Source organism: Ruminococcus sp. AF37-20 (assembly GCF_003460465.1).
Lineage (GTDB): Bacteria > Bacillota > Clostridia > Oscillospirales > Ruminococcaceae > Hominimerdicola > Hominimerdicola aceti.
In genome coordinates this window covers 57,672-115,342 of record NZ_QTVE01000008.1, presented here as the reverse complement: position 1 = coordinate 115,342, position 57,671 = coordinate 57,672, and the positions used below count along the sequence as shown (strand labels likewise).

The 57,671-nt window shown below is 43.3% G+C and carries 53 protein-coding genes (1 of these 53 only partly in view); 17 read left to right on the top strand and 36 right to left on the bottom strand.

The features are described from left to right. The 19 genes from DW015_RS07175 to DW015_RS07085 all read right to left on the bottom strand — a co-directional run. Nucleotides 1-651: the 5' portion of a hypothetical protein gene (locus tag DW015_RS07175; RefSeq protein ID WP_117905148.1), read on the bottom strand. Its footprint begins 918 nt before the window's first position; only the first 651 of its 1,569 coding nucleotides appear in the window; it begins with the start codon at nucleotides 649-651; its stop codon lies off the left edge, out of view. 21 nt (nucleotides 652-672) lie between these two features. Continuing rightward, a complete protein-coding gene (locus tag DW015_RS07170) occupies nucleotides 673-1,332 on the bottom strand; it encodes a signal peptidase I (protein ID WP_117905147.1) in 660 nt (219 codons plus the stop codon). A gap of 44 nt (nucleotides 1,333-1,376) precedes the next feature. Beyond that, on the bottom strand, nucleotides 1,377-2,111 hold the full coding sequence (locus tag DW015_RS07165) for a hypothetical protein (RefSeq protein ID WP_117905146.1): 735 nt from the start codon (nucleotides 2,109-2,111) through the stop codon (nucleotides 1,377-1,379). Nucleotides 2,112-2,129: 18 nt separating this feature from the next. Next, a complete protein-coding gene (locus tag DW015_RS07160) occupies nucleotides 2,130-2,876 on the bottom strand; it encodes an EAL domain-containing protein (protein WP_117905145.1) in 747 nt (248 codons plus the stop codon). Between the two features lie 166 nt (nucleotides 2,877-3,042). Then, on the bottom strand, nucleotides 3,043-4,116 hold the full coding sequence (locus DW015_RS07155) for a hypothetical protein (protein ID WP_046440377.1): 1,074 nt from the start codon (nucleotides 4,114-4,116) through the stop codon (nucleotides 3,043-3,045). A gap of 396 nt (nucleotides 4,117-4,512) precedes the next feature. Continuing rightward, nucleotides 4,513-5,886 carry a thioether cross-link-forming SCIFF peptide maturase gene (gene scfB, locus DW015_RS07150; RefSeq protein ID WP_117905144.1) on the bottom strand — a complete coding sequence of 458 codons (1,374 nt, stop codon included), beginning with the start codon at nucleotides 5,884-5,886 and terminating at the stop codon, nucleotides 4,513-4,515. A gap of 118 nt (nucleotides 5,887-6,004) precedes the next feature. Continuing rightward, nucleotides 6,005-6,148 carry a six-cysteine ranthipeptide SCIFF gene (gene scfA / locus DW015_RS07145; protein WP_013498654.1) on the bottom strand — a complete coding sequence of 48 codons (144 nt, stop codon included), beginning with the start codon at nucleotides 6,146-6,148 and terminating at the stop codon, nucleotides 6,005-6,007. Between the two features lie 98 nt (nucleotides 6,149-6,246). Beyond that, nucleotides 6,247-6,651 carry a TIGR04086 family membrane protein gene (locus tag DW015_RS07140; RefSeq protein ID WP_117905143.1) on the bottom strand — a complete coding sequence of 135 codons (405 nt, stop codon included), beginning with the start codon at nucleotides 6,649-6,651 and terminating at the stop codon, nucleotides 6,247-6,249. Between the two features lie 106 nt (nucleotides 6,652-6,757). Further along, the gene (gene yajC, locus DW015_RS07135; protein WP_022287272.1) at nucleotides 6,758-7,090 is read right to left on the bottom strand and encodes a preprotein translocase subunit YajC; all 333 of its coding nucleotides are present in this window, start codon (nucleotides 7,088-7,090) and stop codon (nucleotides 6,758-6,760) included. 94 nt (nucleotides 7,091-7,184) lie between these two features. After that, a complete protein-coding gene (gene gltA, locus DW015_RS07130; protein ID WP_117892367.1) occupies nucleotides 7,185-8,570 on the bottom strand; it encodes an NADPH-dependent glutamate synthase in 1,386 nt (461 codons plus the stop codon). Beyond that, nucleotides 8,570-9,403: a sulfide/dihydroorotate dehydrogenase-like FAD/NAD-binding protein gene (locus tag DW015_RS07125; protein ID WP_046440370.1), complete on the bottom strand. Its 834-nt coding sequence runs from the start codon at nucleotides 9,401-9,403 to the stop codon at nucleotides 8,570-8,572. The genes gltA and DW015_RS07125 overlap by 1 nt, the downstream gene beginning before the upstream one ends. A 204-nt stretch (nucleotides 9,404-9,607) precedes the next feature. After that, nucleotides 9,608-10,765 carry a family 10 glycosylhydrolase gene (locus DW015_RS07120; RefSeq protein WP_207659364.1) on the bottom strand — a complete coding sequence of 386 codons (1,158 nt, stop codon included), beginning with the start codon at nucleotides 10,763-10,765 and terminating at the stop codon, nucleotides 9,608-9,610. Nucleotides 10,766-11,082: 317 nt separating this feature from the next. Then, the gene (gatB, locus tag DW015_RS13905; RefSeq protein WP_181979869.1) at nucleotides 11,083-13,956 is read right to left on the bottom strand and encodes an Asp-tRNA(Asn)/Glu-tRNA(Gln) amidotransferase subunit GatB; all 2,874 of its coding nucleotides are present in this window, start codon (nucleotides 13,954-13,956) and stop codon (nucleotides 11,083-11,085) included. Nucleotides 13,957-13,970: 14 nt separating this feature from the next. Then, nucleotides 13,971-15,404, bottom strand: a complete 1,434-nt coding sequence (gene gatA / locus DW015_RS07110) for an Asp-tRNA(Asn)/Glu-tRNA(Gln) amidotransferase subunit GatA (protein WP_117905141.1) — start codon at nucleotides 15,402-15,404, stop codon at nucleotides 13,971-13,973. 40 nt (nucleotides 15,405-15,444) lie between these two features. Beyond that, a complete protein-coding gene (gene gatC, locus DW015_RS07105; protein ID WP_038671608.1) occupies nucleotides 15,445-15,723 on the bottom strand; it encodes an Asp-tRNA(Asn)/Glu-tRNA(Gln) amidotransferase subunit GatC in 279 nt (92 codons plus the stop codon). A 197-nt stretch (nucleotides 15,724-15,920) separates the two neighbouring features. Beyond that, complete coding sequence (locus DW015_RS07100) at nucleotides 15,921-17,195, bottom strand: diaminopimelate decarboxylase (RefSeq protein ID WP_022287279.1); 1,275 nt, start codon at nucleotides 17,193-17,195, stop codon at nucleotides 15,921-15,923. Nucleotides 17,196-17,424: 229 nt separating this feature from the next. Next, a complete protein-coding gene (locus DW015_RS07095; protein ID WP_117905140.1) occupies nucleotides 17,425-19,203 on the bottom strand; it encodes an ABC transporter ATP-binding protein in 1,779 nt (592 codons plus the stop codon). A gap of 16 nt (nucleotides 19,204-19,219) precedes the next feature. Beyond that, the gene (locus DW015_RS07090) at nucleotides 19,220-20,977 is read right to left on the bottom strand and encodes an ABC transporter ATP-binding protein (RefSeq protein WP_117905139.1); all 1,758 of its coding nucleotides are present in this window, start codon (nucleotides 20,975-20,977) and stop codon (nucleotides 19,220-19,222) included. Between the two features lie 15 nt (nucleotides 20,978-20,992). After that, the gene (locus tag DW015_RS07085) at nucleotides 20,993-21,448 is read right to left on the bottom strand and encodes a MarR family transcriptional regulator (protein ID WP_181979868.1); all 456 of its coding nucleotides are present in this window, start codon (nucleotides 21,446-21,448) and stop codon (nucleotides 20,993-20,995) included. 273 nt (nucleotides 21,449-21,721) lie between these two features. Here DW015_RS07085 and DW015_RS07080 point away from each other — a divergent pair, with 273 nt between their 5' ends. From DW015_RS07080 to sigE, 8 genes are all read left to right on the top strand, one after another. Beyond that, complete coding sequence (locus DW015_RS07080; RefSeq protein ID WP_022287283.1) at nucleotides 21,722-21,910, top strand: DUF951 domain-containing protein; 189 nt, start codon at nucleotides 21,722-21,724, stop codon at nucleotides 21,908-21,910. A 68-nt stretch (nucleotides 21,911-21,978) separates the two neighbouring features. After that, nucleotides 21,979-23,058, top strand: coding sequence for a peptide chain release factor 1 (gene prfA, locus DW015_RS07075; RefSeq protein ID WP_117905137.1), 1,080 nt, complete (start codon nucleotides 21,979-21,981; stop codon nucleotides 23,056-23,058). A gap of 3 nt (nucleotides 23,059-23,061) precedes the next feature. Beyond that, complete coding sequence (locus DW015_RS07070; protein WP_117905136.1) at nucleotides 23,062-24,081, top strand: L-threonylcarbamoyladenylate synthase; 1,020 nt, start codon at nucleotides 23,062-23,064, stop codon at nucleotides 24,079-24,081. Continuing rightward, nucleotides 24,078-24,680: a dephospho-CoA kinase gene (gene coaE, locus DW015_RS07065; RefSeq protein ID WP_117905135.1), complete on the top strand. Its 603-nt coding sequence runs from the start codon at nucleotides 24,078-24,080 to the stop codon at nucleotides 24,678-24,680. The genes DW015_RS07070 and coaE overlap by 4 nt, the downstream gene beginning before the upstream one ends. Next, entirely contained in the window at nucleotides 24,670-25,332 is a 663-nt protein-coding gene (locus tag DW015_RS07060) for a lytic transglycosylase domain-containing protein (protein ID WP_022287287.1), read from the top strand. The genes coaE and DW015_RS07060 overlap by 11 nt, the downstream gene beginning before the upstream one ends. Nucleotides 25,333-25,414: 82 nt before the next feature. After that, nucleotides 25,415-26,827 carry an aminopeptidase gene (locus tag DW015_RS07055; protein WP_117856302.1) on the top strand — a complete coding sequence of 471 codons (1,413 nt, stop codon included), beginning with the start codon at nucleotides 25,415-25,417 and terminating at the stop codon, nucleotides 26,825-26,827. A 119-nt stretch (nucleotides 26,828-26,946) separates the two neighbouring features. After that, on the top strand, nucleotides 26,947-27,777 hold the full coding sequence (locus tag DW015_RS07050) for a sigma-E processing peptidase SpoIIGA (RefSeq protein ID WP_117905134.1): 831 nt from the start codon (nucleotides 26,947-26,949) through the stop codon (nucleotides 27,775-27,777). A gap of 16 nt (nucleotides 27,778-27,793) precedes the next feature. Then, nucleotides 27,794-28,513, top strand: coding sequence for an RNA polymerase sporulation sigma factor SigE (gene sigE / locus DW015_RS07045; RefSeq protein ID WP_051706493.1), 720 nt, complete (start codon nucleotides 27,794-27,796; stop codon nucleotides 28,511-28,513). A gap of 38 nt (nucleotides 28,514-28,551) precedes the next feature. Here the strand turns inward: sigE and DW015_RS07040 are convergent, their stop codons facing one another. After that, nucleotides 28,552-29,328 (bottom strand): LytTR family DNA-binding domain-containing protein, encoded by a 777-nt coding sequence (locus tag DW015_RS07040; RefSeq protein ID WP_117905133.1) that lies wholly within the window; start codon nucleotides 29,326-29,328, stop codon nucleotides 28,552-28,554. Nucleotides 29,329-29,527: 199 nt separating this feature from the next. Between DW015_RS07040 and DW015_RS07035 the strand changes: the two genes are divergently transcribed. The 8 genes from DW015_RS07035 (at nucleotide 29,528) to tsf (ending at nucleotide 36,056) form a co-directional block, all read left to right on the top strand. Then, nucleotides 29,528-30,592, top strand: coding sequence for a bifunctional glycosyltransferase family 2/GtrA family protein (locus tag DW015_RS07035; RefSeq protein WP_242993238.1), 1,065 nt, complete (start codon nucleotides 29,528-29,530; stop codon nucleotides 30,590-30,592). Continuing rightward, nucleotides 30,582-31,697 (top strand): phosphodiester glycosidase family protein, encoded by a 1,116-nt coding sequence (locus tag DW015_RS07030; RefSeq protein ID WP_242993237.1) that lies wholly within the window; start codon nucleotides 30,582-30,584, stop codon nucleotides 31,695-31,697. Before DW015_RS07035 ends, DW015_RS07030 begins: the two co-directional genes overlap by 11 nt. 2 nt (nucleotides 31,698-31,699) lie before the next feature. Further along, nucleotides 31,700-31,909, top strand: a complete 210-nt coding sequence (locus DW015_RS07025) for a hypothetical protein (RefSeq protein ID WP_117905132.1) — start codon at nucleotides 31,700-31,702, stop codon at nucleotides 31,907-31,909. 138 nt (nucleotides 31,910-32,047) lie between these two features. Then, the gene (sigG, locus tag DW015_RS07020; protein ID WP_038671585.1) at nucleotides 32,048-32,818 is read left to right on the top strand and encodes an RNA polymerase sporulation sigma factor SigG; all 771 of its coding nucleotides are present in this window, start codon (nucleotides 32,048-32,050) and stop codon (nucleotides 32,816-32,818) included. A gap of 182 nt (nucleotides 32,819-33,000) precedes the next feature. After that, complete coding sequence (locus DW015_RS07015) at nucleotides 33,001-33,786, top strand: sporulation initiation factor Spo0A C-terminal domain-containing protein (RefSeq protein ID WP_117905131.1); 786 nt, start codon at nucleotides 33,001-33,003, stop codon at nucleotides 33,784-33,786. A gap of 64 nt (nucleotides 33,787-33,850) precedes the next feature. Then, the gene (locus DW015_RS07010; RefSeq protein ID WP_117905130.1) at nucleotides 33,851-34,141 is read left to right on the top strand and encodes a YlmC/YmxH family sporulation protein; all 291 of its coding nucleotides are present in this window, start codon (nucleotides 33,851-33,853) and stop codon (nucleotides 34,139-34,141) included. 175 nt (nucleotides 34,142-34,316) lie between these two features. Next, nucleotides 34,317-35,060, top strand: a complete 744-nt coding sequence (gene rpsB / locus DW015_RS07005; RefSeq protein ID WP_038671579.1) for a 30S ribosomal protein S2 — start codon at nucleotides 34,317-34,319, stop codon at nucleotides 35,058-35,060. A gap of 75 nt (nucleotides 35,061-35,135) precedes the next feature. After that, nucleotides 35,136-36,056, top strand: a complete 921-nt coding sequence (tsf, locus tag DW015_RS07000; RefSeq protein WP_022287299.1) for a translation elongation factor Ts — start codon at nucleotides 35,136-35,138, stop codon at nucleotides 36,054-36,056. Nucleotides 36,057-36,177: 121 nt separating this feature from the next. Here tsf and DW015_RS06995 read toward each other — a convergent pair whose 3' ends face one another. From DW015_RS06995 to DW015_RS06930, 15 genes are all read right to left on the bottom strand, one after another. Further along, nucleotides 36,178-37,923, bottom strand: coding sequence for a DUF262 domain-containing protein (locus DW015_RS06995; protein ID WP_117905129.1), 1,746 nt, complete (start codon nucleotides 37,921-37,923; stop codon nucleotides 36,178-36,180). 440 nt (nucleotides 37,924-38,363) lie between these two features. Beyond that, nucleotides 38,364-39,023: an HAD family phosphatase gene (locus DW015_RS06990; RefSeq protein ID WP_242993235.1), complete on the bottom strand. Its 660-nt coding sequence runs from the start codon at nucleotides 39,021-39,023 to the stop codon at nucleotides 38,364-38,366. A 14-nt stretch (nucleotides 39,024-39,037) separates the two neighbouring features. Next, nucleotides 39,038-40,156, bottom strand: a complete 1,119-nt coding sequence (locus tag DW015_RS06985; RefSeq protein ID WP_117905128.1) for a class I SAM-dependent RNA methyltransferase — start codon at nucleotides 40,154-40,156, stop codon at nucleotides 39,038-39,040. A gap of 49 nt (nucleotides 40,157-40,205) precedes the next feature. Beyond that, nucleotides 40,206-42,428 carry a transglycosylase domain-containing protein gene (locus DW015_RS06980; protein WP_117905127.1) on the bottom strand — a complete coding sequence of 741 codons (2,223 nt, stop codon included), beginning with the start codon at nucleotides 42,426-42,428 and terminating at the stop codon, nucleotides 40,206-40,208. A gap of 179 nt (nucleotides 42,429-42,607) precedes the next feature. Beyond that, nucleotides 42,608-44,566 carry a bifunctional 4-hydroxy-3-methylbut-2-enyl diphosphate reductase/30S ribosomal protein S1 gene (locus DW015_RS06975; RefSeq protein ID WP_117865706.1) on the bottom strand — a complete coding sequence of 653 codons (1,959 nt, stop codon included), beginning with the start codon at nucleotides 44,564-44,566 and terminating at the stop codon, nucleotides 42,608-42,610. Beyond that, nucleotides 44,567-45,898: a (d)CMP kinase gene (gene cmk, locus DW015_RS13900; RefSeq protein ID WP_117905126.1), complete on the bottom strand. Its 1,332-nt coding sequence runs from the start codon at nucleotides 45,896-45,898 to the stop codon at nucleotides 44,567-44,569. 12 nt (nucleotides 45,899-45,910) lie between these two features. Then, nucleotides 45,911-47,146 carry an NAD(P)/FAD-dependent oxidoreductase gene (locus DW015_RS06965; protein WP_117905125.1) on the bottom strand — a complete coding sequence of 412 codons (1,236 nt, stop codon included), beginning with the start codon at nucleotides 47,144-47,146 and terminating at the stop codon, nucleotides 45,911-45,913. Further along, nucleotides 47,143-48,015, bottom strand: a complete 873-nt coding sequence (locus DW015_RS06960) for a MurR/RpiR family transcriptional regulator (RefSeq protein WP_022287306.1) — start codon at nucleotides 48,013-48,015, stop codon at nucleotides 47,143-47,145. Before DW015_RS06960 ends, DW015_RS06965 begins: the two co-directional genes overlap by 4 nt. Before the next feature lie 26 nt (nucleotides 48,016-48,041). After that, on the bottom strand, nucleotides 48,042-48,257 hold the full coding sequence (locus DW015_RS06955; RefSeq protein ID WP_117905124.1) for a DUF3006 domain-containing protein: 216 nt from the start codon (nucleotides 48,255-48,257) through the stop codon (nucleotides 48,042-48,044). A 1-nt stretch (nucleotide 48,258) separates the two neighbouring features. Then, nucleotides 48,259-49,200 (bottom strand): ComEC/Rec2 family competence protein, encoded by a 942-nt coding sequence (locus tag DW015_RS06950; protein WP_117905123.1) that lies wholly within the window; start codon nucleotides 49,198-49,200, stop codon nucleotides 48,259-48,261. A gap of 20 nt (nucleotides 49,201-49,220) precedes the next feature. Beyond that, the gene (locus DW015_RS06945; RefSeq protein WP_117905122.1) at nucleotides 49,221-51,812 is read right to left on the bottom strand and encodes a DNA translocase FtsK; all 2,592 of its coding nucleotides are present in this window, start codon (nucleotides 51,810-51,812) and stop codon (nucleotides 49,221-49,223) included. A 135-nt stretch (nucleotides 51,813-51,947) separates the two neighbouring features. Next, a complete protein-coding gene (locus tag DW015_RS06940; protein WP_117897482.1) occupies nucleotides 51,948-52,814 on the bottom strand; it encodes an undecaprenyl-diphosphate phosphatase in 867 nt (288 codons plus the stop codon). 27 nt (nucleotides 52,815-52,841) lie between these two features. Further along, entirely contained in the window at nucleotides 52,842-52,976 is a 135-nt protein-coding gene (locus tag DW015_RS13855) for a hypothetical protein (protein WP_256321493.1), read from the bottom strand. Next, nucleotides 52,948-53,616, bottom strand: coding sequence for an ATP-dependent Clp protease proteolytic subunit (locus DW015_RS06935; RefSeq protein ID WP_081856029.1), 669 nt, complete (start codon nucleotides 53,614-53,616; stop codon nucleotides 52,948-52,950). The genes DW015_RS13855 and DW015_RS06935 overlap by 29 nt, the downstream gene beginning before the upstream one ends. 268 nt (nucleotides 53,617-53,884) lie before the next feature. Further along, on the bottom strand, nucleotides 53,885-55,003 hold the full coding sequence (locus tag DW015_RS06930; RefSeq protein WP_117905121.1) for a hypothetical protein: 1,119 nt from the start codon (nucleotides 55,001-55,003) through the stop codon (nucleotides 53,885-53,887). A 272-nt stretch (nucleotides 55,004-55,275) separates the two neighbouring features. Between DW015_RS06930 and DW015_RS06925 the strand changes: the two genes are divergently transcribed. Next, nucleotides 55,276-56,568 carry an adenylosuccinate synthase gene (locus DW015_RS06925; RefSeq protein WP_038671558.1) on the top strand — a complete coding sequence of 431 codons (1,293 nt, stop codon included), beginning with the start codon at nucleotides 55,276-55,278 and terminating at the stop codon, nucleotides 56,566-56,568. 45 nt (nucleotides 56,569-56,613) lie between these two features. Here the strand turns inward: DW015_RS06925 and dprA are convergent, their stop codons facing one another. Then, nucleotides 56,614-57,501 (bottom strand): DNA-processing protein DprA, encoded by an 888-nt coding sequence (gene dprA, locus DW015_RS06920; RefSeq protein WP_117905120.1) that lies wholly within the window; start codon nucleotides 57,499-57,501, stop codon nucleotides 56,614-56,616. Nucleotides 57,502-57,671 lie beyond the last annotated feature (170 nt).

The following is a 57,671-nucleotide window of genomic DNA, read 5'->3' as shown; positions in this document are numbered from 1 at the left end:
AAGTCGGATAGTTTTTATGTCATAATAAAGGTGCATTCTTGAGCAGGCAAAGTTTCTGTATGCTTCGCAGATACCGCTAAGGGTGATGTCATTATTGTAAGCAGGCGGCTCGTATGTCTTGTAGAAATTGTCCACCTCGATAAGCTTTGAAAAACGGCAGTCTGCTGTCTGAACAACGCCGTCCACAATGGTTTGAGCTTCGCCCTGTGCAGGCATCTGCTCGCCCTCTGCAAGCTTTGTTTCACCCTCTGCAAGAGCGGTGTTATCATATACGCCAAGCTGAGCCACCTTCATTGCCATGATCTCATCTTTTTCCTTAGTCATTTTGACCACCTGACGCTGCAGGTCAGATATCTCTTCGATAAGATCCTCGTTGCTGACGATAGAGTGTCTGAATCTTATGTACTTTCTCACAGCAAGCACTATCATAAAAATAATAAGCACAAAAATAGCCACAACAACGATAATTGCAAGCACAGAAAGTATCCAGCCCAGCGCACCAAAGTCTGCCGAGTAGGTCTTGAATATCCTTATGTAGTTTTTTATATTGAAGATCTGTTTTATGCCGTTCCACAGACCCTTGAAGATCTGCCCAAAGCCTGCAAGCATTGACGACATGAAAACAAAAAACCATTTCAGAAATCCATTCATAATGTATCACCCAAGCAGCAGTTATTTATCATTTTTCTCCTGCTGTGCATTTTCCTCTTCCTGTTCCTTCTGCTGTGCAAGGTATTCCTCAACTGCACGTCTTTTTATTTCTTCCTCATCGCTCTCTGTGATAGCAGGACGCTTTATCTCGATTATGGTTGCGATAAGCTTATAAAGCTCAAAGAGGAAAAACAGTGCTATCGGCAGAAGTATGCAAATGAAAAATCCCGTTTTTGTTCTGAGAAAATCCATTACCTTGCCGAAACCGCCTATTTTTGCACCTTTCCACTGACCGATTATATCACCTGCATAAACAGTGTATGTATCATCTATGTTATTAGCGTCGCCTCGTGTGATAAAGCCTACAGAGCCGTTATCATTGAGTACCTCTGCGATACGGTGGGTATTCTTCACCTTTTTGCCCTCTATAAGAGTCCAGAAAGTGATAACGTCGCCCTTTTTCAGAGAATTGATATCGTCTATTTCCTTTGAGATAATAAGGTCGCCTTTTTTGAAAGTTGGCTTCATTGAGTCAGATTCAACTGTGAGCGGGATATATCCCAGCAGACTTGCCGTACCATTATTCTTATCGGACGAGAACACGAGAATTGTTATAAGCAGTGCAAAGATAAGCACCACCCATGCGATAACATTAAAAACGATCTTCAAAGCTTTTTTCATAATTCAAAACCTCGGAAACCCGAGGCTTCCTCCCTTCTAATTTTTTAAGTTGTTTCAACGATCTTGAAATTCATACCAAGCTTCATTGTGCCACCGATTATTTTGTCAACACAATCAGGGTCATTTCCCTCAAGCCATATAACCACTGTATACTTGTCTTTCTCACCAGGACCAAGCTTTTCACGTCGGTCCTTCATGACCTCAGTAGAGGAGGCGAACTCCTTGTCGCAATCGCTTTCCTTACCGCTGCCGTCAGACTTTGTTTTACCATAAACAGTTTTCTCTCCATTCACGAAAAGCTCCACTCTGACAGCTTCATCAACACCGTTCGTGACGTTCTCGATAGTCATTTCGCTGTCATAGCTAAGTGTGTCTTTACCGGAATTTATGAGATAGAAAGTATAAGCTATATACCCCTCGCCATTATGGCTGCCGTTTATCTTGTCGATATTATCAGGGAGATCTTCGCCGCTGATATTTGTCATATCGTAGAGGATATCCGCATTGAGCCTTGAATTGCTCGTGGTATAGTCAGGAGTTTCCGAAAGAGTAAGCCCCTGATCTATCATATCATACTTACTTATCTTAACTGTAAAGCTACCGTACTTGTCGTAAAAATAAGACACCGCATAGGCCGCCGCCACGATAGCGATAAGTATAATGGCAAGTATTTTAAGCAATCTCATCAATACCACATAGCGTTTAGCTTCCTTGGCGGTCCTGCGAAGTGCAAGGGTATCGACTACTCTTGTATTTTTATCTGTATTTTTACCGTCCAAAACCGTATCACCCGTTTATTACTCATTTCTATTGCGAACGTATCTTTCCGCAATATATTTTCCTGCATTTTCTCCCGAATAGTAAAGGCACTGCATACCGCTGAGCTGTTTCACCTGCTTATCATCAGTAATTCCGTCAGCTATGACCTCAGCATTAAGGTCAAAAACGAAATTCAGCAGAGAGTTCACGCAGGTATCATACCTGTCGCTCTTACCGAGAACCTGAGCCACTGAGCCGTCAAGCATGATATTATCCACCTTGAACTCGGCTGTTTTCAGCATTTTAAAGCCCTCAGTGCCGAAGCCTGTAAGCAGAAAATGAAAGCCCTGTCTTCTCATAAGAGCCACGTTATCTGCCGCTGTGCTGTCAGCTTCATCAAGCACATCAGGCGACAACTCAAAGCAGACACGCTCATACTTCACGCCAAACTTATCGCAATAATCTGCCGCAACTCTCGGAGCTTCCGTCTGCCTTAAAAATCTTGCAGGCATGAACACGCTTGCCCAATCAACGTCCACTTCCCTTTCGTGAAACTTGCCCAAAGCCTGCAAGAGCTGAACGAAAGCAAGCTTGAAAATGCTAACACATCGGTCGGAAAGCTGAGCCACAGGGAGATAATCCGCAGGCATAAGCGTTCCCATAGCAGGTGAATTTAGCCTTGTTTGCGACTGCAAAAAAGTGACCCTGCCGCTGTCGGTATTTTTTATAGGTCTATAGAAAAGCTCCACGGCACGAACACCGTCAACTGTTGAATTACCGTTCAAAGCAAGTCACTTCCTTTCCTGTTCCAATGTTTTATTATAGCATATTTTCGACAAAAAGTAAAGAAAAATCGGGATATTTCCCCAAATATGGAAAATTATTTTTTATGCCCATTTACCAAAAAACGCCGAATTTCTTCGGCGTCTTTTTTGTTTTATTGTTTGTTGATTAGTTGCCTGCGTTATCCTTTGCCTGGAAATCGAGCTGAATTGTCCAATCCTGATTTGCAGTTGCATCATTACAGAATTTGCTTTCGCCCTCAATCCATACTCTTACAACAAAGCCCTCAACTGAATACTCGTTGTTTCCTGCACCAGCAAGTTCAAATACAGTAGTAAGATTGTCCAAGCTATCTCTGCTAGTTGGAACGGCTTTTTGTGCTGTACCCTTGGTAAAAGTAATGGTATCAAGTTTAGCACCATAATTAGCACCCTCTGTTGTCTTTATACCCTTATTATCCGTGTAGTTGTCCCAATTAAGACCAAATACACTCGCTTTATCGCCAAGAAGAGTGTACTTTGTATCTGCATAGCCAGCAACTGCACTAGCTTTTGTAACAGATAAAGTATTTGTAACTGTTGTACTATCATTTGCCTCAGTTGCAGTTTTCAACGGCAAAACAGCAACTCTAACTGCTTTTTGCAAATCATTTTCAGTATTATTCTCACTATCCTTATTCTTAATTGTAACACGACACTGAACGTCCTGTTTAGTCTGTTTTGTTGACCTTATCCACATTGGAACGTCAACATAATATCCGTCAGCACCAGAAGCTTCATCTGTTGCAAGAGCTGTATTTGCGGTTGTAGTTCTCGCTGTCAAAGTTGCTTCATCAGTTGCGGCTTTAACCTTAGTATCAGCCATAACAGCTCTACCACCAGCGTATATACCACTATCCTCAGCGTAGAACAAGCTATTACCATCAACTGTTGAAGCCGGCTTCAATTTTCCAACTTTTTCATAATACTGACCAATATCAACTGTGCTTACCCAAGAAATGTTGTCAGCTGTAGGAGTCAAATCAGATGAACTCAAAACACCATTGTCAACCTGTCCGAGTGAAATTTCAAGTGAGCCACCCGCTGTAGCGGCAAGGTTAAGCCCTGTAACTTCAGCAGTCTTGCTGAGCGTAAACCAAGCATAAGTAGCAGTAGAAAGCATTACAGCGGAAGTTGTGAGCATTGCAACTGCAGGTATAAGTTTTTTCTTAGCAGAAGTATTCTTCTTTTCGTTAGTTTTCATATCTCTTCGTCCTTTTCATAATAATTTGTCGTTTTATACTGTCCGATACAGAGGGCGCTCGTTATAGCCGATTTGCGGTAACATGACCGCCAAGCACCTTTTGTTTATGTCAATATTATACTAAATTCGACCCGCTTTGTCAATAAGCTACCAGCTTAGTATACATTATATTTATCTTAATACTTATTAACACGTCAGACACATTCTGCTATTTTCCGACATTATCATACTATGTAATAACAGCAGAAAGCACGGAATAACGTCATTTGTTATTCCGTGCTTTTTAAAACGATTATTCAATAAATTTTTTTGTTAAACTTCAAACGTTTTAGTACATATTAAGTTTATATATGTACACAAAAGTTACCATGCGTAAAATTTACAAAACATTTATATTCATTCTGCGCCGTCGAGCATTTTAACAGCCTTCATCATGATAGCACATTCAAGACGCTTCTTCTGTATCTGACATGACAGCTTGTGCGCATTGTGGATATCACCTGCGTAAATGTAGTTGTTTGCATTGCAACCGCCACTGCAATAGAACTTTGCCCAGCACTTCTTGCACTCAGGCTTGTTGTAAACGTGTGCGTGAGCAAACATATCTTTCATTTCCTCGTTAAATGTGCCGTCATAGAGATTGCCCATTTTGAACTCAGTGATACCAACGAACTGATGACATGGGTAAATATCGCCGTCAGGTGTAACAGAAACATACTCGTTTCCGCTTCCACAGCCCCTAAGTCTTTTGATTGCGCAAGGGCCTTGGTCGAGGTCTATCATAAAATGGAAGAAGTTTATGAACTTGCCCTCGTCCCTTATCTTCTGTATCTTCTCGGAAAGTATCTCATACTCCTTGAAGATCCTCGGCAGGTCAGCCTCAGTGATAGCATAAGGCTCGCTAGGGTCAGCCATAACAGGCTCAACGGATATCTGGTCGAATCCAAGGTCATAAAGGTGCATTACATCATTTGAGAAGTCAAGATTATACTTTGTGTAAGTGCCTCTTACATACCAGTCCTTGTTCTTAGGACGCTTGTCCACAAGTCGCTTGAAGTTAGGGATTATCCTGTCATAGCTTCCCGTGCCGTCAACACGCACTCTCATTCTGTCATTGACTTCTTTTCTTCCGTCGATAGACAGAACAACGTTGTACATTTCCTTGTTGATAAAGTCTATCATCTCGTCAGTGAGGTGTACACCGTTTGTGGTAACAGTAAATCTGAACTTTTTATTGTGTGGCTCCTCCTGTGAACGTGCATACTCAACAAGCTTTTCTACCGTACCGAAATTTAGTGACGGCTCACCGCCGAAGAAGTCCACCTCAAGAAATTTTCTGTCTCCTGAACGCTCTATAAGAAAATCTATAGCACGCTTGCCTGTTTCATAGTCCATGAGCATTCTGCCCTGACCAAAATCGCCTGTTGACGCAAAGCAGTATTTACATCTCAGGTTACAGTCGTGAGCAATATGCAAACACATAGCCTTGATAGGCGAAGCCACAGCAGACAGGGCATACTTTTCGTAATCATCCTCGCTGAACAATATCTTGTCATTATAAAGAGAAACTATCTCCTCATAGCAATCCTCGATATCCTTGCTGTCATACATCTTTGACAGCTTTCTTACAACGTCCTCAGGACATTTCTCCTCAAAAGGCGGCTCAACATTGTCTAACAGATCATATGTCAGATCGTCTATAATATGTACTCCGCCACTGTTCACGTCAAGCAGTGCATTAAAGCCGCCAAGCTTAAACTTGTGTATCATTTAAAAATCACCTTTCACATTTATATTCATATACAAATTTATACAAAAATAAAGGGACATAAAAATGTCCCTTTAGCAAGGCGTGTGTACGCTCGCACGCCTCAGAAAGATCGGAATATTAAGCCTCTCTCTCGCACTTCTGGTTAGCAACTGTGCAGGAGGTCTTGCAAGCTGACTGACATGATGCCTGACACTTGCCGCAGCCACCCTTAGCAGCAGTCTTCTTGAGATTAGCCTTATTGATCGTCTTGATATGTTTCATAGGATTTTACCTCCAATAATTGATTTACATTAATTATACCACATATCCCACTATGTTTTATGAACGAATAGTTAATGCAGTATAAATATTTATCCTTATCAAAAACGGCTGCTTTTAGAATTTACCCCTACAACTCCGCCTACGCCTGCACACACAAGTGTAAGCACAAGCTTTGCAGGCACGGAAAAGCTTTCGGCAGCTTTTGAAAACAGTGCACTGAGAATGACAATGATAAGAAAAATGAACACTCCGCACAGCACACCTGACAGCAGACCGTTTCTACGCTGCCTTTTTCCGCAGACATATCCCCCTGCATACGCCCCGATACCAAGTGCCGCTGTTGACATCACCGACAGCATAAGATCGGTGGCATCTATCTTAGTGATAACATACGCAAAAGCAAGCACAGCAACAAATATCGCACCGCACCCCACGCAGGCAGACAACGCCGTTGACGACAGCAAAGAAAGCTTTCTGCCCCCAAAAAGCCTGTTATTTTTCATATCCGCACCCCCACACTGAATATCCTAAAGAAATTATATTCAAAGCCACGGACAATAAGAACACAAAAAGGGACGGATAAAACTACCCGTCCCTTAAAAGCAATATTTACTTTGCGTCACCGTCATGAATTGTTTCGTTCTTAGCGATAGCCCACTTTTTAACACGGATCTTACTTCTGTCGCCGCCTGTTTCGATAACAACAGTGTCGTCCTTGATGGAGAACACGATACCAACGATTCCGCCGTTTGTAACGACCTCGTCACCTATCTCAAGGTTATCTCTCATCTCAGCGTCTTTCTTATCCTGCTTTTTCTGCGGACGGATAATAAAGAAATAGAAGAACACGATTATGAGTACCAGTGGGATAAAAGTCATGGCAAGTGATGCAGGTGAACTCTGCTCAGCAGCCAAAACTGAAATAATTGCTGACAAATTCATCAAAAGACCTCCAAATCTAATAATACTATATTAGTATATCAGATATTTGCACAAACTTCAAGCCTTTTAACAAATAATTTTCATTTACAAGAAATTATTTCTTGTTCTTGATATACTCGTCGATAGCGGCGGCAGCCTTTTTGCCTGCGCCCATAGCGAGGATAACAGTAGCAGCGCCTGTAACAGCGTCACCGCCTGCGTAAACGCCTTCCTTAGTTGTTGACTCGTTCTCGTCAACGATAAGGCAGCCGTGATCGTTTGTTTCAAGACCGGGAGTTGTACTTCTGATAAGTGGGTTAGGTGATGTACCGATAGACATGATAGCTGTATCAACGTCAAGAATGAAGTTTGAACCCTCGATAGGGATAGGACGTCTTCTGCCGCTTGCGTCAGGCTCGCCCAGCTCCATTTTGATGCACTCCATGCCGTTTACGTGACCATTCTCGTCGCCAACTATCTTAACAGGGTTATTAAGAACGAGGAACTCGATGCCCTCTTCCTGAGCGTGATGAACCTCTTCCTTTCTTGCAGGAAGCTCGTCCATTGAACGTCTGTATACGATATAAACGTGCTCAGCGCCAAGTCTCATTGCAGAACGAGCAGCGTCCATAGCAACGTTACCGCCGCCGACAACAGCTACGTTCTTTGACTTCATGATAGGGGTATCATAATCGTCCTTGTATGCCTTCATAAGGTTGATTCTTGTAAGGTACTCGTTAGCAGAGTAAACACCTACAAGGCCTTCGCCCTCGATACCCATGAATCTTGGAAGACCTGCGCCTGAGCCTACAAATACAGCTTCATAGCCCATGCCCATAAGCTCGTCGATAGAAAGAACTCTGCCGATAACCATGTTTGTCATGATATGTACGCCCATGTTTGTCAGATTGTCTATCTCGTGCTGAACGATAGCCTTTGGAAGTCTGAACTCAGGGATACCATACATAAGAACGCCGCCTGCTGTATGGAATGCCTCATAGATAGTTACGTCGTAACCAAGCTTAGCAAGGTCGCCTGCAACTGTAAGGCTTGAAGGACCACCGCCGACAACAGCTACCTTGTGACCGTTTGGTTCAGCCTTTTCTACGGCAACTGCCTTGTCCATCATATAGTCTGCACAGAATCTCTCAAGTCTGCCTATACCGACAGGCTCGCCCTTGATACCTCTTACACACTTGCCCTCACACTGATGCTCCTGTGGACATACACGTCCGCAAACAGCCGGCAGAGCATTTGTTGTCTTGATGATAGCATAAGCTTCTTCAAACTTGCCCTCTGCTACCTTTGCGATAAACTCAGGGATCCTAACGCTTACAGGACATCCTGTCATACAAGGCTTGTGCTTACAGTTAAGACATCTCTGAGCTTCTTCTATAGCCTGCTCAGGGGTGTAACCCAAAGTAACTTCCTTGAAGTTTCTAGCTCTTACCTTTGGCTCCTGCTCTGCGATAGGAGTCTTTGTCAAACTCATATTAGCCATTATCTTACACCTCCAGTAAGTCTGCACAAGTGAGCCTTTTCCTGCTCCTTATAAGTTGAGTTTCTTCTCATAAGCTCGTCGAAATCTACCTTCTGACCGTCAAAGTCAGGGCCGTCTACGCAAGCATACTTGATCTTGCCGTCAACAGTTACACGACATCCGCCGCACATTCCTGTGCCGTCGATCATGATAGGGTTGAGTGAAACGAGAGTCTTGATATCATAAGGCTTTGTTACCTTGCAAACGAACTTCATCATTGGAACTGGTCCGATAGCGATAACTTCGTCAAACTTAGCACCACCGTCAATAAGCTCCTGAAGCTTGTTTGTAACAAATCCGTGATAGCCGTATGAACCATCGTCTGTACAGATATGAAGATGTGAAGAAGCCTTGCCCATTTCGTCCTCGAGGATAACGATATCCTTGCTTCTGAAGCCTGCGATAAGGTCAACCTCAACGCCCATGCTGTGGAGTTTCTTAGCCTGTGGGTAAGCGATAGCACAGCCAACGCCTCCGCCTACTACTGCAACTCTCTTGATACCCTCGTCATACTCTGTGGCAACGCCGAGAGGACCAACAACGTCATGGATATAGTCGCCCTCATTAAGTCTTGCAAGCTCAGTTGTAGATGCACCTACTACCTGAAAAATAATTGTGATCGTGCCCTTTTCTCTGTCATAGTCAGCGATAGTGAGCGGAACACGCTCGCCCTTCTCATCAACTCTGTAGATGATGAACTGACCAGCTTCAGCCTTAGCGGCAATGTAAGGTGCGTCGATCTCCATAAGAACAACAGCGTCGTTGAGCTGTCTTCTTGTTACGATTTTGTACACTAAAATCCCTCCCTGAATAATTAGCAAAATAAAATTGTTTTAGGCAAATAATACAAAAACATTTTCTATTATCGCCTTACAGCATATAACATTATACTATATTTAAAAAGAAATTTCAATAGTTTTTTGTTTACTTCCATAAATTTTATAATAATATATCACAATTTGTTTACATTTAACATACCATAATTTATATATCACATATCATTTCGCAGATGTAGCAAGTTTATCAAAGGCAATTTCGATATACTCCTGCTCCTGAGCACCTCTTTCACTGCCACCAAACAAGCTTGCATAGCCGTATACCGCCGCTCCTGCGTAGTTATAACTAACTACGGCGTCATTTATCTGCCTGCCGATAATGCCAATATTTTCAGAAAATTCACTCTCACTGTCTATCTTATATACTCCCAGACCTGCCACCAGCGTAACATCAGTTGTGCAGATATCAGCCCACTGCTGTAGGGTATCCTCATAAGGCTTGACAGAATTTTCATAACCGAAGTATATCTGCGGACAAATGTAGTCTATATACCCCTCCTCGCTACACCACTTTTTCACATCAGCGTACATATATTCATAATTATTTTCCATATTTCCCTGAGGCGAAACTCCCACCAGAATATCCTTATCCACTTCTTTTACCGCACTGTATATCTCCCCCACCATAAGGGAGATATTGTTCAGCCGCCATTTTGCCAGATCGTCAAACTCCGTCTGGGCAGAAAAGCACTGAGCGTCAAAGTCCTCAGCCGTTGTGGGATAAAAATAATCGTCAAAATGTATACCGTCAATATCATAATTTTCTGCAAGCTCCGCCGCACCCTCTGCTATAAGCTGCCTTACCTCATCATAAGCAGGGTCGAGCCACAAATGGCTGTCGCCCTCAACGCTTTCAAGATAGCCATTGTCCTCATCATACCATTTTTTCAGAAGAAAGCTATCGTCATAATTCTGAAAACATTCCTCATTCTCACACCTGAGAGGATTTATCCATGCGTGAAAAGAAAGCCCCTTATCATGTGCGGTCTGTATCATTATATCAAGCGGGTCAAAGTCACCCTGCTCACCTGCCATGCCTGTTATATATCTTGATGCAGGATAAAGTTCCGAATCATATATAGCGTCCCCGAAAGGTCTGACGTGGACATACAGCGTATTACAACCTATGCTCAAAGCATTTTCACACGCCTGAGAAAAGTTCTCACGAAATTCCTCGGCACTTTTCCCGATGAGCATATCAGCAAGGTCAATATAGGATATCCATATAGCTTTCTGCACAGTATAATTAAGCTTGTGTGACGTTTCCACATCAGTGTAGTTTTTCTCTCCGCACACAGGTATCACCGATGCTTTTTCCATAGTCACAAGCCTGTCCCTCTGGGAATTTACATCACCTCCGCAGGAGCAAAGGGTCAAAAAACAAATAAGTAAAGTAAGAATTTTTTTCAAGAATATCAGTCCTCCGAATCAGTATCAATGAATTATACTATTCTTATTGGACAAATATTCAGCTTATATTCAAATACTGTAGGGGACGGCGCCCCCGACGTCCCGTTTTCGTCTTATCGCCAAGCAAAAAACATAAAAATGGCATGGTGATATGCGGACGACCTCAGGTCGCCCATACAAAAAAGAACGGACAGACCTGCCCGTTCTTTGATAAACATATTTGCAGACTATGGAAGAAGTCTGTTGATATCTCTTGGGAACAGTGATGTTTCCCTGATGTTGTTCTTGTTAAGAAGCTTCATGAGAAGTCTTTCAAGACCGATACCAAGTCCGCCGTGAGGTGGCAGACCATACTTGTGAGCCTCAAGATAGTTCTTGAAATCGTCAGGGTCAAGTCCCTGAGCCTTCATCTTCTCTACCTGCTCGTTATAATCGTGTATTCTCTGACCGCCCGAAGTAATTTCAAGTCCTCTGAACAAAAGGTCGAACTTGTATGCTTCTCTTGGGTCTTCTCTTGAATTCATTGCATAGAACGGAGGCTTTGATGATGGGAAGTGTGTAACAAAGATAAAGTCTGAATCGTACTTTTCCTTGGCATACTTGCCGAGGTTTACCTCGTCCTCAGGGTCAAGGTCGAACTTCTTGCCGCTTCCCTCGCCGCCTCTCAGCAGTTCGATAGCGTCAGCGAACTTGATAGACGGAACTTCCTTTATCTCAGGAACGTCAGCGTCAAGTATTCTCAGCTCATTCTGATAGTTCTCCTTGATATACTCGAAAATGGATCTGAGCATTGCGATCTCCATTTTCATAACGTCATACATACTGTCGATATAGCCCATTTCAAAATCAAGACCGATATACTCGTTGATATGACGTGAAGTAGCGTGCTTTTCAGCTCTGTATACAGGTGCTATCTCATAAACTCTGTCAAAGAATGCCACAGCCATTTGCTTATAGAACTGCGGTGACTGGTTAAGGAACGCAGACTTGCCGAAGTAGTCAAGGCGGAAGATGTTAGCGCCGCCCTCTGCACCCTGTGCAACAATCTTTGGCGAGTGTATCTCAGTGAAGTTGTTTGCCTGCATGAACTTGTGCATACCCTGAACAAGACCCTCCTGCAGCTTGAATATAGCTCTCTCATAAGGGTTTCTCAGTGAAGCCGCACGGTTGTCAAGGTTTACTTCTATTGTGCAGTTAAGTCTGCCCTGTGATATTTTTAAAGGAAGCTCAGCGGCGTTCGTTGAGATAAGCTTGATAGAATTAAGCTCTATTTCAAGACCATTGAAATCCTTAGGGTTTTCCTTAACGATACCCTTTACGTTTACAAAGAAGCCCTCTCTCAGACCCTCGATAGAATCCTTGCAGTTGTCGGCAGAGTAAACTGTCTGTATAACATCTCTTGAGGTTCTTACAACGATAAAGGCAATGCTGCCCATGTTCTTTATTCTATGAACACAGCCTGAGAACTCAACTTCCTTGCCCATGTTAGCCTTAGCGTCAGCAAGCATAAACTCTTTCTTGACGTCAGCCGTATCTATCATAAGCATTTTGCCGTCATTTTCAGGTACATATTTATCGGCGTTCTCATACTTTGTGAGCTTTGAAGCGTCGATAACGTTATCCTTTACGTCCTCTTTCTTCTCTGCATCAGAAGCGGCACTTGCGGCGGCAGCTTTCAGCTTGCTTTCAAGAATTTCCTTGATTATCTTAGGTGTTGCAACGCCCTTGAGAGCCTTTGTACACTGACCCATGATAAAGCCGAACACCTTTGTTTCGCCGTTCTTATACTGCTCTACCTGTGCGGCATTTGCAGCCAGTATCTCGTCAACGCCTGTCTCGACCTTTGCAGTATCTACAGTGATGAGCATACCCTTGCTCTTTGCAATGTCCATAGGCTTGCCGCCCTCTTCTACCATTGCTCTGAACACGGTCTTAGCGTCGTTCTTTGATACCTTCTCTGTATCAGCCATTTCAACAAGCTCTGCAAACTCCTCAGGTGTGAAGCTGATATTGTTTATATCTATCTCGCCCAGATTTACTCTTCTCATAAACTCGCCGAGAATGAACACAGCCACGCTCTTAGGATTGTTATATCTCTTAAGTGCATTCTCAAAGAAATCTGAGATTATCTTTGTTTGGATAAGCGTTTTTGCGTCTATCTCAGAAATACCGTATTCCTCAGTGTATCTCTTGAATCTGCTGCTTGGCATTTCAGGCAGCTTAGCCTTTATCTCGTCAAGCTGAGCGTCTGTAAGGTTTACCTGAAGAATATCAGGCTCTGGGAAATAACGATAATCGTTAGCGTTTTCCTTTGTACGCATTGAAGTTGTCTTATCTCTGTTTGCGTTGTAACGTCTTGTTTCCTGAACGACCTTTTTGCCGGCTTCAAGAAGAAGCGCCTGTCTTTTTTCCTCATACTTGATAGCTCTGCCAACAGACTTGATAGAGTTGATGTTCTTTATCTCCGCACGAGTACCGAACTCAGTTGCGTCAGGTCTCATAAGAGAGATATTAACGTCGCATCTCAGTGAGCCTTGCTCCATTTTACAGTCGCAAACGCCTGCATACTGCAAAAGCAGAGATATCTGCTCAACGAAAGCCATTGCCTCTTCTGCCGACGCTATATCAGGCTCAGTAACTATCTCGATAAGCGGGATACCGCATCTGTTATAGTCAGCCATTGAGATTCCGTTGAAAGCGTCATGAACGAGCTTACCGGCGTCTTCCTCAAGGTGGATATGGTTTATTCTTATATTCTTTTTCTGACCGTTCACCTCGATAGGCACATAGCCGGGACCTACGATAGGTCTGTAAAGCTGTGATATCTGATATGCCTTTGGCAGGTCAGGATAGAAGTAGTTCTTTCTGTCGAATACCGAAAACTTGTTGATACCGCAGTTGAGCGCATATCCTGCCTTTACAGCATACTCTACAGCCTGCTGATTGATGATAGGCAGAGTACCGGGCATACCTGTACATACAGGGCAGCATCTTGTATTTGGCGCACCGCCGAACTCAGCGGAGCAGTTACAAAAGATCTTAGTTTTGGTAAGCAGCTCGGCGTGGATCTCAAGGCCGATGACCGTTCTCCATTTTTCCATTTGTCTTACCTCCCTTAAAGCTTTGGCGCAACAGGCTTGAAGCCCTTTTCGTATGCGTCGGCAGTCTTGATGATAGTTGCCTCGTCGAACTTTCTGCCTATAACAGACATACCGATAGGCATACCCTTGCTGTCATAGCCGCAAGGAGTTGATATTGCAGGCAGACCTGCGATATTTACTGTAACTGTGCATATATCAGCCTGATACATCTGAACAGGGTCGGAAGTCATCTCAGGGCTGTATGCAACAGCAGGAGTTGTCGGCGTAAGAATAACGTCGCACTTCTCGAATATATCGTTGTATTCTTTTCTTATAAGCTGTCTGAGAGCCATTGCTTTTCTATAGTAAGCGTCATAATATCCGCTTGACAGGCAATAGTTTCCAAGAAGTATCCTTCTCTTTACTTCCTCGCCGAAGCCCTCTGAACGTGACTTGATTATAAGCTCCTCATAGCTGTCGGCTGTAAGCGTTCTGTGACCGTACTTGATACCGTCATATCTTGACAGGTTTGAAGCAGCCTCAGCGCAGGCAAGAAGATAATAACAAGGAACAGCATATTTAAGTGACGGCATTGAGCACTCGATAAGCTCAGCGCCCATTGCCTTATATTCATCAGCAGCCTTTAAAACGGCAGCCTTTACTTCATCATTGATGCCTTCAGCATAGAACTCCTTAGGGAGTGCTATCTTCATGCCCTTCATTGACTCGCCTATCTTTGCGGTGAAGTCAGGCACTTCAAGCTTTGAGCTTGTGCCGTCATGGAAGTCATAGCCGCATATCTCATTAAGAAGGATAGCACAGTCATGAGCGTCAAGACCGATAGAGCCTATCTGGTCAAGAGATGAAGCGAAAGCCACAAGACCAAATCTTGAAACTCTGCTGTATGTTGGCTTGATACCTGTTACGCCGCAGAAAGCAGCAGGCTGTCTGATAGATCCGCCTGTATCAGTACCAAGAGCAACAGGTGCAAGTCCCGCAGCAACTGCCGCAGCAGATCCGCCTGACGAGCCGCCCGGTACACGGTCAAGATCATAAGGATTCTTTGTCTTTGCAAAAGCGGAGGTCTGTGTAGAGCCTCCCATTGCGAACTCGTCCATAGAAGTCTTGCCGAGCATTACGATATTCTCAGCGTCGAGCTTTTCCATAACGGTCGCATTATAAGGCGGAACAAAGTTTTCAAGCATTTTTGACGCACAGGTGGTCTTTACGCCCTCTGTACAAATATTGTCCTTTACTGCCACAGGTATTCCTGTGAGAGCCTTTGCTTCGCCCTTATCGATAACGCCCTGAGCCTTTTCAGCCTGCTCCAGAGCCTTTTCCTCAGTAACAGTGATAAAGCTCTTTACCTTATCGTCATATTTCTTTATTCTCTCAAAATATGTCTGTGCAAGCTCTTTAGCGGAAATTTCCTTACTGTCAAGAGCCTTACGCATATCACGGATTTTCATTGAAGAAACGTCCAAATTTCACACTACCTTCCTTTTAAATTTACTCTACGACCTTAGGCACTACAAAGCAGTTGTTTGTATTCACTGCATTTGAAAGGACCTTTGAAGTAGGCATAGATTCGATGACCTCGTCTTTTCTCAGATCGTTGAGGTAAACATCGTGATTGTCCTTGAGATCGTCATAGGTAATGTCGATTTCCTTTACGGTATCCATAAGATCAATAATATCAGTCATCTGCTCGGCTGTGGCTGCAAGCTCTTTATCGGAATATTCCAACTTGCTAAGCTCTGCCAGATACTTGACCATGTTCAAATCCATATATAATCCCTGACCTTTCTTAATATTAAGGCAACGCCTTAGGTGAAAAAATACACCAATTCAATTTAATATTATACTACATCTCATACTATTTTGCAAGCAAAAATCACATAAATTCCGATTTTTTTAATATTTGCTCACCAAACGCCCAAAAACAGCAAGACCCACAGAGAAATTCCCTGTGGATCTAAGCACCATTACTTATTATTCTTTGTATATTTATCGAAAATATCAGTGAAATCAAATGTTGCGAAATAGTCAGCAGGAGTTTCGGCACGTCTTATCATGTCGAATGAGCCGTCCTCGTGGAGAAGTATCTCTGCTGAACGGAGCTTTCCGTTATAGTTGTAGCCCATTGAAAAGCCGTGTGCGCCTGTGTCGTGGATAACAATTATATCGCCCGTGTCTATCTCAGGCAGCATTCTGTCGATCGCAAACTTATCGTTGTTCTCGCAAAGACCGCCGGTTACGTCATACTTGTGGTCGCACGGAGCGTTCTCCTTGCCAAGAACTGTAATGTGATGATATGAACCGTACATAGCAGGACGCATAAGGTTGCAGGCACAAGCGTCAAGTCCAACATACTCCTTATAAGTATGCTTATGATGTGTGCAGGTAGCAACGAGATGACCGAACGGAGCAAGCATATATCTGCCAAGCTCTGTGAAGATAGCAACGTCACCAAGACCAGCAGGAACCATTATATCCTCAAATGCCTTGCGAACTCCCTCGCCGATAGCGAAGATATCGTTCTGTGGCTTGTCAGGCTCATATGCTATGCCAACACCGCCTGAAAGGTTTACGAACTTGATGTCTGCACCAGTCTTTTCATGAAGCTCAACAGCAAGCTCAAAAAGTATTCTTGCAAGCTTTGGATAATAAGCGTTTGAAACTGTGTTTGAAGCAAGGAAAGCGTGAAGTCCGAAATGCTTTGCGCCTTTCTGCTGAAGTATCTTAAAGCCCTCAAAAAGCTGCTCTCTTGTGAAGCCGTACTTAGCCTCGCCTGGATTATCCATTATCTGAGTTTCTATCTCGAAATGTCCGCCCGGATTGAAACGGCAGCAGATAGTTTCAGGAATACCGCAAAGGTCGTCAAGATAATCTATGTGAGTGAAATCGTCAAGGTTGATATAAGCTCCAAGCTCTCTTGCCTTGAGAAAATCAGCCTTAGGAGTAACGTTTGAAGAAAACATGATGTCGCTTCCGCTGAATCCGCAGCAGTCGCTCATCATAAGCTCAGTAAGAGAAGAACAGTCAACGCCGCAGCCCTCTTCCTTGAGTATTTTCAAAATGAATGGGTTAGGGGTAGCCTTTACAGCAAAATACTCTTTGAAGCCTTTGTTCCAGCTAAATGCCTTGTAAAGATCTCTGGCTCTCTGTCTGATACCCTTTTCGTCGTAGATATGAAAAGGTGTAGGATACTGCTTGATTATCTCCTCAGCCTTTTCCTTGGTTATAAATGGTGTTTTCATTATATATCAATCCTTCTGCTAAAATATATTTTACATACATTAATAAAAATACATATTTATCATACCATTTTAATACGGATTAGTCAAGTGAATTATCTGATTTTAAGAAATAAAATACACTTTATTGTCATTTTTCAATACAGCCACACCACTGTCACACCCATTTTAGTAAAAAAAGCACAAAGCACACAGCCGTAAAAGCCGTGTGCTTTGCATATAAAAGCCTGCTTTATGAAGCCTGATCGAACTGGCTGTTATAAAGCTCGGCATAAAATCCGCCCTTTGCCATAAGAGTTTCATGGTTCCCGCTTTCGATAACGTCGCCGTCACGCATAACAAGTATCAGGTCTGCGTTTTTGATAGTCGAAAGTCTGTGTGCGATAACAAAGCTCGTTCTGCCCTTTGTAAGCTTATCCATTGCCCTTTGGATAAGAAGCTCCGTTCTTGTGTCAACTGACGAGGTCGCCTCATCAAGTATGAGCATAGGCGCATTCTGGAGCATTGCCCTTGCGATAGTGAGAAGCTGTTTCTGTCCTGCTGATATTGCCACGCTTTCAGAAAGCACTGTATCAAAGCCCTCAGGGAGCGTATGAACGAACTTATCCAGACCGCAGGCTTTGCACACTCTTTCGAGGGACTCGTCGCTTATGCCCTCCATGTTGTATACAAGGTTTTCTCTTACAGTGCCCTCAAAAAGCCATGTGTCCTGCAAAACCATACTGAACATATTGTGAACAGTTTCACGGCTCAGCTGTGAGATAGGCGTGCCGTCTATGGAGATACTTCCGCTGTTTATCTCGAAAAATCTCATAAGCAGATTTACCATTGTGGTCTTGCCTGCTCCGGTAGGTCCGACGATAGCCACCTTCTGTCCTGCTTTTACCTCTGCGGAAAAGTTCTTTATTATCACCTTGTCAGGAGTATCAGGATAGCTGAAACGAACATTTTCAAAGCTTACATTGCCCTTTACCTCAGGCATTTCACTGCTCTTGTCGCTCTCGTCTGACAGCTCCTCGCTTTCGATAAAGTCAAATATTCTCTGAGCAGAAGCGGAAGCTGTCTGCATATTCGTCATGCCCTGAGCTATCTGACTAAGAGGTGATGTGAAAAGTCTTACATAAAGAATGAACGAGATTATAACGCCGAATGTGATAGTGCCGTTAAGAGCGAGCATCGAGCCGAAAACACATACCGCAACGTATGCAAGGTTTCCGATAACGTTCATAAGCGGCTGCATGATGCCTGACAGAAACTGTGACTTCCAGTTTGCGTTGTATACAGCTTCGTTAAGTCCGCCAAAATGTTTCTTTACATTATCTGCTCCACGGGATATCCTTACTACCTCGTGACCTGAATACATCTCCTCAACATAGCCGTTGAGCTTACCTAGGCTTTCCTGTCTGTCGAGGAAGAACTTCTGTGATTTTGACATTATAAAAACTATCAGGAAAAGTCCCAAGAATGTGATGAACAGTGAGATGAGCGCAAGTCGCCATTCTGTAACGAACATCATTATAAGACAGCCCACAAACTGTGCCGCTGCACTGATTATGGTCGGCAGGCTGTTTGTAAGACCCTGCTGCAAAGTTGATACATCATTTGTGATACGGCTGAGTATATCGCCCTGTGAATGTGAGTTGAAATACTTCTGCGGAACGCAGTTTATCTTTCTTGAAAGGTCGCTTCTCATTCTGTATGACATTTTCAGGGTGACTGTCGCCATTATATACTGCTGAATGAATGTGAACAGCGAGCTTGAAATATATATCGCTCCAAGGAATATTCCTACCCTTGCCACCGCTTTAAGGTCAATGCCTGTCATAAGTCCGTCTGCCATAAGGTCGGTTATCTCGCCCACCTTGTCAGGTCCTATGATAGTCAGCACCGCACCAAGCGCCGCAAGAACCAATGCCACGGCAACGATACCTACACTGCCTTTCATATACTCTATTATTTTTTTCATAGCGGACGCCATTTCGCCCTTACTAGCCTTTTCGTATTTTCTCATTGTGCAGTCCCCCTTTCTATGCAAGCTCTGCCGCACTTAGCTGTGAAAGTGCTATCTCTTTGTATACGTCGCAGTTTTTCATAAGCTCCTCATGAGTACCCATGCCCACGGCTTCGCCACGGTCAAGGACTATTATCTTGTCTGCATGACGGATAGTGCTTATTCTCTGCGCAACGATTATCTTTGTTGTATCCCCAAGCTTTTCGTTAAGACCCTCTCTGAGCTTTGCGTCTGTCTTGTAATCAAGGGCTGAGAAAGAATCATCAAACACAAGTATCTCAGGCTTTCTTGAAAGCGCTCTTGCAATAGACAAACGCTGCTTCTGTCCGCCTGAAACGTTTCTGCCCATTTGAGATATCATATGCTCTGTGCCGTCAGGAAGCTTATCCACAAACTCCTCCGCCTGAGAAAGCTCGATAGCGTTTTTTAGCTCCTCGTCACTTTCAGGAGCGGCACTCTCGCCGAAAAATACGTTTTCTCTTATACTGCCTGCAAAAAGCACAGCCTTTTGCGTGACATATCCAAGCTTGTCATAAAGGGTGTCGAACTTATAGTTTTTTACGTTTACGCCGTCCACAAGGACTTCGCCCTCTGTTGCGTCATAAAATCTTGGTATAAGGCTTATAAGCGTTGTCTTGCCGCTTCCTGTTGCACCGATTATGGCAAGGGTCTGACCCTTTTCTATCTTGAAACTTATGTTGCTCAGCTCGTCCTCAGAGGCATGAGGATATCTGAAAGAAACGTTTTTAAATTCCACAGTGCCCTGCTCTCTTCCCTCGCTGACGCTTCCCTCTTTTATGTTCACGTCACGCTCAAGCACTTCGTTGATACGCTCTGCAGATACCTGAGCCGCAGGGAGCATCATGAATATCATAACGAGCATCATAAATGACATTACAACGTATGTGGCATATGTGCTGAAAACAACAACGTTGCTGAAAAACGTTATCCTGTCCTGAACAGCCGTCAGGGCTATCTGCTGGATAAGCACTGCACCAAGCCAGTAGATAGCAAGGGTCAAACCATTCATTCCGATATTCATAACTGGCATCATAAGTGCGAACATTCTCTGGTTTTTAAGCTGTGTGTTCATCATATCCTTGCTTGGAACATCGAACTTGTCGTTCTGATATTTCTCAGCATTGAAAGCATGGACAACGTTTATGCCTGTGAGATTTTCTCTTGCCACACGGTTTATTTTATCAGTTAGCTTCTGAACGATACGGAATCTCGGTATGCAGGTCGCCATAACTGCAAGAACGAATACGCATATCACCACAACGAACGCCGCCGTAACAGCCGAAAGCTCCCAGCTCTTGCCAAGTATCTTTATAACAGCCCAAACCGCCATGATAGGCGATTTTATTATCATCTGCAAGCCCATTGATATTATCATCTGTATCTGTGTAATGTCGTTTGTTGTCCTTGTTATAAGACTCGGTATGGAAAAGTCCTGCATCTCCTCGCTGCCCATATCCATAACGTGGTTAAAAAGCTTTTCTCTTACAGTGTAGCTGAATCCTGAGGCAGTCTTTGCGGAAAGATAGCCGCAGCCGATAGCAAGAGCAGCACTTGCAAGGGTGCAGCCAAGCATTTTAAGTCCGACGTTCAGGATATCGGAAGTTTCACTGCCTGCCGTGTTGAGCATCATGGTCAGGTCAGTCATATAGTCAGGCAGCGTCAGGTCAAAATACACCTGTCCCAGCACAAGGAACGTACAGAGAACAGCCATAAGCACCTCACGCTTGCCCATCTTTTTAAGCAGTTTTATCATAGTTGTTACCTCCTTCTACAAACATTCTTTAAGAATGCTGTCTATATTGTCGCTAACGATATGCAGGCATTTTCTGAAATGCGCCATGTCATCGTCCGAAAAGCCAGCGATAAGCTTTTGTGCAAACTTTTTCTGCAGCTCTCTGCCCTCTTTTATCACAGGAATGGCTTTTTCTGTGCAGACCAGACGGCATTTTCTTCTGTCGCCCTTTACCGCCTGCCTTTCAACAAAACCTGCTTCCACAAGCTTTTCTACATGGAAAGATACAAGTGCCGCCTTGATATTCCTATATCTACACACATCACCCGCTGTGTTGAACTCAGGATTGTTCGCAAGGAACATAAGCACGTCAAGGGCAGTCTTTGGCATATCGAGCTTTTTACAAAGGGGCTGCATGACTTTTTCGTATGCTTCTGCAAGCTTCTTTGAATGATCAAACATATGCGTTGCTGTTGTCATATTATCGTTCATTGTCAAACCTCCAATATTAGATATTTCAATTTTGAACAATCTAATATTAACACTTCTCAGCATGGCGTTCAATGAACATTTTGTAAATTCAGCTTCTTATAATGTCATTTTTGTAACAATGCAACAAAAATCAAATATATGGACTATAATATTTGTACAGCAATAAAACCGTCCTCTCCGCTATTGCAATAAAGGGAGAAATGTGTTATAATAACGATGTATGGGCAGAGTATTCGCTCTGCTTCACCTTTTAAGAAAGGAAAGTGGTGCAAAATGGATATTGTAAAAGGCGATATTCTTGTAATGAAGAAAAGTCACCCCTGCGGCAGTAACAGAATGATAGTTCTGCGCTCAGGCATGGATTTCAAGCTGCGCTGCGAGGGCTGCGGACGAGAGTTCATGATAGTACGCAGCAAAGCCGAAAAGAACGTAAAAACTATTATCAGAGAGGCTGAGTCATAGCTATTCTCGCAATTTATGATATATAACAAATGTATGATATGAAATAAAAATGACAGGAGAATATAACTATGTTTGAAAAACTCAAAGCACTCGAAGATAAATTCAATGAAATAAACGAAAAGCTCATGCAGCCTGAAACTGTAAACAACACTTCACTGTATACCAGCCTTATGAAAGAATATAAGACGCTTACGCCGATAGTTGAAAAGTTCGGCGAATACAAAAAGGCAAAGGCTGCCAATGACGAAGCCATCGAGCTTCTTGACGCAGGCGGAATGGATAAGGACTTCAAGGAAATGGTGCAGATGCAGCTTGAAGAATCCAAGGAAGATATGGCTAAGCTTGAAGAAGAGCTTAAGCTTCTCCTGCTGCCGAAAGACCCTAACGATGAGCGTAACGTTATCATAGAGATAAGAGGCGGAGCAGGCGGTGAGGAAGCTGCGCTGTTTGCAGGCTCTCTTTATAGAATGTATTCAATGTATGCCGCTTCAAAGGGCTGGACTATAGAGGTCATGAACGCCAACGAAACAGAGCTTGGCGGCTATAAGGAAATAACTTTCAGCGTATCAGGCGACGGAGCTTATTCAAGGCTTAAATACGAAAGCGGAGTACACAGAGTTCAGCGTGTACCTGAAACTGAGTCACAGGGCAGAGTTCACACATCTACTGTTACAGTTGCCGTACTTCCGGAGGCTGATGAGGTGGAGCTTGACCTTAACGAAGAAAAAGATCTGAAAATAGACGTTTTCCGTTCTTCAGGCGCAGGCGGACAGCACATCAACAAGACCTCTTCCGCTATCAGAATAACTCATCTGCCTACAGGCATGGTAGTTGAGTGTCAGGACGAGCGTTCACAGTTCAAGAACAAGGAAAAGGCTCTGAAAGTTCTCCGTTCAAGACTCCTTGACCAAAAAGTTCAGGCTCAGAATAAGGAGATCGCAGACAACAGACGTTCACAGGTGGGAACAGGTGACCGTTCCGAAAGAATAAGAACTTACAACTATCCTGAGGGAAGAATTTCCGACCACAGAATCGGTCTTACTATCTACAGACTTGAACAGGTGCTTAACGGCGCACTTGATGAAATAATCGACGCACTTGCAACAGCTGATCAGGCTGCCAAGCTTGCAAGTCAGGAAGAAGAATAAAAAATGTTTGACACAAAAATACTGGGCACTGACGAGGACAGCATAGCATATGCCGCAAAGCTGCTCTCACAGGGCGAAGTCGTTGGTATGCCGACGGAAACCGTGTATGGTCTTGCAGCAAACGCTTTTGACGAAGAGGCTGTGAGAAAGATATTCGCCGCCAAGGGCAGACCTGCCGACAATCCGCTTATAGTTCATATATCTGACATTTCTCAGCTTGAGGGACTTGTGGATAAGATACCGCCCCTTGCTGTAAAGTGCGCAGAAAAATTTTGGGCAGGACCTCTCACAATGATAATGCCAAAGTCTGAAAAAATACCAATGGTAACGAGCGGAGGACTTGACACGGTGGGCATAAGAATGCCGTCACATAAGGTGGCAAGAGCGCTTATCTCAGCCTGCGGCTTCCCTATCGCCGCACCGTCGGCAAACCTTTCAGGAAGCCCGTCACCTACAACAGCACAGCACGTCCTTAACGATATGCACGGCAGGATACCTGCCATAATAGACGGCGGAGCTTGCGGAGTGGGCGTTGAGTCAACTGTCATAAGCTTTGAAGGCGAGGACGGCATCAGACTTCTCAGACCGGGATTTATTTCCGCAGAAGACCTTATGGAGATCACCCCGAACGTTCTTATCGACAAGGGTGTTTTGGAAAAGCTGGGTGAGAACGTAAAAGTCCGCTCCCCTGGTATGAAATACAAGCACTATGCCCCAAAGGCTGATGTGACTATCATTGACAGCAGTCTTGAAGCTTTCAGAGAATATGTGAAAACTCACGCTGACAATGACACCACTCTTATGGTGTTCACTGACAGCGATTGCGAGGGGCTTGATATCCCGCATATCTGCTATGGCGCAAATGACGAGGAACAGGCAAAAGAGCTTTTTGACGTTCTCAGAGGACTTGATGATATAGGTGCAAAGAAAGTTTTTGCACGCTGTCCTAACAAAGACGGTGTGGGGCTTGCAGTGTATAACCGACTTTTAAGAGCCGCAGGCTTTCAGGTGGTGAAACTGTGAAAAAAACAGTAGTAGGGCTTACAGGTCAAAGCGGTGCAGGCAAGACAACTATATCGGACGCTTTCAGAGAAAATGGCTTTGAGATAATAAATTGCGATATAGTTGCAAGAGAAGTCACACAGGCAGGGAGCAAATGCTGTAAAGAGCTTGCAAAGATCTTCCCAGACTGTTTTGACGACGGCTTTGCCCTTGACAGGCGAAAGCTTGGAGAGATAGTTTTTTCTGACAATGCTAAGCTTCAAATGCTCAATGATACCATATACCCTTTTATAAACAAGCTTATTGATGAAAAGATAAACGCCACAGAGAGCGAGTTTGTTCTTCTTGACGCACCGACCCTTTTTGAAGCAGGTGCGGATAAGCTTTGCAGTGTTATCGTAAGCGTTGTGGCAGACTTTGGCATAAGGCTTGAAAGGATAACCAAAAGGGACGGCATTTCGGCGGAGCTTGCAAAAAAGCGTTTTTCTTCTCAGCATACTATGGAATTTTTCAAGGCTCACAGCGATTTCGTCATTGAGAACAACGGCTCTGTGAATGACACATTTCAAAAGACCTGTGAGGTCATAGAAACAATAAAGGAAAGATATAATGGCGGCTAATGGAAAAAACAGCAGGCGTAAAAAGAAAAGGCACATAAAAAAAGGTCCCGTACTCATAGCAGTCATACTTCTGCTGTGCGGTATAGGCTGGCTCACATATCTTTATCACGAGCAGATAATCAACAAGGCAAAGGATATTCCGAACTCTTTTTCATATCCTACAGATTATGAGGAGTATGTAATAAGATACAGCACCAAGTACAAGTGCGACCCTGTGCTTGTGTTCTCTGTAATAAAAGTGGAAAGCGGCTTTAATAAGGACGCTGTTTCATCAGTGGGTGCCAGAGGTCTTATGCAGCTTATGGAGGACGCATACGATTGGATAAAATATCGCCTTGACGATCAGCGTGACAACACCTATGACGATATGTTCGACCCTGAACTTAATATCCAATATGGCACATACTATCTCAGCTATCTTATGGAAAAGTATGACGGCTCTGTAGAGCTGACAGCGGCGGCATATCACTGTGGAATGAATCTTGTTGACAGTTGGATAGAAAACGGCACTGTTGACCCTGACAATTTCAAAGTCAGCGACATACCTGACGAAAATGACCAGACTTCAAACTATGTGCGCAAGATACGCAAAGCCTATGACAATTATAAGGATATACTCAGCAGTCATGGGGATATTACAGAAAACAGTTAAGCAAAACCATGCGCAGGGGCGAACAGTGTCCGCCCATTGTAACGCAGTTTCAATAAGAATACATTAAAAGGAGGACTTTACAATGGATAACAAGAAGAAAGAAAAGTCCGAGGGCGAAAAGCTTGCAGAAAAGCTTCTTTCGGATAAGAAAAACGGTGGACTTCGCCTTAGCGAAGAAAAGCTCAAAAAGGCAGACAAGTTCTGTGAGGGCTATAAAAGCTTTCTGAACACTGCAAAAACAGAGCGTGAGGCTGTTATCGAGGCAGTGGCTCAGGCTGAAAAAGCAGGCTTCAAGCCTTATGAAAAGGGCAAGAAGTATGACGCCGGCGACAAGTTCTATTTTGTAAACAGAGGAAAGGCTATCATACTTACAGTTATGGGCAAGGACGGTCTTGAAAAAGGTATCAGACTTGCTGCCGCTCATATCGACTCACCACGTCTTGACCTTAAGCAGAACCCACTTTACGAGGACAAGGAGCTTTGCCTGTTCAAGACACACTATTACGGCGGCATAAAAAAATATCAGTGGACAACTGTTCCAATGTCGCTTCATGGCGTTGTCATAAAGGCTGACGGCGAAAGCGTTACAGTAAATATCGGTGAGGACAAGGACGACCCTGTTTTCTGCGTAACTGATATTCTGCCGCACCTCGCAGACGCTCAGATGAAAAGACCTGCTCCACAGCTCATCAAGGGGGAGGAACTTAATCTGCTCATAGGCTCCAGACCATTCAGAGATGACGCTGTTTCAAACAAGGTAAAACTCAACATAATGGCTATCCTTAACGAGAAATACGGCATCGTAGAGGACGATTTCGTTTCCGCAGAGCTTGAAGCTGTTCCTGCATTCAAGGCACAGGACGTTGGCTTTGACAGAAGCATGGTAGGCTCTTATGGTCAGGACGACAGAGTTTGTGCATACACAGCTTTGCAGGCTATCCTCAAATGCAAAGACCCTAAAAAGACCTGCATGACCATACTCACAGACAAGGAAGAAACAGGAAGCGACGGCAACACAGGACTTAACAGCTCATATCTGCCATACTTCATTGCTGACCTTGCAAAGGTATACGGACTTGAGGGCAGAAACGTTATCTCTGCTTCCGAGTGCCTTTCAGCCGACGTAAATGCGGCATATGACCCAACATTCTCAGAGCCGTTCGAGATAAGAAATTCATCACAGATAAACTACGGCGTTGTTGCCACAAAGTTCACAGGCGCAAGAGGCAAGTCAGGCACTTCTGACGCTTCCGCTGAGTTTGTGGGCAGAGTAAGAAAGCTCTTTGACGAACACAACATCGTTTGGCAGACAGGCGAGCTTGGCAAGGTAGATGGCGGCGGTGGAGGAACTGTCGCACAGTATATCGCAAACCTTGACATGAACGTTATCGACGTTGGCGTACCGGTGCTTTCAATGCACGCTCCATTTGAGATAACCTCGAAGATAGACACTTATATGGCATATAAGGCTTTCTCAGTTTTCTTTGCTGACTAATTTGATATCAAATAAGCATATCCGCTTTCCCATTTGGGGAAGGCGGATCTTTTTTTGTCCCCATTGCGACAATTTTTCCATCCAAGCAGTGCTATCATAATATCAAAGGGAGGAACGTCATGAAAATTTACATAGATATACTCCTTGTGACAAACGCCATTATGACGCTTATCATGCTGGAGGCGGCAGGCAGGGTATGTCACAAGGTCATAAGTCCGCTGCGGCTGTTGACAGCTTGCTCGGTGGGAGGACTTTCGTCGCTTGTTATGGCTATAGACAGCAAAGGATATTTCACTGCAGTTCTTATTGTGGTGATAAAGCTTGTCAGTGCGGTATTCACAGTGCTTATAGCCTTTGGGTGTAAAGACCCTTGTCAACTACTTCGATACTTTATCATATACTGTGCAGTGGACGCAGTTTTCACGGGTATAGTGGTGACCCTTTGGCAGATTTCAGGAAGCAAGGTGATTTTTTTCAGAAACCTCACTGTGTATTTTGACATCTCTCTATTTAAGCTTGCCCTTGCCTGCGGTATAGCATATGGTCTGCTCTGTCTTTATGAGAACATCACACGCAGGTGTTTCAACAGGGTCGCAAAATACGAAGCCATATACGAAAATGGTGGCTGTATAGTAAAAGTTCCTGCCATTTGCGACAGTGGGAACAGGCTTTGCGACAGCTTCACAGGAACACCGGTGGTGGTTTTCTGCTGTGACAGGCTTTTCTATCACTACGACCTTGACCGTGACGAGCCTGACCCTCTAAGCGGTTTCAGGCTTATCCCCTGCTCTACTGTCTGCGGTGAGGGAATTATCCACATAACCGCCGCAGGAAGCGTAAAGATAATCGACGATAAAGACCGTGTACACAACGTCAGGTGCTATGTGGGCATAAAGCCATCTCTGAACGGAAAGTCACGGGCTATATTCAACCCCGCATTGCTGGGATAATACAGGAGGAATACAAATGACCACACTTAAAACACTCGCTCTAGGGCTGAACAGATTTTTGAGCCGTTTGTTTTCAGACGACCCCGAAACTATAGATTACCTAAATGGTGCAGATTCGTTACCGCCGCCCCTAAACAAAGAGGAAGAGAAAAAAGCCTTTGAGCTTCTTGAAACAGACCCGAAAAAAGCCCGAGAACTGCTTATAGTGCATAATCTCAGGCTTGTGGTATATATAGCAAAGAAGTTTGAGTCAACAGGCACAGGCATAGAGGATCTTATCTCAATAGGCTCGATAGGGCTTATCAAGGCGGTGAACACCTTCTGTCCTGATAAAAACATCAAGCTCGCGACCTATGCTTCACGGTGCATAGAAAACGAGATACTTATGTTTCTTAGAAAATCAAATCAGTATAAAAATGAAATATCCATAGACGAACCGCTGAATGTTGACTGGGACGGCAACGAACTGCTTTTATCCGATATTCTAGGCACCGATGACGACACCGTGAACAAGGGCATAGAAAGCGAAGTTGAGAAACAGCTTCTTCTGGAGGAGATCGAAAAGCTCTGCCCTCGTGAAAAGCAGATAATGAAAATGCGATTTGGGCTTTCAGGCAAAAAAGAAATGACCCAGAAGCAGGTCGCTGATGAAGTCGGTATATCCCAATCCTACATATCAAGACTTGAAAAGCGGATAATAAAATCCATACGGCGAAATTTAGAAAAAATATGCTGATTAAAAGACTGGCGAACACGCAAAATGTTCACCAGTTTTTATGTTATATGGGATAATTTTGTTTTCACAGCAGTATAATTCTTCTCAGAAATAGGGATCACCTTGCCATATGTAAGCTCTATTCTGTAACGGCTTATACGGCTTACATATTCAGGATTTACAAGATAATTTTCATGACAGCGCACAAACATATCCCTATATCGTCTTTCAAACACCTTAAGGCTCTGCACTGATTCAAAAGAGCCGTCAATGGTATATATGACGCAGTGACTGCCACTGCTTTCCACATAAGCTATCCATGACCTATCCAGAAAAACAAGCGCCCTGTCTACGCCATTTACTATCACTCTCTTTGTACGCCTTTCACCTGAACAGACATTTTTCTTGTATATTTCTTCATAATGTACAGGATATATCCTGTCACGTTCATCATATTTAATGGCATTGGAAATGTGACAAAGCTTTATTTTTTCCTCGCCGTTCTCACTCACCCATGAAAACTGTATCCTTTGATCTGCTCTCCCAACACTGCTGTCAGGCCAAATCGTATCCAAAATGAAAAACATTATGACCTCGCAGGATCTTTCAGTAAGACCTATGGAAAACACCTTTAGGTCGCTGAGCACAAATTCAAGCTTGTGTTCTTCTTGCGAAAAAGCATCAACAAGCGCCTCTCTGGTGCGTATCACATGCTTCTCAGCGGGACCTATCCACAGAATGTCTTCATGGCAGGCATTAAGAAAGCTGTCTATCTCGTTACTGTAGTACTTAGTGAGAATATCGGCTGAACGTGTTTCAAGAACTCTATATTCCATGAAATCAAATCCTCCGTTTGCTGAATTAATTTGTACATTTTTTATTGTATCTTTTATTATACGACATTTTTATTATTTTGTCAATAATACTGACACAATTTCATTTTCGCAAAATTTCGACAGATAAACTATGTATAAATTCTTCAGAAGTTTTATTGTATTTTTAAAGCATATGTGATATACTTAGACCATACGATAAATGAAAGGAGAAGATATCTTGGCGATAGATAGATTTTATGCGGTGATACCCGCTTATGAGCCTGATGAAAAAATGCTGGCTGTTATTGACGATATATCTTCATTGACCGATTTTCATATAATTGTCATTAATGACGGCAGCGGCAAGGATAAGCTGCCGATTTTTGCCGAAGCCGCAAAAAAAGCCATAGTTCTCACCCATGAGGTAAACAAAGGCAAGGGGCGTGGCATAAAAACCGCACTTGAATACATAAGAGAACACGAATCCGACACTGTGGGCATCGTCATTGCAGACGCAGACGGACAGCACAAGGTGGAGGATATAATAAGGGTGTCGGAAGCCCTGAAAAGCTCCCCTGACAAGCTTATTATGGGTTGTCGCAGATTTTCAGGAAAGATACCACTGCGAAGCAAATTCGGCAACAACATCACAAAATTCGTTTTCTCATTTGCCGCAGGAGTAAAGGTAAGCGACACGCAGACGGGCTTGCGTGGCTTTTCCTCAAAGCTCATACCTTTTATGCTGTCGGTAAACGGTGACAGATATGAGTTTGAGATGAATATGCTGCTTGAATGTGCAAGAGAAGGCATAAGATTCTATGAAGTGCCTATCGAAACAGTTTACCTTGGCAAAAACGAGTCATCACATTTTAATCCTATCAAAGACTCATGGAGAATATACAAGGATATACTGAAATTCTCCTGCTCATCTCTTCTTAGCTTCTGCGTGGACTATATTTGCTACAGCATTTTCGCAATGATAAGCGGGAGCGTAGCGTTTTCTAACATATGCGCAAGAGTGATAAGCTCCATTTTCAACTTTTCGATGAACAAAAAATTCGTCTTTAAAAATAAGGAAGGCATTGCAAAGACAGCCGCAAAATACTTTCTGCTTGCCGCATTAATACTAGCTGCAAACACAATAATGCTGGAGCTATGTGTGAAATATCTCATACACAACAAATATATCAGCAAAATACTTATAGAAGTGCTGCTTTTCTTTATAAGCTGGGCAGCGCAAAAAAGTTTCGTTTTCAGAAAGAGGGAAAGAAAAATTGACGAATAAGACAAAAAAGCCAATGCCTGTCTGGGCAATGGTCATAACAGACATTGTGCTTACAGCGGCAGCGATAGGAGTATTCATGCTTTTTGACTACGTTATGCCGCAAAGTTCAGGAGTAAAGGGAGAAGTGATCGCAACAGTTGACAGCTCCGCAGAGGGTAGCTTCACCCTGCCAAATGCGGCTGACAACTCGCAGAAAGAAGGCACAGCACAGGACGATAGCGAGCCTGCAGTTACCACAACAGCTCCGCAGGCAGAAAAGGCTACGACCACACTGCGTACTGAGCAGACGAACCACAGAAACTGGGGCAATCAGGACACTGCCGACTATCGTTCAGACCAGAACGCTATAAGCAGTATAACAAACGGTGCCATAACCTCTGAGGAGCTTGGCTCGGCTTCAACTGACAATGCTCAGGTGACAGTATACAAAAAATCTATCGGCGAGGAAAACAACAAGATAACCTATTTTGTGGCTGATGTTTATGTCACAAGCGCAAGCGAGATAAAAGCCGCCTTTGCAGACGGAGAATTCGGTAAGAACATCAAGGACTCAGTATTCAGTATGGCGGTGGAAAACAAAGCTCTTTTCGCCATAAACGGTGATTTCTATGGTAATTCAGAACGCAGTATCGTTATAAGAAACGGTATAAAATACCGTGATGATGTCAACGACGCGGACGTGTGCGTGCTGTTCACAGACGGCACAATGCAGACCTACTCCCCGTCTGAATATGACAGCGACGCTGTTATAGCAAAAGGTGCATGGCAGGCCTGGAACTTTGGTCCTGCACTTCTTGACGGAAGTGGCAACGTTCTTGAAACGTTCAACACAACAAAATATCTCAACAGTGCAAATCCACGTTCAGCTATCGGCTGTGTGTCGGCAGGCCACTATATTTTCGTGACAGTTGACGGCAGAAACGAAGGCTACTCAAAGGGCGCAACTCTCAGCGAGCTTGCGGCTATCATGAGCGATGAGGGCTGTATGTCTGCGTTCAATCTTGACGGTGGAAAGTCCGCTATGATGTACTTCAACAAAAGCATTGTGAACGCTCCTGACGGCGGTGGACGTGACCTCAGCGACATTATCTATATAGGAGGATAAAAATGAAAAGACTAAGCAAAATTCTCCCACATATCACGATAATACTTGCGGGAATGTTCATTGTATTCTGGATATTGGATATACTCAACCCTACAATGAATTTCATAAACAGAAAAATATCCAACAAGCTTCTGCTGGCATTTTGCATATCAGCCATAATAACAGCGATACTAGCGGTCTACTATCAGCGCAAGAACGACAGAAAAGAATAGAACTAATGCAGAGTCACACGGCTCTGCATTTTTTTATGGTCAGATTTTCCTGAAAAATATCTGTATAGTTCCTGATCGAAAGGTAATAATTATATTATCACGGCAGCATAAAATGCTGCTTTTTAACAGGAGCGTGCGATGCAGTACAATAAAGTTGAGATAAGCGGAGTGAACACCAATGAGCTTAAAACGCTGAAAGAGTCGGAAAAGCTGGAGCTTTTGAAAAAAGCCCATTCAGGTGACAAGAAAGCCCGTGAGGAGCTTATAAACGGCAATCTCAGACTCGTGCTGAGCGTTTTGCAGAAGTTTGTGAGCCGAAGCGACTCCCCTGACGACCTTTTTCAGGTGGGTGTTGTGGGGCTTATCAAGGCAATAGATAATTTCGACACCTCTCTTGATGTGAAGTTTTCTACCTACGCTGTGCCTATGATAGCAGGAGAGCTTAGAAGATTTCTTCGTGATTTTCAACCCATGAGGGTGAGCCGTTCTCTCCGTGACCTTGCTTATAAAGCAATGCAGGCGAAAGAACAGCTCATATGCGAAAACCAGAAAGAGCCTACTGTTGAGCAGATAGCAGACACTATCACCGAAAAGCCTAGTCAGGTGGTCATTGCCCTTGAAGCCATAACCGACCCGGTTTCACTCTATGAGCCTGTGTATTCTGACAACGGCGACGCTCTTTATGTATTGGATCAGGTGAGCGACTCCTGTGACGATAAAAGCTGGCTTGAAGAGCTTTCATTGAAGCAAGCCATGAGCGAGCTTCAGCCTCGTGAACGTAATATACTCTTCCTGCGCTTTTTCAAAGGACAAACTCAGGTGGAGGTAGCAAAAAATATTGGCATCTCTCAGGCACAGGTATCACGGCTTGAAAAAGGTGCATTGGAACACATCAAGAAAAGTATCTAACATCTGTCGCAATACGTTAAATCGACATTTATGAATATTTTTGTTATATACAATTACATTAGGGTCACTTTTTTGAAACAATTTAATTAATAATGTGCCATTAAAGTTGCTTGTAGTCCAAAAATTTGATATAATATAAATAGTAGTTATTATGTTAAATCGTCATAAGGGAGTTGAAGTGTATGCTGACTGATTATTCGGTGCTTATTTCCGAGTCATATGACGGCCAGCATAAACTGTTGACCGAGGAACTGAGACGCAAGGGTACAAAGGTCCATATATGCGGTGATACTGAAATAGAGCTTGAGATAGGTGCTATAAAATATACTCCTGACGTTATCGTTATTGACTGCTGTAAGCTGGGATATAAAAAGCTTCTGCATTTTCGTGAGATACTTCACGAAGATGACATTCATCCCATAATATATAACATCTACACTTATGATGACACAGAAACGATCCGTATTCTTCTCGATTATGATGATATTCTGCACATACTTATGCCATACAACGCTAAGAACGTATGCCACTATATGCTTGACAAGCTAAAAAGGATACCTATCGATCCTGATATCCTTAAACAAAATATTTCAAAGGAGATACACAGGATCATAACATCAACGGGCATAAACCGCAAGCATTCAGGATATGACCATATCTGCTACATGATATTCCTTATTATATTCAAATATAGCGGTAATAAAGTACAAATAGGCGAACTTTATAAGGACATTGAAAAACAATATGGAAAAAACGCTGCAGCTATTGAACGCTCAACAAGAAGTGCTATAGTTTCAGGCTGGGAAAAAATGAAGCCTGTGGATAAGCAAATGCTTTTTGAAAGCTGCCTTGCTAACGGAACAAAGCCTACAAATGCAATGTACATAAACACCATAGCTTTATATATAAAGCATTTGTATAACGATCAGTTGGAGATGTATTACAAAAACAAAAACGATCATACATAGGACGATCCCCAAAGTGCATACCTATTATAAAGGGTATGCACTTTTTTTGAAAGGGGAAGGTTTCATGATATGTAGTTTTTCAAGCTTACGAAATAAAGAGGTCGTCAATATGCGAACAGGACTGAAAATAGGCTATGTTGATGATATAGAAATGGATACTCAGGGAGCGAATATAGTTTCGCTGATCGTCTATGGCAAACCAAGGGCTTTCGGTATCATGGGCAGAGATGAGGATATTATCATAAAATGCTCGGATATCGAGCTTATCGGCGAAGATACCATACTTGTAAAATTCAGCGATAGTGCAGTATGCACAAAGAGCAGAACTGTAAAAATCGAAAATTTGTTAAAATAAATTGTCGAAAGCTCTTGAAATGAAAAAGAAAATATGATATAATATTAAAGCAATTCGCACGGACAGGTTTTTGCCGTTGGTCCTGCCGTAAGACAGGTGAAAGCAAGTAAAGCCGTCCGGAGGATAAAAACATCTGCATAAGCAGAAATCTAAAACCAAACAGGAGGTTACTACAATGGGAGTAGTATCAATGAAGCAGCTTCTTGAAGCTGGTGTACACTTTGGTCACCAGACAAGAAGATGGAACCCTAAAATGGCTCCATACATTTTCACAGAAAGAAACGGAATTTACATCATCGATCTTCAGAAGACCGTAAAGAAGCTTGAAGAAGCTTATATGTTTATCCGTGACATCTCAGCTAATGGCGAAGAGGTACTTTTCGTAGGTACAAAGAAGCAGGCTGGAGATTCTATCAAGGAAGAAGCACTGAGAGCTAATGCACATTATGTAAATGCAAGATGGCTCGGCGGTATGATGACAAACTACAAGACGATCCAGCAGAGAATCAAGAGACTTGAGCAGCTCCACACAATGGAAGAGGACGGCACATTTGACCTTCTCCCTAAGAAGGAAGTTGTTAAGCTGAAGCTTGAGATAGAAAAGCTTGAAAAGTTCATGGGCGGTATCAAGAACATGAAGAAGCTTCCAGGCGCACTTTTCGTTGTTGACCCAAGAAAGGAAAAGATCGCTGTAGCAGAGGCTAAGAAGCTTGGCATACCTGTAGTAGCTATCGTTGACACAAACTGCGATCCTGACGATGTTGATTATGTTATCCCAGGTAACGATGACGCTATCAGAGCAGTTAAACTTATCGCTGGTTGCATGGCTAACGCTATAATCGAAGGCAGACAGGGTGAGGACGCTGAGTCCGCTGAAGAGGCAGATAAGGTGGAAGAAGCTGACGAGGCTGCTGAATAAGAGCTGAAATTTCAGGCAGGCATTTATAGTATATTTGTCTGCCTATTTCGATATAAAACACTAGGAGGAATAATAATGGGTAAGGTATCCGTAGCAGAGATCAAAGAACTTATGACAGCAACAGGCGTTGGCATGATGGACTGCAAGAAGGCTCTTGTAGAAGCTGACGGCGATATGGAAAAGGCAGTAACACTTCTCCGTGAAAAGGGACTTGCTACACAGGCTAAGAAGAGCGGCAGAGTTGCAGCAGAGGGTATCTGCACAGCTGTAGTTAAGGGCAACGTAGGCTGCGTTCTTGAAGTAAACATCGAAACAGACTTTGCTGCTAACAATGATGAGTTCAAGGCTTTCGTTGCAGCAGTTGCTGATACAGTAATCGAGACAAACCCTGCTGACGTTGACGCACTTAAGGCAACAAAGATCAGCGGTGGTGACAAGACAGTTGAAGAGACACTTCAGGATCTGTTCATCAAGATCAGAGAGAACATGGTAATCAGAAGATTCAAGAGAATGGAAGGCATTCTTGTTCCTTACGTTCATGGTGCAGGCAGCATCGGCGTTATGGTAAAGCTTGATTCTGATATTGCAGCTGACAATGCAGAACTTTTGGCTGCTGGTAAGGACTGTGCACTTCAGGTTGCAGCTATGAATCCTGCATACCTGAACAGAGAGGCTGTTCCTGCTGACGCTCTTGACAAGGAGAGAGAGATCATGCTGGCTCAGATGGCTGAGGATCCTAAGATGGCTAACAAGCCTGAGCAGGTTAAGCACAAGATCATCGACGGTAAGATCGGCAAATACTATTCTGAGAACTGCCTCCTTGAACAGGCATTCGTTAAGGATGATAAGGTATCTGTTGGCAAGTACGTTGAGTCTGTAGCTAAGAAGCTTGGCGGCAAGATCGATGTTGTTGAGTACGTTCGTTTCGAGAGAGGCGAAGGCGTAGAGAAGAAGGAAGAGAACTTCGCTGACGAAGTTGCAGCAATGACAAAGTAATCTTTCTGACATATATGAAAATCCCTCGGTGGTGAGCCGAGGGACTTTTTTATGGGCTTTTGATTGTAACTTGAGAGAGTGTCTTAAATCACATCCCTATGTATATTTACTGTTGCTTTTTTTACAAAAGCTCTTTGACCAGAGCTTCTTTTATAATGGACCGTCTTTCAGCTAAAAATTGCAGGAAATTAGCATAAGAATAATTCATATCTGGCATATAATTAGTTAAACGATATTGAGTTTTATCTTCATCAGTTACATAGTTTTTAGAAAACCATATATTAAAGTCTTCATCCTGTTTTTCAATGTTTGGAATTGCCGCAAGCAGTTGAAGATTTTCAATATCATTTACATGATCTACATATTCTGAAATTTTGTCTGATGAAACTCCCTTTGCTTCCAAGCTTTTCTTAGAAAACTTGCCTTTGGGGTATATATGGTCAATATGAAATTTATTATTGAAATCGAGGGACGGATAGAGCATCATAAGTACATTAAGGGTGTCAGTTCTATTACATTGCAAATCAAGTATGTTTTCAATGTCATCTTGGGTGAATATGATTGATTTGCTTGTGCCTTTTAATCTACTTGCAATTTTTTCGATAGGAAAATCTTTTTTGCCATTCTCTTGTATGATTTCTCTTAGAATTTTAAGAATATCATCTGGGTGGCCGCCAAAAGTCTTTTTCAAGAGAGAAAGGCTAAGCCATTTTTTTATTTTCTTGCGATTTAGAACTGTAGATGTTGAAAGCTCAAAATTATTGGGGTTTCCAATTGTCATAAGATAATATGCGATTGGAATAACCGCATTGTTGGATGTAAGGCTATCTCGTGAAAAGCCAAAACTAGACACAAGCAAAAATGCCTGCGTAATTGATTTTTTTATCAATTCCCAGTTCTGCTCGATAGTCAGCATGTTTTGCTTATTGAAATTGTCAACCTTAAATGCAATTTTATTAAAGTCGGATAGTACAAGTGCTGCTTTAAGTATAAAATCTTTATTTACATTAAATCCGGAACCCAATTCGTTTATATAATCGACAAACTCGGTAATTTCTTTGCGGGCATCGAGATTTTTCCATTGAGCGGTAGCAATTGATAGCAACAGATCTGAATAACTTAGAACTGTTCCTCCACTATTTACCCTCACAAATATTTGCAATACCCTGTCCAATTCAGGTGATTTAACTTTGTAATAACTGATGCTTGGTTGTGTATGTATCGTATTATACAGTTGAGACAAAGTATCATTTGCAAAATCACTTTGTTCTTGTGTGTATATTTGTGACGTTACGATGTTGTTTGCCCAAAACTTCATTACATCTCCTATTTTGGACATGTTTAGAATCTTGCCTACTTCAAACCAAAAATGCTTATCATCATTTTGTTTTTCATCCTCAGTTAAAAAAGAAAATTGATATTTGTTTGTCTCACTTTTTGCCGGTTCAACTATATTGAGATATAATTTCCTTTCAGGAAATGCCAAATCGTTTTTCCATTGTTTATGTGGCATCTTATATGCATATGAACCAGTCAGACCAATATTAAGCGCTGTTAATCGCTGCTGTCCGTCCAACACAGCAATAGCATTTTTATTTGCAGCCAAATTGATTTTTGAATTATGTCTCTTTTTCTTTTCATGATAATTCTGAAGGAATGTATAAAATACATATTCATTGTTCTTCTCACTAGGAAATTCCCAAAACAGAAATGCGCCAAATGGATATCCTTGCATTACACTATCGAAAAGTCTTTCAATTTGTGATGTTTCCCATACGAATTCTCTTTGAATAGCAGGAAGTACATATTTGTTCATTGATATGTCTGTAATTACATCTGCAATGGTTAATGGCGATTCGTAAGCCATTTTGCGACCCCTCTTTCATATTTTCATGTTATCTAGATTGTAGCATACAATCTAAACTTTGTCAATACTCTATGTTGCTTTGTGACATCCTCCCACACTTATAGAAGTGGGGGGATGTCATAGTATGCCCATTACAAAAAAAAACAATCTCATTGCAAAAAAACAAAGCAGACATTCTTTGGGGATAATCAGAATGACTGCTCGTTTCGACAATATTTTGTCAAATAATAGTGAATAAAAAGCCCACCCAGTTTTGTAACTGAGTGGGTGTTTCTTTTCGTAAGGGTTTGCCAAAGAAAAGTCTATTCGCTCCTGCTGGGATGAAAATCCCTTGCATGGTCTGTTTTTTAGAGTAGGGTGCGGAGGATTTGACGAGTACATTGCATTTATTTCATCACACTTAAAACAAAGCCCCTCGGTGATAAGCCGAGGGGTTTTGTTTATGCTTTAAAATATTCAAGGACAGCGTCCAAACTGTCCATTTTCTTGTACACCATTGACAATATCTCATCTGTCGGTGCAATAAGATCCGGCACCATTATTGGTATCATCTTCGCATTGTAAGCCGCCTTTATGCCATTGTAAGAGTCCTCTACAGCAACAGTTTTCTCAGGCCTTACTCCCAGCTTCTCACAGGCAAGTAAATATATCTCAGGCTGTGGCTTTGAATGTTTTATCATATCTCCGCCAATAATCACATGGAAATAATCAAGCAGACCTGCTCCCTTTAGATTTTTGATAACCCCTTTGTAAGACGTTGATGAAGCAAGTCCTACCTTTATACCATGCTCTTTAAGATAAGAAAGAAGCTCTCTCGCACCGCTTTTCAGAGGTAAACCACGCTCAGCGATAATATCTGCACAAATGACCTTTGCTTCGTCATAGAGTTCGGGTATTGACACTTTGTCACCATATGCGGCTTCTAGGATAGCCATTGTATCAACAGTGCTTCTGCCAATGCACTTCATAGCATTTTCGTGAACGTTGGTCAGACCATATTTCTTTCCAAGGCGTTCCCAGCTTTCAAGACCTATTACTTCGCTGTCGAAAATAACGCCGTCCATATCGAATACGATCCCGTCAAGTTCTGATAATTTCAAACCCACCACGCACCTCACTTGAAATACATATACAGATTACATTTTATCATGCCGTTGTAAAGCTTGCGCTTTTTGTCAGCCTTTTTGCCGAAAAACACCTCAAACTCCTCATGTGGGGAGATTATATAGCATGGGTTCTCCTTTGACGGGCAAAGTCTTTGTCCCATTTTCTTATAAAGCTCCTCGGCTTCCTTTATTTCAAGCATACGCTCGCCATATGGGGGATTGACAATTGTTATCGAACCCTCTATCTGGCTGTATTTTGAGATATCCTGCTGTTTTACTGTAAGCTTTGAGCCTACTCCTGCCTTTTTAGCGTTGTTTCTTGTAAGCTCAACCGCTATATCATCAACATCAAAGCCAAATGCCTTGAATGCACCCTGCCTGTCGATAGCGTCCATAGCCTCGGCTCTTGCATTGCGCCACGCTGTTTCAGGTATCTGTGACCACTGCTCTGCCGCAAAATTTCTTCTCAGACCAGGTGCAACTTTCAGTGCCTTGTATGCCGACTCAATAAGAAATGTACCTGAACCGCACATAGGATCCACCACAACTGAGTCCGCATGAACTCTTGCAAGGTCAACTATACCTGCGGCAAGTGTTTCCTTGATAGGTGCGTCGTTGGAATTTCTTCTGTAGCCACGCTTGTGAAGTCCTACACCTGATGTATCAAGATAGATAGTCGCAATGTCCTTATGGATAGCAAACTGTATCTGATGTTTCGCCGCAGTTTCCTCAAAATAGCTTATGCCATAGGCTTTTTCAAGTCTTTTAACGCAGGCTTTTTTGATTATCTTCTGACAATCAGGGATAGAATGAAGCTTTGAATTAAGGGCATGACCCTTAACAGGAAAAGCGTCCTCCCTGCCGATAAAGTTCTCCAGCGGAAGATTCATAACACCGTCAAAAAGCTGTTCAAAGCTTTCTGCTCTAAAGCTGCCAAGCTCGATAAGTACACGCTCTCCTGTGGCGATCCAAAGATTTGCCTTTGCAAGCACGTCAAAGCCACCTTCAAAGCTTATCTTGCCATCAGTTGTGGTAAGATTTTCACCGCCAATCTTTTTTATCTCATATGCAAGCACGCTTTCAAGCCCGAAATGGCATGGAACGCACATTCGCAGTTTATTTTTCATAATGATTTCCTTTCAAAAAAGCCTCCATAGAGTTATGGAGGCTTTAATTTTAATGATTTCCGCTGCAATACTCAGGCTCGTTGGACTTCTTGTAATATCCAGTCGCTGTGCTGTAGCATGAATTTGACGCAAGCTTTCCTGTCTTTGTGCAGTAGGTAAGCTTTTCAACTGTATCAGGCATTTTGAAAGTCTTTTCAAATGACTTATGCTTCTCATTCTCAGCGATATCGCCAAAAACATTCTTCCAAATCGCACCGATATTCTGATACTCGTTCGTAGGGATAGTGGCAGGGTTTTCATAACCTATCCAGATACCTGAAACGTAGTCAGGAGTACAGCCTACAAATGAGAGGTCAAACCAGTCAGATGAAGTACCTGTCTTACCGACAAGGTCAGTATTGTTTAGCTTAGCATATCTACCGGTACCGTCCTGTTGAGTTATAACGTTCTGCATCATTCTGTTCATAACGTAAGCGGTAGACTCGCTGATAGCCTGCTTGTATCCGTCGCTCTTTTCATAGATAGCATTTCCGTCAGCGTCCTCTACCTTTGAAACGTAGGTAACGTCATACTTCTTACCGCCATTGCCGAATATCATATAAGCGCCTACAAGCTCCTCAAGCTTAGTACCATTTGTAAGACCGCCGACAGTTACCGGTGAATAGTCAGCGTCGGAGTCTGCAAGCGTAGTGATGTCAAGCTTTTCCTTAAGGAAGTTATAGGAATAAGCAGGTGTCATTTTTTTGATGAGCTGTGCAGGAAGCGTATTAAGCGACCTTGTGAGCATTTCTACAGTTGTAAGCTGCTGATAAGACCAGTTTGCACTGTCGCCTGTTTCCGAATAGTTTACAGGCCACTTTTTGTCCTTGCCTTTTACTTTAATAGTGATAGGCTCATCATTAAACAGCGTTGACCATGTCATAAGGTCCTGATCCAATGCAGGAGCGTATGAAGCTATAGGCTTAATACAAGAACCTGGTGAACGTTTGGCATCAGTAGCAATGTTGTAAACTCTCGACTCCTTTTTCTTATCACGTCCGCCAACGATAGCCTTAACATTGCCCTGGTAGTCCATAGCAATAAAGCCTGACCACAGAGTATCGTCCTTTTTGTTCATTTCATAGGTGGTGAAATTGCTTTGCTTCTGCATTTCCTTCTCGACCTTCTTCTGCATACTTCTGTCAACAGTGGTATATGCAGTAAATCCACCGTCATAAAGTCTTGCGGAAGCGTCCTCCCATGAAATGCCATAATAGTCAGCGATTATCTGTATAGTCTGATTGATAGCAGCGTCCATGAAATAAGATGTCGGACCCTGATCTTTTGTTTCGTCCTCATAGATAGTTGAGCTTGTGTAGGTTATATCGCCTGTTATTTTAAGCTCATAGTTGAGGGCTTCGTTATATTCCTGCTCAGAAATTGCACCGTTATCGAGCATATGATCCAGCGTATACTTCTGTCTGAGCTTGTTGTTTTTCATATTATCATATGGGTTGTTTGCAGCAGGCCAGCTTGTCATACCCGCAAGTGAAGCTGCCTCAGCAAGGTTAAGATCCTTTACGTCCTTGCCAAAATAGAAGTTTGCAGCAGCCTGAACTCCGATGATATCATACTCCTGAGTTGTCAGTGGCACAAGGTTAAGATAGCTTTGGAGGATATCTTCCTTTGTGTAGGTCTTTTCCACGTTGATAGAACGGAAGATCTCTCGTATCTTACGCTCGATACCATGGATAGAATCTCTGGAGTCATCACCCGTGATGTTCTTGATAGTCTGCTGAGTGATAGTCGAACCACCTATCTGTCTGCCGCCGTATATCGGAATGAATACATTGACAAATGAAGCGAACGTTCTCTTGAAGTCAACGCCGTCATGAGAATAAAATCTCTCGTCCTCGGTGTACACAAAAGCGTCCTGAACATACTGAGGGATATCCTCAAGATCAGCCCAAACAACGTGCTTATTGCTGTTTTTCAGAGCATAATAAAGGTCATACTCCTGTGAATCCTCATCATCTTCATCATAGTCAGGGTTGACAGACAAAAATCTCGAAATGTTGCTTGTTTCCGTCTTGTCAAGGCTGATAGTTGTTGTGGTATCTGCAAAGTTAAGGACGTAAATAGTCAGAACTGTTGCAAATATAGAACAAGTGATAATGAGTATCAGGAATATCGACAGCAAAGCTGTGCCTAATATTTTGAGAACTCTGACAGCAGGATTAGTGGATCTTTTCTTTTTGCGTTTTTTCACTGCCGTGTTTTTTATTTCATCCATAAATTTAACCTTTCGTCTTTATTTGATCTGATATTATTATACCACATACGAATCAAAAAGTTAAGTCTTTTCGGTAAATCTTTAGTTTTTTCTAAGGATTTTTTGACAGAACAAAGCTGCCGTTATTTCATTGAAAATAAAAAACGAGGGCGATCACTCGCCCCCATGAATTTTATTGCTTATTCAGCGTCCTCAGAAGCCTCGTCATCAGCAGGAAGCAAAGCTCTCATAGACAGGCTGATCCTCTTCTTGTCGAGATCGATCTCTGTGATCTGGCAATCAACTACCTGACCTACAGAAAGGATATCTGCAACATTGTTTACTCTCTGGTTAGCGATCTGAGAGATATGGATAAGACCGTCAATACCGTCAATGATCTGTGCAAAAGCACCAAAGCTTGTGATAGAAACAACAGTAGCCTTAACTACCTGACCTACCTCATAGTTAGCCTTGAAGATCTCCCATGGATTCTCTGAAGCCTTCTTATATGTCAATGAAACCTTCTTTGTTTCGCTGTCGATATCCTTGATAGTAACAGTGATCTTATCGCCAACAGAAACAACGTCTGAAGGGTGCTTGATCCTGTTCCAAGAAAGATCCATTCTTCTGATAAGGCCGTCAACACCACCGAGATCTACGAATACGCCGTAATCTGTGATAGACTTAACTGTACCCTCTACCTCAGAACCGATCTGAGCTGTCTCGAAGAACTTAGCCTGAGCTGCTGCTCTTTCCTCTCTTGCTACTGCACGGATAGAACCAACTGCTCTCTGCTTAGCCTCGTTTACCTCAAGGATCTTGAAGCTTACTGACTGCTTGAGCAGATCGTTAAGATCGAAATCTCTTCTTGGAGCTGCCTGTGAAGCAGGGATAAATACCTTAACACCGTTAGCTGATACGAGCACACCGCCCTTAACAACGTTTGTAACTGTACCTGTAAGTGTAGCGTCAGCTTCCTTAGCCTCAACTATCTTCTGGAAACCAAGAACTGCGTCAACCTTCTTCTTAGAAAGTGTAACGATACCCTCCTGGTCATTTGTCTTAAGAACGATCAGATCGATCTTGTCGCCTACCTTTACGATATCCTCCGGCTTCTTAGTAGGATCATCTGTAAGCTCAGATGCAGGAATATAGCCTGTGTGCTTTGTTCCGATATCTACGGCTACTTCACCGTTATTGATATCGGTGACAATGCCCTCAACCTTCATTCCCGTATGTATTTTTTTCAGAGTCTTTTCCAGTTCCTCCTCAAAATTAAATTCTTCGTCAACATTGTTCAACATTTCACTCATGGTCTGTTGTACCTCCTTGATTATATAAGCCGGCGTCGATGCACCAGCAGAAATCCCGATAAATTTTGCACCTGATAAGTCAATATCACATGCCCTCAGTCCTTCGGCGTCCTCCACAAGCCAGCATTTGCAATATTCATCGCATATGGCTTTCAGCTTGTGAGTATTGGAGCTGTGCAGCCCTCCGACTATTATCATTATGTCGGCAGCCTTCGCAAGCTCCGCCGCCTCCTTCTGTCTTTCAGAAGTGGCACTGCATATGGTGTTATACACCACAGCCTCAGGCAGATACCTCTCAAAAAGCTCTTCGCACTTTCTCCACATATTCTTATTATACGTTGTCTGAGCCAGAATTGCAACCTTTTTTGACGAAAAATCTTTCTCTTTCACCAAATTTTCAAAATCGTCACATGAACTGAACACATAACTCTCTCCGCTGCAATGACCTCTTATACCCATTATTTCCGGGTGAGCCTCATCACCTGCGATAAGAATAACGTATCCCTCGCCCGATTTTTCGGCTGCTATCTTGTGTATCCTTGCCACAAAGGGACAGGTAGCGTCAATGACTTCCGCACCTACCTTTGCAAGCTTTTCATACACGTCCAGTCCAACGCCGTGGGATCTGATAACAACTGTCTGGTCTTTCGTGACCTTATCCACATCGGTGGAGTAAACTCCTTTTGCTTCAAGGTCAGAAACTACGTTTGGATTGTGAATGATTGGGCCTAACGTTACAACATTATTTCGGTTATCTAATTCATTATACACTATTTTTACGGCTCTGTCTACACCAAAACAGAAACCTGCGGTCTTTGCAACGCAAATTTTACACTTTGTTAACATTTAATGTACCAACTCCGTGATATTTTTCATGATCTCGTTCTTGATAGTCTTAAGCGAATGAGGGTCTGTGGCTGTAACGCATATCTCGCAAGGCACTATAGGTTTGCCAAATCTTACAACTACACGCTTTCTGAATTTGAGCTTGCCCTCGAAATTGATACCAACAGGGACAACAGGCACCTGAGCCACAGCCGCCACCAATGCAACGCCTGTTTTGCCCTTTCCTACCTTGCCGTCCTTTGAACGTGTTCCCTCAGGGAAGATAACAAGGTTTCTGCCCTTTTCAAGCTTTTCGATAGATGTATCTATGACCTGAGTGTCGCCCTTTCCTCTTGTGACAGGGAATGCTCCGAACGCTTTTATAAGCAGAGTGAAGAACACATTCTGATGAAAAAGCTCCTCCTTAGCCATATAAGAAAGCGGCACTCTTGTTGGCAGTGCGATAAAAACAGGGTCCTGATAGCTTCTGTGATTTGAAGCGAATATATTCCCGCCGTCCTTTGGGATATTTTCCGTACCCTCGAAAGTGATGTTAAAATACAGATGATAAAGTCCCATAACGATATATCTCAGCACTGTGTACCAAAACATATGGAAATGACCAAGCCTGTGTTCTTTTTTCACAGGTCTGACAGGCATTATCTCTTTTATCTTACGCTCTTTTTTTTTAGTCTTGTCGGTTATTACCTTGTAGATAGCCTCAACAGACTCTTCAAGAGTCAACTCAGTAGAATCCACCTCAACGGCGTCATCAGCCTTTTTCAGCGGTGCTATCTCTCTGTGAGTATCGTTATAGTCACGCTGGATTATATCCTGCAATACCTCGTCATATGTAGACTTGTCGCCCTTTTCCTGAAGCTCCTTGAAACGTCTCTCCGCTCTGGCTTCCGGTGCGGCTGTGAGGAATATCTTCACGTCAGCGTTTGGCAAAACCACAGTACCGATATCTCTGCCGTCCATGATGATGTTGTTTTCTTTTGCGATATTCTTCTGAAGTTCAAGCAGAAATTCTCTTACCTCAGGTATAGCAGACACCTTTGACGCACCCATGGATATCTCAGGCGTTCTTATTTTGTCTGAAACGTCCTCGTCATTGAGCATTACTCTCTGCCCTGCTTCTGTGTAGCAAAGCTTAATGGATATCTCACCAAGAAGAGGTTTTATCTGCTCAGGGTCAGAAAGGTCTGCACCCTTGCTTATAACATAATAAGCTATAGAGCGGTACATCGCACCTGTGTCTACATATACATATTCAAGCTTTTTCGCTACCGCCTTTGCGATAGTGGACTTTCCTGCTCCGGAAGGTCCGTCGAGAGCCACGTTTATTCCCATATCAAAATCTCCTTATCCTATTTTATCCGCACAGCTATACGCCGTGGAAAACGCTATCTGCAAATTAAAGCCGCCCGTATAAGCGTCAACGTCAAGCACCTCACCGATAAAGTAAAGTCCTTTACACAGCTTTGACTCCATTGACCGTGGGTCTATCTGCGAAACATCAACTCCTCCACGGGTTATGATAGCTTCCTCTACAGGGCGCATACACTTCACTGTGAACGTTAGCTTTTTCACTGTGGAAACAAGCCTTTCACGCTCCTCACGGGTTATCTGATTGACCTTTTTCTCAGGATCGATGCCACACCTTTTTATTATAAGTGGTATTATCTTTGAAGGCAGCAGCTTACCCAGTGAATTCTGAAAATCTCTGTTTGGAAAATCTCCGAAATCACGAAGTATCCTGCTGTCAAGCTGTTCATGGCTCAGTGCAGGTTTAAGGTCGATATCCATATAATACCTTGACTTGTTCATATCACCAAGGTGAGCCGAAGCCGAAAGTACAAGCGGTCCGCTCAGACCAAAGTGTGTGAAAAGCATTTCTCCAAGCTCGTGGAAAATTGGTTTATCTTTGTCCTCTTCACGAAGCGTCAAGGTGCAGTTTCTAAGGGAAAGCCCCATTGCAGAAGCAAATTCCTCACGCTCATAAGTGACTACAGGGCAAAGTGACGGAGTTATTGCCGTGACCTTATGCCCCACAGACTTCGCAAGCCTATAGCCGTCGCCTGTTGAGCCTGTCCGTGGATAGGACTTTCCGCCTGTTGCAACGATAACGCTGTCTGCGTAATAATCCCCATGCTCGCACTTAAAGCCCTCTGCTCTGCCGTCCTTGATGATAAGCTCTTTTACCTCATCGTCGATAAACTGCACTCCGCAGTCCTCGCAGGCTTTCACAAGTGCTTTTACGATATCCTTTGCGTTGTCGCTTACAGGGAAAACCCTGTTGCCACGCTCTGTTTTAAGCTCCACCCCAAGGCACTCAAAGAAGCTCATAACGTCCTCCGGAGCAAATCTGCTCAGTGCTGAATACATGAACTTGCTGTTGCGTGGGATATTTTTCATAACAGTGTCAGCGGTACAGTTGTTTGTGACGTTGCACCTGCCCTTGCCTGTTATCATGAGTTTTCTGCCCTGACAGCCGCTATGCTCGATAACAGCAACGCTCTTTCCACGCCAGCCAAGCTGAACAGCGCAAAACATTCCTGCCGCACCTGCGCCTGCTATAACTGCGTCAAATCTTCTCACTGTGTATCTTCCTCGCTTTTTGCGTAAACGTCATACTCAGCCCATACCTTTTCAAGACGTTCAAAGGTCTGGGACACTCTGTCGATATTTCTTATTGATACCGCAACGATAAGTGCATTTATAAGGCTCAGCGGCGCAACGAGGGAGTCAACGAACGAAGCCATATCGCTTCTTGCAAGAAGCAGGCTGTCTGCATACTTTGCGATAGGCGAAGCCTTTGAGTCTGTTATAGCTATAACGTTCGCGCCGTTGCTCTTTGCATATTTAAGCGCCTTGACGGTCTGCTTTGAATATCTTGGGAAAGAAATTCCTATCATGGCGTCCTTTTCGTCTATTCTCATTATCTTTTCAAAAAGCTCGGAAGTAGTCGTACTCTGAACGAGCTTTACATGGGGGAAAATAAGTCCCAGATAATAAGCAAGGAACGAAGCGATAGAAGCTGCACTTCTCGTACCCATTATGTAAAGGGTATTGCAGGACACGATAGTGTCAACGGCATTGTTAAAGTCCTCCTTTGAGGTTTCCTCCAAAGTACGCCTTATCTTGTCGATGTCGAGGTTGAGTACCCTTTCAAGCACGTTGTCACTGCTCATAAGGTCGGAAGTGACCTCTATTCTCTGAACAGTTGTAAGCTTGTTTCTCATAAGCTCCTGCAAGCCTTTTTGAAGGGCAGGATAGCCGTCATAGCCAAGCTCTGAGGCAAATCTTACCACCGTTGATTCGCTGACGCCAACGGTTTTTCCAAGCTTCTGAGCCGTCATAAAAGCCGCTTTGTCATAGTGGGAGAGAATGTAGTTTGCAATAAGCTTGTGACCCTTTGACAAGCCTGACAGCTTTTCATTGATAAGCGTAAATAAATCTTTTTCCATTTCTATCTATACCTTTCAGCATATAATCAAGCCCACAGGTCTTCCTGTAGGGCGAGTATCCTTTTTCTTCTTGCTTCTGTTTTGTCCTTATCCGGGATATAAACGCTGTCCTTTAAGATAAGCACGTCACCCTCGTGAACGTCTTTTGTTTCGGAAAGCGGTATATCCTTTTTTTCTCCCTGCTCAGTTTCACACACAGCATAGCCGTTTTCTATCCTGTCAACTATAAGAATCTCTTCCATATCACTTTTCTCCCTTTTCATCAGAAACGCTCAGCCCCTCGCCATCTGAGCTGAAAACTATCGTTCCCACATCTGCAGTGACATACAAATGGGAAGCATATTTTTTCAGCCTTGTGACAGTTTCCTCGTGTGGGTGACCATACTTGTTGCCCTTGCCGCAGGATATAACAGCATATCTCGGCATGACCTTGTTAAGAAAATCGACCCCCGAAGAAGTGGAACTGCCGTGATGACCTGCTTTAAGCACCTTTGCAGAAACATCATAACCCTGAGAAAGTATATCCTTCTCCTCAGTGGTCTCGCAATCCCCCGTTATCAAAAAGCTGTTTTCACCGTCTGTTATCTTCACAAGGGTGGAATAGTTATTAAGATTATCATAGTCCTTTTTTGGTGTGAAAAGCTCCACCTTACAGCTTCCAAGCTCAAATTCCATAGGCTTTGCCTGTGTTATCTTCAAGCCCTTTGCCTTTATGCTTTTGAGCATTTTCTCATATATCGTTGTGGTGGGCGTCATATCAGCCTTGACTTTCGGCATAATGAATTTATCCACCTGAAACTGGTCTATTATCTCGCTCATTTCACCAATATGGTCAGCGTGAGGGTGGGTGGCAATGAGATATTTTAACTCTGTCACTCCCTGCTTTTCGAGATATTTTTCTATTTTATTGCTGTCATCTTTATCGCCGCTGTCAATGAGCATAGCCTCCCCTTGTGATATCACAAGGGTGCTGTCGCCCTGACCAACGTCGATAAAATGCACCTCTGTCTGAGCGTGTTCCGCCGGCTTGTCCTCAACGCCTGCCTTGATTAGCAAGCTGTCGAAAGAAACTAACCCTGTCAGGTCAAGCACTGTAAAAAGCAGCACCACAAAAACCGCTATGAGCGTTACCGCCTTTTTAAGCGGTGCTGTCGAATTTTTCTTTTTCGCAGATCTGCCTGCCATGTTCTTCCTTTCCGCCTGAGCTATCTTCTTGCCTGCATTTCAGCCCATTCTTCTTTTGTTATGTTTATCTTTCGTGCCTTAGAGCCTTCCTGTGGTCCTATTATGCCCATTTCCTCTATCTCGTCCATGATACGGGCGGCTCTAGGGAAACCGAGTTTTAGCTTTCTCTGCAAAAACGCAGTGGAAGCGTTATTTGTCTGCACGATTATGGATATTGCCTGATTTACAAGGTCGTCATCAGGATTTACGGAAACATTATCGCTGCCTGTCGAACCGCTGTCCTTTGGCTGCGGAGTATTCTCCTCCACCTCTGCGATAACTTCGTCGCTGTATTCTGCGGTATGCTCGTTCTTGAGGAAGTTTACAACCTCTCTTATCTCAGAAGTCGCTGCATAGCCGCTCTGCATTCTTATAGGCTTTTTAACGCCAACAGGCTTATAAAGCAGGTCACCGTTTCCAAGAAGCTTCTCTGCACCGCTTTCATCAAGTATAACTCGTGAGTCAACGTTGCTGGATACACTGAGAGAAACTCTCGATGGGATATTTGACTTGATAAGTCCTGTCAACACGTCCGCCCTAGGGGACTGTGTTGCGATTATCATATGTATTCCTGCCGCACGGGCGAGCTGTGCAAGTCTTAAAACTGAGTCCTCTACCTCGCTTCTCGCAGCCATCATAAGATCGGCGAACTCATCGACCACAATAACTATCTGCGGCAGCAGGTCGATCTTTGCACGGACTTCGTCCTGCTCCTCGGCAGGCTTATTGCGTTCTTCAAGAACCATGTCGTTAAACTCCTGCAAGTTCTTTACATTGTTCGCCTCGAACATAAGATAACGCTTGTTCATTTCATTTACCGCCCAGCCAAGCGCACCAGCCGCCTTTAAAGGCTCGGTAACAACAGGGATAAGCAAATGCGGTATCTTATTATAAATAGGAAACTCGACTTTCTTAGGGTCGATAAGAATAAGCTTTACTTCGTCAGGCGACGCATGGTAAAGTATAGAAAGTATGATAGAGTTTGTAAAAACAGACTTACCTGAACCTGTTGTACCTGCAACGAGCATATGCGGCATTTTGGCGATATCGCCGATAATGATATTACCCTCGATATCCTTGCCCACTGCAAATGTAAGCTTGCCCTTTGCCTTTCTGTATTCCTCGCTGTCGATAAGCTCACGGAGAGAAACCGTATCTCTATGATCGTTCGGCACTTCTATGCCTATGCACGCCTTGCCCGGCACAGGAGCTTCGATACGAACGCTCATTGCCGCGAGGTTAAGTGCGATATCGTCTGCAAGACCCGTTATCTTCGACACTCTTACGCCTGCTGCAGGCTGAAGCTCATATCTTGTAACGGACGGACCTCTGTGTATGCCCACGATCCTTGTTTTAGCGCCATATGTTTCAAGCGTTTCCACAAGCTTCGCAGATTTCTCTTGTATCTCCTGCTGGACTATCTCGGAAGCCACAGGATTTTTAGCATATTTGAGTATATCCACAGGCGGATAAACGTAAGCAGATATTTTATTATCTTTCTCAAAGAACGTTGTCTGACCGTTCTTATCAACATTCACTACTGGTGGCTTAACAGGCTCGTCCTTGGACTTCTTTTCTTCTCTGCTGTCGCCTATGGCGTTTTCTATTATCTTTTTAAGCTCCTCATTATCGGTAGTCTTAGCCGTTTCTTCAAGCTTTTCATGTGTTATCACAGGAGCTTTTACAGGGTGGACCGGCATATCTATCTTTGAAGCGTCCACCTTGTCGGTAGCTTCTTCCGACTCTGCAACAGGCACAAAGGCTTCCGCCGCAGTATCAGGGCCATCATCAGGATAAAACTTTGCAATATCAACCCTACCATTACGCCTTGGCTCCTTCTTCTCTCTTGGAGGCTTCGGAGGCTGAGCCGCACGCTCGATACGCTCCTCGTTCACCGCTTCATAGCTCTTTACAAAAGGCTTTGAAACTGCCTTTAGAAGCTGCGGAAGCGTAACATTTGTAAGCAGCATTATAAAAGTGAACGCCACAAGCACGATAACGATACCTGCGCCAACTCTCTTGAAAAGCGAAAGCAAAGGCCAGCCAAGCAATGCGCTTGCAAGTCCGCCGCCACGGAGCTGTTTTCCATCATTGAAAAGCCCCACAAGTTTGAGCCAGAACGAACTTCCGTCCACAGAGCCCACTTGGATTATCTGAGCCATGCCGCTTATAAGAAGCATAAGAACGCTTCCCTCCACCACCTTCGCTATGACCTTGTTGTGTGTCACATCTGAAGCTATCATAAGGGCAACATAGATTATCATAGGTGCAAACAGAAATACTGTCACGCCGAAAAGTCCTCGGTTCAGCTCATGGAGCCATTTCCACAAGCCGTCTCCCTCCACGAACGTGATAAGCAGTTCAAGTATGCCGAAAAAGAAAAGTATGTAAGACCAGAAGCGTCTGTTCTCTCTTTCTCTCACTGCTGTCATGGAATTTGACTGTGGCGGCTTGCTCTGAGGCTTTTGCTGTTTTGTATTCTTTTTTGCAGCTTGCGCAGGCTTTTGTGCGGGCTTTTTCTTTGCCGATGTCTGCTTTGGCGCAGGCTTTGAGCCTTTCTTTTGAGCTGCCATTTATTTTACCATTCCTTTCGGTATTTGTCTTATTTAAGCAAATAAAGGCAAAATGTTATTTGCCTTTATAACCCACAAAAAAGCCTGAAAACAGAATTTCAAGCTTTTTCACAGAAACTGTATTATCTTATGTCATTACTTTGCAAAGGATATAGGGTGACCCATGCACATCTCGATAAATGAGATAACAAGGACTATGACGCCAAGCACAAGGGTATAATAAGCAAACACCTTGAATTTATCCGTTTTAACGAGCCAGTTTACAAGCTTGATAGCACAAAGTCCCACAAATGCGGCAACTACAAATCCAACGGCACAGCTGACCCAATCTATATCAGTGTGTGTTGAAACTGCGTCCTTGACTTCAAGCAGACAGCTCATAAGTATAACAGGTATGCCCAGAATGAAAGAATACTTTACCGATGTTTCTCTGGTCATGCCTGAGAAAAGTCCCGCTGAGATAGTCGAGCCTGATCTTGAAACGCCGGGCAACAGTGCAACTCCCTGAAAAAGTCCGACCGTTATTGCGTCCTTATAGGCTATATTGCCCTGAGTTTTTTTACCCTTTACACAGCGGTCTGACATAAAAAGTATTGCAGATGTATAAAGGAAACAAAGGCCCTCTGCGAAAATGCTTGAATCCTCTGCAATGCCCTCAAACCAGCCCTTAAATGGCAGGAACGGTACAAGGCAGAAGCAGGAAACAATTATCATAACTATCATACGCCTTGGAGGATTCATATTCTTAAGAGTGAACTTGCCTGTAAAAATATCCTTTATCATAACGCCAAGCTCTTTTATCATATCCCATATTGTCTTCCTGAAAGCCACAAATACTGCTACAAGCGTGCCAAGGTGAAGTATCGCCGAGAAAAATAAAGCTCCCTCTCCGCTGTTTCCTGTAAAATGCTGATACAGTGAAAGATGTCCAGAACTTGAAACTGGAAGAAACTCCGTCAAGCCCTGAATTATAGCCTGAAAAATCGCATTGATGATACCCATTGCCGTCCTCCGAAATTTTGTTATTTGTCAGAGATAAAAGCCGTCACGGCTGAGATAATGTGCAGGATCTGTGTCCACAGCAGTATCATCACCCTCAAACTCTTCTCCGATATCTACGTCAGTCCTGAATACGTCATAAAGGTCGATTATTGTCTGAAACATTTTCAGCTTTCTCCTTTTCAGAACTGTTTTCTATCATATCATAAAGGCAGTCTATCGCCTCAGAAAGCCCTCCGAGCCTGTCGATAAGCCCCTCTTTTACAGCCTGCTCACCGTCGATAACAGAACCAACGTCCATTACAAGCTCGCCCGTTGACATCATAAGCTCACGGAAACGCTCAGGCTTTATGGCTGAATTATCGCATACAAATCGTACTATCCTTTCCTGCATTTTATCAAAGTAGGAAAGCGTCTGGGGTACTCCCAGCACAAGCCCGTTCATTCTGACAGGGTGTATGGTCATTGTGGCGCTTGGCACTATAAATGACTTTTTGGCACACACCGCCAGCGGCACGCCTATGGAGTGACCTCCGCCCACAACCATTGACACAGTAGGCGTTTTCATACTAGCAATAAGCTCTGCAATAGCAAGTCCTGCTTCCACATCTCCGCCCACAGTGTTGAGGATTATCACAAGCCCCTCTATGCTCCTATCCTGCTCAATAGCAACAAGGGCAGGTATGATATGCTCATACTTGGTGGTTTTGTTTTGTGCAGGCAAAATATAATGCCCCTCCACCTGACCGATAATGTTCAGGCAGTGTATAACGTGCTTTGCGTCCGGCAATGTGACAGAACCCATTTCCTTTATCTGCCTTATATCCTCAGCAAGCTTTTCGCTCTCTACATTTTCTTCTTGTTCAGACACTCAGATACCTCCCGTTCTTCATTTGTGACATTCGTCACAAGAGAAGTATTTGCAGTGTTCATTGAAAATATGCAGGAAAACCGCCACGCCTTTAATATAATAGCACAAGTTCTACCTAATGTCAACAACTTGCAAGGGCTGAAAAAACCGATTTTGCAGGAAATTTACGCTATCCTGCAAATTATTTATAAAAAGTTTAAATCTATTTTTGATACTCCTCAGCAAGCACCTGATCACACCAAAGTATAAGATCTGCGAAATCTTCCTTGTCAAGATAGGAGAAATACTTGTTCACAGCCTCACCCTCAGCAGCTTCTATGGTGTCCGTCAGGCAATAGCCGTCAGAAGAAATAGTTATCTCTGTTTTGGTGTTCTCTTTAAGTCCCAGAGTTATCTGTATAAAATCAAGTCCCGGATCTTTAGACGGAGCCGTCCTATATGAAGCGTTTCCGAAGCTGTCTATCATTTTCACAAGCTCGTTGTAATCATCATGATCGGCAAGATAGCATTCTCCGTATTCTCCGCCTACTTTCACACAAACCTTTGCATATGCGCCCTCGTAGATATCATAATTATAAAAATCATCAAAGCAAGCATAGTATATGCCGCCATTCTTTGTGAGCTTGTAAAAGCCTTTGTACGCCTTATTTGTATCTATGCTGTCGGCTGATATCTCCTCAACAGAATCCCACTTATCCGAGCCGTCTGATGACACAACATTTTTACCGTCAGGAATCATAAGTGAATAAGCAGCGTCCGTGCCGCTGTCATCAGCCTGCGACTCATATGTATAAAGGCTGTCAGCGGAGAATTTCTTATGCTTATAGTCACTTAAATTTCCGTCGCTGTCATATTTCATATACTGCATAGGAGCGTTGCGCTCTTTATCATAGGAAAGCTGTAGAATACCATTGCTAACCACAGTTATTTCAGTGTACTCATCAGCTTCAAGCACAACGTTTCCGGACTTGTCAAGAAGTCCCACTGCTCTGCCGTCACGATAAGTGAAGAAAAGATCTGCAAGAAGCTTTTCACATTTATATTCCTCAAAAGGCTGCTCCTCAACCTCGGCAACATACTGAGTGCTGTCAAAGCTTGTATAAAGCTTTCGTGAAAGCTCGTCAAGGCTTTTTATTTTATTCAGAAACTCCGGAAATTTGTATTCCTTGACCTTCACATTGCTTGGTTGAGCTGAGTCGCTTGTCTTTATCTGCGACACCGCAGACGACTGTGTTGTTTCTTTGTCTTTTTCACAGCCGAACATAGAAATTGTCAGCGTCAATGCAAGCGCAAGAGCCGCACATTGTTTTCTTTTTGTCATCGTTATCCCCTCGTATTTTATTTTGTTATCTCACAGCACGAGCCGTTACACTATATTATAATACACAAATCTGATTTTTGCAAGATATATTAAAACTTTTTATTCTTTATCACAGCAGTATGGTAATACGCTAAATGTTATAAAAATGTTAAATGTTTAAAAGTGCCTTTACATATAGAATGTTTTGTGCTATAATATCCTAGTGGCAGTGTTGATTTTGATAAATATCTGCTGCTAATTTTGCTGTTTTATGGCAAGGAGGATAAAATTAAATGGTTAGAGCGATTGTCGGCGCAAACTGGGGCGACGAGGGTAAGGGCAAGCTTACCGATATGCTTGCTGAAAAGTCTGATATAGTAGTAAGATTTCAGGGCGGTGCTAACGCAGGACATACTATTGTAAATCACTACGGAAAGTTCGCTTTGCACACTTTGCCTTCCGGCGTATTCTATGATCACACAACAAATATTATCGGCAACGGTGTTGCACTTAATATCCCTGTATTTTTCAATGAGCTTAAAAAGGTAACTTCCGAAGGCGTTCCAATGCCTAAGATACTTATTTCCGACAGAGCGCAGATGGTAATGCCATATCACGTTTTGTTCGATCAGTACGAAGAAGAAAGACTCGGAAAGGCAAGCTTCGGCTCAACAAAATCGGGTATCGCACCTTTCTATTCTGATAAATATGCAAAGATAGGTTTCCAGGTTCAGGAGCTGTTCGACGAGGAAGCTCTCAAGACAAAGATCAAGAGAGTTCTTGAAACGAAGAACATTCTTCTTGAACACCTTTATCATAAGCCTCCTATAGACGCCGATGAGCTTTTCAATACTCTTATGGAATACAAGGAAATGGTAGCACCATACGTTTGCGACGTATCTGCATTCCTTTGGAACGCTATCAAAGAGGGCAAGAACGTTCTTCTTGAGGGTCAGCTTGGCTCACTGAAGGATCCTGACCACGGTATCTATCCAATGGTAACATCTTCATCTACACTGGCAGCATACGGTGCTATCGGTGCAGGCATACCTCCTTATGAGATAAAGACTATCGTAACTGTTGTTAAGGCTTATTCTTCCGCAGTAGGCGCAGGCGCATTCGTTTCTGAGATATTCGGCGATGAGGCTGACGAGCTGAGAAGGAGAGGCGGCGACGGAGGAGAGTTTGGTGCAACAACAGGCAGACCTAGAAGAATGGGTTGGTTCGACTGCGTTGCAACTAAGTACGGCTGCCGTATCCAGGGCACAACAGACGTTGCTTTCACAGTAGTTGACGTTCTTGGCTATCTTGACAAGATACCTGTATGCGTAGGCTATGAGATAGACGGCGAGGTAACAACAGACTTCCCTACAACAAGAAAGCTCGAAAAGGCAAAGCCTGTTATCGAAGTTCTCGACGGCTGGAAATCAGACATCAGAGGCATCAAGAAGTATGAAGATCTTCCTGAAAACTGCAAGAAGTATATCGACTTCGTTGAAAAGCATATCGGCTTCCCAATCACAATGGTTTCAAACGGACCAAAGAGAGAGGACATCATCTACAGAGAAAGCCCACTTTCAAAGTAATTTCAAATATCACAAAAGGCTGCGGCAAAAAGTCGCAGCCTTTTTCTATATTCTTGCTTTATTAAGAAAATAGAGGATATCTTTTGGAGAATAAGCTTCTACCGCTCCGTCACGGAGAAGCGCACACTGTCCTGCATATTTTTCGCTGAAAATGTCATGAGGCGGTATAACAAAAACGTCTTTATTCTGGGATAAAGCATGATTTACAGTATTCAGCGTGCCGCTGCGTATTCCTGCTTCAACCACAAGAACGCAATGTGAAAGTGCCGAAACTATGCGGTTTCTTATACGAAAATTCTCAGGAACAGGTCTTGCCTGCGGGAAAAATTCCGATATGGCTACCCCATGTGTTGCTATCTCACGCTTGAAGCCCGTCCTGCCACGAGGATAATCATATTCTAGCCCACAGCCCATAACAGCCACCGTGCTTCCACCAGCACGCATCGCACTGCGGTGTGCGGCAGTGTCGATACCCATAGCAAATCCGCTTATGATATTTACTCCTCGCTCTGCAAGAAAGCTTGAAAACTCCTCCGCCACGGCTACAGAATAATCGCTTGGTTCTCTAGTGCCGATAATGGCAACGCTCTTTTCAATAGACAGACAGCTTACATCGCCACGGCAGAAAAGCACAGCAGGTGGACATTCTATCTGTTTCAACCGTTCAGGATAAAGAGGATCGTCAGGGGTGAGGATATATATACCCTTTTTCTCGCAGTATTCAGCCACCTGTTTCGCCTGAAAGAACGTACAGCAGGCTATCTTTTCAGCCTCCTGCTGGGTAACATATCCACAGCGCAGTGACAATAGATCATCGCACATTTCTTCTACACTGTCATAATATGACATAACGTCCCACAAACGCTTGTCCGCAGGTCCGAACGCAACATCGAGCCACAGCCACAACAGCTTTCTGTCTGTATTTTCAAGCATTTTTCCTGCACCTCCAGTTGGCAGATTTCTTTTAATCTTATTGTATCATATTTTATTGTTAAAAACAACAAAATTTTATAGCATTTTGGTTAAATCAAAGGATTACTGTTGAAAAGGGTAAGGGCATATGCTATAATGATAATATTGAAAATTTGAACTTGAAAGGATCG

Excerpts from the sequence above, each read along its gene's own strand:
- DW015_RS07170 (WP_117905147.1), bottom strand. The coding sequence starts at position 1,332 with ATGAAAAAAGCTTTGAAGATCGTTTTTAATGTTATCGCATGGGTGGTG.
- DW015_RS07155 (WP_046440377.1), bottom strand. The coding sequence starts at position 4,116 with ATGAAAACTAACGAAAAGAAGAATACTTCTGCTAAGAAAAAACTTATA.
- scfB (WP_117905144.1), bottom strand. The coding sequence starts at position 5,886 with ATGATACACAAGTTTAAGCTTGGCGGCTTTAATGCACTGCTTGACGTG.
- scfA (WP_013498654.1), bottom strand. The coding sequence starts at position 6,148 with ATGAAACATATCAAGACGATCAATAAGGCTAATCTCAAGAAGACTGCT.
- DW015_RS07140 (WP_117905143.1), bottom strand. The coding sequence starts at position 6,651 with ATGAAAAATAACAGGCTTTTTGGGGGCAGAAAGCTTTCTTTGCTGTCG.
- yajC (WP_022287272.1), bottom strand. The coding sequence starts at position 7,090 with ATGAATTTGTCAGCAATTATTTCAGTTTTGGCTGCTGAGCAGAGTTCA.
- gltA (WP_117892367.1), bottom strand. The coding sequence starts at position 8,570 with ATGGCTAATATGAGTTTGACAAAGACTCCTATCGCAGAGCAGGAGCCA.
- DW015_RS07120 (WP_207659364.1), bottom strand. The coding sequence starts at position 10,765 with ATGGAAAAAGCATCGGTGATACCTGTGTGCGGAGAGAAAAACTACACT.
- gatB (WP_181979869.1), bottom strand. The coding sequence starts at position 13,956 with ATGGAAAAATGGAGAACGGTCATCGGCCTTGAGATCCACGCCGAGCTG.
- gatA (WP_117905141.1), bottom strand. The coding sequence starts at position 15,404 with ATGAAAATCCGTGATATGCGTAAGGCTCTTGACAGTAAGGAAATTTCC.
- gatC (WP_038671608.1), bottom strand. The coding sequence starts at position 15,723 with ATGGATTTGAACATGGTCAAGTATCTGGCAGAGCTTAGCAAGTTGGAA.
- DW015_RS07100 (WP_022287279.1), bottom strand. The coding sequence starts at position 17,195 with ATGAAAACACCATTTATAACCAAGGAAAAGGCTGAGGAGATAATCAAG.
- DW015_RS07095 (WP_117905140.1), bottom strand. The coding sequence starts at position 19,203 with ATGAGAAAATACGAAAAGGCTAGTAAGGGCGAAATGGCGTCCGCTATG.
- DW015_RS07090 (WP_117905139.1), bottom strand. The coding sequence starts at position 20,977 with ATGATAAAACTGCTTAAAAAGATGGGCAAGCGTGAGGTGCTTATGGCT.
- DW015_RS07085 (WP_181979868.1), bottom strand. The coding sequence starts at position 21,448 with ATGAACGATAATATGACAACAGCAACGCATATGTTTGATCATTCAAAG.
- DW015_RS07080 (WP_022287283.1), top strand. The coding sequence starts at position 21,722 with ATGGATATTGTAAAAGGCGATATTCTTGTAATGAAGAAAAGTCACCCC.
- prfA (WP_117905137.1), top strand. The coding sequence starts at position 21,979 with ATGTTTGAAAAACTCAAAGCACTCGAAGATAAATTCAATGAAATAAAC.
- DW015_RS07070 (WP_117905136.1), top strand. The coding sequence starts at position 23,062 with ATGTTTGACACAAAAATACTGGGCACTGACGAGGACAGCATAGCATAT.
- DW015_RS07060 (WP_022287287.1), top strand. The coding sequence starts at position 24,670 with ATGGCGGCTAATGGAAAAAACAGCAGGCGTAAAAAGAAAAGGCACATA.
- DW015_RS07055 (WP_117856302.1), top strand. The coding sequence starts at position 25,415 with ATGGATAACAAGAAGAAAGAAAAGTCCGAGGGCGAAAAGCTTGCAGAA.
- DW015_RS07050 (WP_117905134.1), top strand. The coding sequence starts at position 26,947 with ATGAAAATTTACATAGATATACTCCTTGTGACAAACGCCATTATGACG.
- sigE (WP_051706493.1), top strand. The coding sequence starts at position 27,794 with ATGACCACACTTAAAACACTCGCTCTAGGGCTGAACAGATTTTTGAGC.
- DW015_RS07040 (WP_117905133.1), bottom strand. The coding sequence starts at position 29,328 with ATGGAATATAGAGTTCTTGAAACACGTTCAGCCGATATTCTCACTAAG.
- DW015_RS07035 (WP_242993238.1), top strand. The coding sequence starts at position 29,528 with ATGAAAGGAGAAGATATCTTGGCGATAGATAGATTTTATGCGGTGATA.
- DW015_RS07025 (WP_117905132.1), top strand. The coding sequence starts at position 31,700 with ATGAAAAGACTAAGCAAAATTCTCCCACATATCACGATAATACTTGCG.
- sigG (WP_038671585.1), top strand. The coding sequence starts at position 32,048 with ATGCAGTACAATAAAGTTGAGATAAGCGGAGTGAACACCAATGAGCTT.
- DW015_RS07015 (WP_117905131.1), top strand. The coding sequence starts at position 33,001 with ATGCTGACTGATTATTCGGTGCTTATTTCCGAGTCATATGACGGCCAG.
- DW015_RS07010 (WP_117905130.1), top strand. The coding sequence starts at position 33,851 with ATGATATGTAGTTTTTCAAGCTTACGAAATAAAGAGGTCGTCAATATG.
- rpsB (WP_038671579.1), top strand. The coding sequence starts at position 34,317 with ATGGGAGTAGTATCAATGAAGCAGCTTCTTGAAGCTGGTGTACACTTT.
- tsf (WP_022287299.1), top strand. The coding sequence starts at position 35,136 with ATGGGTAAGGTATCCGTAGCAGAGATCAAAGAACTTATGACAGCAACA.
- DW015_RS06995 (WP_117905129.1), bottom strand. The coding sequence starts at position 37,923 with ATGGCTTACGAATCGCCATTAACCATTGCAGATGTAATTACAGACATA.
- DW015_RS06985 (WP_117905128.1), bottom strand. The coding sequence starts at position 40,156 with ATGAAAAATAAACTGCGAATGTGCGTTCCATGCCATTTCGGGCTTGAA.
- DW015_RS06980 (WP_117905127.1), bottom strand. The coding sequence starts at position 42,428 with ATGGATGAAATAAAAAACACGGCAGTGAAAAAACGCAAAAAGAAAAGA.
- DW015_RS06975 (WP_117865706.1), bottom strand. The coding sequence starts at position 44,566 with ATGTTAACAAAGTGTAAAATTTGCGTTGCAAAGACCGCAGGTTTCTGT.
- cmk (WP_117905126.1), bottom strand. The coding sequence starts at position 45,898 with ATGGGAATAAACGTGGCTCTCGACGGACCTTCCGGAGCAGGAAAGTCC.
- DW015_RS06960 (WP_022287306.1), bottom strand. The coding sequence starts at position 48,015 with ATGGAAAAAGATTTATTTACGCTTATCAATGAAAAGCTGTCAGGCTTG.
- DW015_RS06955 (WP_117905124.1), bottom strand. The coding sequence starts at position 48,257 with ATGGAAGAGATTCTTATAGTTGACAGGATAGAAAACGGCTATGCTGTG.
- DW015_RS06950 (WP_117905123.1), bottom strand. The coding sequence starts at position 49,200 with ATGGCAGGCAGATCTGCGAAAAAGAAAAATTCGACAGCACCGCTTAAA.
- DW015_RS06945 (WP_117905122.1), bottom strand. The coding sequence starts at position 51,812 with ATGGCAGCTCAAAAGAAAGGCTCAAAGCCTGCGCCAAAGCAGACATCG.
- DW015_RS06940 (WP_117897482.1), bottom strand. The coding sequence starts at position 52,814 with ATGGGTATCATCAATGCGATTTTTCAGGCTATAATTCAGGGCTTGACG.
- DW015_RS13855 (WP_256321493.1), bottom strand. The coding sequence starts at position 52,976 with ATGTTTCAGACAATAATCGACCTTTATGACGTATTCAGGACTGACGTA.
- DW015_RS06935 (WP_081856029.1), bottom strand. The coding sequence starts at position 53,616 with ATGGGTTCTGTCACATTGCCGGACGCAAAGCACGTTATACACTGCCTG.
- DW015_RS06930 (WP_117905121.1), bottom strand. The coding sequence starts at position 55,003 with ATGACAAAAAGAAAACAATGTGCGGCTCTTGCGCTTGCATTGACGCTG.
- DW015_RS06925 (WP_038671558.1), top strand. The coding sequence starts at position 55,276 with ATGGTTAGAGCGATTGTCGGCGCAAACTGGGGCGACGAGGGTAAGGGC.
- dprA (WP_117905120.1), bottom strand. The coding sequence starts at position 57,501 with ATGCTTGAAAATACAGACAGAAAGCTGTTGTGGCTGTGGCTCGATGTT.